We start from the raw sequence: 55139 nt of genomic DNA, 5'->3' as shown, positions 1-55139 counted from the left end.
CGGGTCACCAGCGCAGACTTCGTGATGATGCCGACCGGGTGATCGGCCGCCTCCAGCACCTCGAGGATCTCGCGCATGATGCGCCATTTCTTCTCGATCGGCTGGTAGGGGTCCGTGTTGGTCCCGATGGCGATCGTCTTGGGCTGATAGCCGGGGCGAGACAACTCATCGGCAAGGAGCCGCGCCGCATCCGGCTTGGCGAACAGCTTTGCTTCGAAGTCGAGACCGGGCGAGAGGCCCATATAAGCGTGGGTCGGACGCGCAAAGCAGTAGACGCAGCCGTGCTCGCAGCCACGATACGGATTGATCGAGCGATCGAACGAGATGTCCGGCGAGCTGTTCTTGGTGATGATCGTCTTCGGCTTCTCGACCTGAACGTCGGTCCGAAAGGCCGGTAGCTCGTCCAATGTCCGCCAGCCGTCGTCAAACGCATGTCGTTCCGTCGGCTCGTATCGGCCCGACGGGTTGACGGCGGCGCCGCGCCCGCGACGCCGGTCGAAGCCGAGCCGCAGGCCGGACTCCGCTATGATGTGATTGGCGATGTCGATTCCGCCGGCGGCTGAGAATGCCGCCCTGTCGGCCATCTGAACCTCGCGCATGGGCAAGCCTCCCAGTGCGAATCGGTGTCTATGAACAAAGTCCTAACACGTGAAGCAGAACATAGCAAGAACATCGCGAGCCGGGGTTTGTTCCCGCTGGTCTGCTGCCGCCGGTTTCGCTAAACGGGCGCCATGCTCAGCGTCGTCATTCAGATGGAACAACAGCAGCCCGCGGCCCTCGCGGCCAGCCTTGCCGCGCTCGTGCCCGGCGCCGTCGAGGGGCTCGTCGCAGATGTGACGGTTTTCGGCGCAGCGCTTGGCGAGGAGGCGCGATGGATTGCCGACGAGGCCGGCTGCCGCGTGCTCGACGAGACGGATATCGTTGCGGTGCTAGCGCTCAGTCGCGCTGATTGGCTCTTTCTCCTGTCACCGGGCGCCCGACCGCTTTCCGGCTGGATCGACGCGGTTTCGGATCACCTCGCGCATGGCAGCATGACGGCGGGCCGGGGCGGCGGGGCCGTGTGCTTCCGGTCGGCCAGAAGAGATTCGATTTTCACGCGACTTATGAAGGGTTTTCGCCGCTCCGCGCCGCTGGATGAGGGCCTGATCGTTCTCAAGCGCGAGGTGCTGACAAAGGCGGAAGGCGTTCGGTCTCTGGACGCTCTGGCGCGCAGAGTAAAGGTTGGCAGGCTCAACGCGGGCATCTGGCCGCCGGACGAGGGGTAAATTTCCTCAGGCGTTCAGCCGGCGGCGGAGAGCGCTGTGGCGAGGGTCCACCAATCGGGCCGCGTCGCCCGGATCGAGGTGGCGGCTTGCTGCGCAGCTTCGTCGGAGGCAAACAGGCCGAAGACTGTCGCACCCGAGCCGGACATCCGCGTGAACAGCGCGCCGATGGCCTCAAGGCTGCGATGAACCTCCTTGATCACCGGAGCAAGCGCCTCTGCCGGTTCTTGAAGGTCGTTGCGCGTTTGGAGAAGGACGTCGGCCAGAAGTCGTGGGGTGAGAGAGCGGGCCGGAAATGGGTCGAGCGGTGGATTGGCCTTTCTCACGAGCCCACGGAAGACGGCGGGGGTCGAGACTGCGACGCCGGGATTGACGAGGACCAACGGCACGCGGGGAAAGCACGACCATGGCTCGATGCTCTCGCCGATGCCGCGCACCCGCGCCGGCTGCCCCAGAAGACACATCGGAACATCCGCCCCCAGGGCGATGCTCTCATCAGACAGCGCTGGCCCCAGCTCGGGCAGGGCGCATTGTATCAGGCGAAGGAGGGCGGCGGCGTCGGCTGATCCGCCGCCGATGCCGGAGGCGATCGGCAGGCGCTTGTCGAGAGTGATCGAAAGCGGCGGAATGCTCTCGCCGTGCTCGGCGGAAAGGCGGCGGGCGAGCGTCAGCGCCCTCGTCACCAGATTCCCCTCATCGGCCGAAAGAGCCGCCGAGAATGGCCCGACTATTTCGAAGTAGTCCAGCCCCGCCGGTTCGATGGTGAGGATATCGCCATGCTCGGCGAAGGCGACGAGACTATCCAACTCATGGTAGCCGTCTGGGCGCGAGCCAGTGACGTGAAGCGCGAGATTGATCTTGGCTGGGGCGAGCATGGTCGCTCGCCGCCATGGCTCGCCCTGGTGAGGGGACATGCCCGCTTACTTGTCGGGCTGCGCGGGCTTGTCGCCCGAAGGCTTATCCGGAGTGGTTGCCGTGGCCGCGCCGCCCGCCGGAGTATTTGCCGGGGGTTGGTTGCTGCGCGCGTCGTTCGACGCCTGATCGAGACCCTTGGAGATCTTGGCGGCGATGCGTTGAGCATCCTTCGCTTCCGGCTTGGGATCGCCCGAAAGCGCCCGCTGCCACTGGAACCGCGCCTCGCGCTTTCGGCCCACCTGCCAGTAGGCATCGCCAAGGTGGTCGTTGATGGTTGGATCGGCGGGGTTGAGCAGGATCGCGCGTTCGAGCTGCTCGACGGACTCGTCGTACCGGCCCATGCGATAATAGGCCCAGCCGAGCGAATCGATGATGTAGCCGTCGTTCGGCCGAAGCTCGACGGCCTTGCGGATCATCTCCAGGCCTTCCTTCAGGTTGCGATTCATATCGACCCAGGAATAGCCGAGATAGTTCAGCACCTGCGGCTGATTCGGAACCAGCTCCAGCGCCTTCTTGAAGTTGGGCTCCGCCTTGTCCCACTTGCCCTGCCGCTCATAGGCGATGCCGCGCTGGTAATAGACGTTCCAGCTGGATCGGCTGTCGCCCTTGATGAGCTTGACCGCTTCATCGAGGATCTTCGCCGCGCCTTGATAGTCCTTGTCTGCCGAGAGCACGTCGGCGAGCGCGAGATGAGCCTGGAGATTGCGCGGATAGCGCTTCAGGGCCTGGTTGAGGTGCTCCTTCGCCTCGTCCTTCTTCTTCGAGTACCAGAGGTCGAGGCCCATCTGCAGGTCGGCCGTGCGCCGCAGGGCCGAATCCTCGGGGATCTTGCTGTAGTAGGAAATCGCCAGATCGAGCCGCTCGGATCTTTCGGCAATGCCGGCCAAGGCCACCAGCAGCAGCGAATCGGCGGGCGCGGCGGCATGGGCGAGCTGGAAATAGAGCAGGGCGACCTGCTGGCCCTCGCCACGATTGACCGCCTGTCCGAGAATGTAGAGCGTCTCCGCGACGCCCTGGCGGACGTTGGCGATGGGCGGTTCGATGGTTTCTCCGGCGTTGATGCGCTCTCTGAGGCGCACAAGCGGGTCATAGTCCGACGAAAGCGCCAGCCCCTTGTCGAGCGCCGCGATGGCCGCATCGCGATTGCCCGAACGGGCCTCGATGCGGGCAAGGGCCTCGGCCGCGGCGAGATAGGCATCTGCCGAGGTGCGGGCGCCTGTCTCGTCGTTGAGAACGCGGCTCAGTGCCTGCCGGGCGACGCCCTGGCGCTCCGCATAGGCCGCCATCAGCCCGCGCTGATAGTCGTTGAAGATGGGATACCAGGCGACGCCTTTCAGCCCGTCGAGGCGTTTCATGGCCTCGTCTACATGGCCGGCCCCGACTTCCGCCCAGGCCGACAGATGCCCGAGAAGCAGCGCATCCAAATCGGACAAATTGGGGATATCGAATTCCTTGATGGCGCGGTCGAATTCGCCATGGCGCAACGCGTCGACGCCAAGGGTGATGCGCGCCACCTTGCTGGCTTCCGATGAATTCCGAAGCTTGGAAGCGAGTTCGACACCCTCCTCGAAACGGCCATCCGCGAGAAACGCGAACAGCGCATCCTGCTGAAGTTCCTCCGCCTTCGGGTCCAAAGACAGCGCCTGGCTGTAATATTGCGTGGCCGTCGAAAGATCGCCCGCAAGCTGGGCGGATTTTGCCGCGAGATAGGCGCCGGCGAGGCTGTGCGCCGGGTACTCGGGTCGCCTGTCGCTCGACGCGGGCTGCCCACCCGAGGCCAGGGCGGTGTGGACCGGAGCCGTCGCCAGGATCAGCGCGCCGGCGCAGACCAGGCGGAAGAAACGCGGTGTCTGCACGTCGAAATCCTCGTCAATCCTTCACGCCGCGGGCGCCGCGGCCTCGAAACCAGGAACGGCGCGACGATATCGCCAAAGCCGCCCCTGAAGCATTCTTCACAACGGGCGGGCGATGCCCCGCCTGCGTGTCTTGAAGGCGTTCATTCACGATGCGGCATGCCGCGCCTCGTCAGACGCGCGGCTCGCCGCGCCCTTGTCTGGACTGACAGCATGACGATTTTGCGGTCGCCGGCAAGCCGCAGCAACTTGTCTTCACACTCTCACGTGATGCGGTCGATGCAGAAGTCCACCACTTGGAGAAGCGCGTCGCGGCTTTCCGAGGCGGGGATGCTCGCCGCAGCCTGACTGGCCAGAGCGCCGTAATGGCGGGCCCGCAGCACGGTCTCCTCCAGGGCGCCATGGCGGCCGAGAAGCTCTTTGGCATGGGCCAGGGCTGCGTCGTCTGTCTGCCCGCCTTCCATGGCCTCGGCCCAGAAGGCTCGCTCCTCGGCGCTTCCCCGCTGATGCGCGATGATCACCGGGAGCGTGATCTTCCCCTCGCGGAAATCGTCGCCGGTGTTCTTGCCGAGCGAGGCGGCCGTGCCGCCATAATCGAGAACGTCGTCGACGAGCTGGAAGGCAAGCCCGAGATTGAGGCCATAGAGGCGAAGGGCTTCGCGAACCTCCGCATCCGCGCCGGCGATCACCGGGCCTACTTCGGCGGCGGCGGCAAAGAGCGCGGCGGTTTTCGCACCGATCACGGCAAGATAATCGTCCTCGCCGGTGGACAGGGATTTCGCCGCCGCGAGCTGCCAGACTTCGCCCTCCGCGATCACGGCGGAAGCGTCGGAGAGAATCTTGAGGGCGGTCAGCGAGCCGACCTCCACCATCATCTTGAACGCTTGTCCCAGCAGGAAGTCGCCGACCAGGACGCTCGCCTGGTTTCCCCAGATCATGCGCGCCGATTGCTTGCCCCGCCGGAGATCGCTCTCGTCCACCACGTCGTCATGCAGAAGCGTGGCGGTGTGCATGAACTCGACGCTGGCCGCCAGCTTCACGTGGCCCTCGCCGCCATAGCCGCAGGCAAGCGCCGAGGCGATGGTGAGCATGGGGCGCAGACGTTTGCCGCCCGACGAGATGAGATGGTCGGCGATAACCGGAATAAGCTCGACATTCGAGCCGGCCATCGCAAGGATGAGCGCGTTGACGCGCTCCATATCCGGCGCCGTCAGCTTGACGATCGGGTCGATGCCGCTCTGCGGCTGAATCTCCCTGACGAGGTTCACGATCTTACTCCGTTGGTTGCGCCGAAATAGCCGCCTGCCGCTTCGGGGGCAAGCCGGAACGTGGAAACCAACCTAAGAACGGCGAGAAAACAGAAGGTTTGTCCTCTTGCGCGCACGCCGTGCCGCGCACAAGGGGCCGATGCTTTTTATGGCGTCGCCGCACGGCGCATGGCTTTGGACACGTCACCCCAGCCTTCTTGAAAAGCTGCGTCGCGGCTCCGAGCATATCAAATGGCGGTGAAGCCAGGATAGAATGGTCTCAACGACAAACAATGGACCTCCTGCCGGCGCCCTCGATGGCTCCGTCAGGCGAGAGGAGAGAAAGCGGCATGGAAGAATTGATGCGTTCGAATGATGCCGTTCTCATTTCCTTCGTCGATGCGCTGCTCAAGGATGCGCAGATCCCCCATTTCGTGGCCGACGGCCATATGAGCATTCTCGACGGCTCCATCGGTGCTTTGCCTCGGCGCATCATGGTGGCTCCCGACCATCTGGCGCAGGCGCGGCGAATCCTGACCGATGCCGATCTCGGCCATGAACTTTCCTGACGAGGCGCCAGACGCGCAAAACACGCTCGATGCGTTCTGCGACGGCCGTTTCTTCCTGATGCAGCCGCGTCGCGGGCACCGCGCCGGGCTCGATGCCATGCTGCTGGCTGCAACCGTTCCGCCGGATGCTGCGGGCAAGGCCGCCGATCTTGGCGCTGGCACCGGCGCCGTGGGCTTTGCCGCCGCGCTGCGCGCGCCAGGTCTGGCGATGACGCTGGTGGAGCGGAACGAGACGATGGCGGCGCTCGCCCGCGCCTCCATCGCACGCACGGAAAATGCTGCTCTCTCGCCACGCCTTGCCGTGATCGAAGCCGATCTTCTGGCATCGCGACCAGGGCGGGAAGCGACGGGACTCCTGGATGGCGGGTTCTCCCTCGTCCTGACCAACCCGCCCTTCCACCCGGCGGGCCACAGGACCTCACCCGATCCGCTTCGCGCCGAGGCTCGGCAGGTGACGTCGAGCGACTTTCTGTCGCGCTGGATCAGGACGGCGGGGGCGCTGCTCGACCATGGCGGCCGGTTCGCGATGATCGTTCGCGCCGACGCCCTGGCGCAGGTGCTGCCGGCAATGGAAGGCCGCCTCGGCGATGTCCGCCTTAGGCCGGTTCATGCCCGGGTCGACGTTGCCGCCTCGCGCGTCCTCGTTTCGGCGAAAAAGGGCTCGCGCGCGCCGCTTCGCCTGTTGCCGGCGATCGTTCTGCATGAGGCCGACGGCGCTCTTTCGCCACTCGGACGGCAGATCGGCGAGGGGAGGGCGACGATCGAATTCGGCGCCTGAGGGCGTTGCGAAACGGCGCGGCATCCCTACATCCGGGCGATCCTGTTTCGTCCATCGCCGAGAGAAGCTCTCCCGTGAAAAACCCCGTCACCAAGTATTTGCCCGCCCGCTTCCGCAAGGATGTGGTCCCGATTCCTGTGGTGCGGATCAACGGTACGATCATGGCTGGCGGCGGCCGCCTCAGGACGAGCATCTCGCTGGCGACCGTCGCCCAGGGGCTCGACAAGGCCTTCTCCGTCAAGAAGGCGCCGGCGGTGGCGATCGTCGTCAATTCGCCGGGCGGCTCTCCGGTCCAGTCGCGCCTGATCTATCAGAGGATCCGCGACCTCGCGGTGGAGAAGGACAAGGCGGTGCTCGTCTTCGTCGAGGATGTCGCCGCCTCGGGTGGCTACATGATCGCCTGCGCAGGCGACGAGATCATCGCCGATCCGTCCTCCATCGTCGGCTCCATCGGCGTCGTTACCGGCTCCTTCGGCTTCGTCGAGGCGATGAGGAAGCTCGGCGTCGAGCGGCGCGTTCACACGGCGGGCGAGAACAAGGTGACGCTCGATCCGTTCCAGCCGGAAAAGCCGGAGGACGTTGCCCATCTGAAGGCGCTTCAGCGCGAGATTCATGAGGTCTTCATCGACCTCGTGAAGACGCGGCGCGGAACGAAGCTTGCCGACGATCCCGATCTCTTCACCGGGCTCTTCTGGTCCGGCCTGCGCGGACTGGAGCTGGGGCTGGTCGACCGGCTGGGCGATCTGCGGGGCGTTCTGAAGGAGCGTTATGGCGAGGCGGCCAAGCCCATGCTCGTCCAGCAGGCACGCGGCTGGTTCGGCCGCAAGACACCCGGCGTCACCTCAGTGCTCGGCCTTCCGGACGGTACGGCGGTGGGCGCTGGCGCCGCCGAGGCGCTGATCGCCGCCGCCGAGGAGCGCTCGCTTTGGCAGCGCTACGGCCTTTAGGCCGCAATAACGCGGAGGTTCCTTTACTTGAGGTGCCTCGCGGCTCATACCTGAAAGAGGCACAGCTACGGATCGAACGAATGCCGCAGTTTATCTTTCTCGGGCTGCTGGGAGCCGCCGCCTATTACGGCTACAAGCGGATGCAGAAGGAAGCCGTGAAGACGAGCGAGCGCAGCAAGCGCGCCGCCGCCGAACAGCGCACCGGCGCTCAAGGGACGCTGGTGCGCGGCGATGATGGCGTCTATCGCCTGAAACAGGATTAGCGCCGAAGTCCGATAGGGTTCGGCGTCCGCCGAGAAACTGATGCCTATCGCCCCGCCGGACCGCGGGGCGCTTGACCCTCTCCCGCCTCTCGTGGCAACTCGCTGGGCGATTGGCCGGGCAGGGCCCGGCCGGCCGGAAGATGAAAGCCCGAACCGCCCATGCCCGACCTTCTTCCCCAAATGGACCCGAAGCGGTCCTTCCAGGGTCTGATTCTGACGCTCCAGCGCTACTGGGCCGATTACGGCTGTGTCATTCTTCAGCCCTACGACATGGAGGTGGGCGCCGGCACGTTCCACCCGGCGACGACGCTTCGCGCGCTTGGGCCGAAGCGCTGGAACGCGGCCTATGTCCAGCCTTCGCGCCGCCCCAAGGACGGGCGCTATGGCGAGAACCCGAACCGGCTTCAGCACTATTACCAGTTTCAGGTGATCCTGAAGCCGAACCCGTCCAACCTTCAGGAGCTCTATCTCGGCTCGCTCGCCGCCATCGGCGTCGATCCGCTGGTTCACGACATCCGCTTTGTCGAGGATGACTGGGAAAGCCCGACGCTGGGCGCCTGGGGCCTTGGCTGGGAGTGCTGGTGCGACGGCATGGAGGTGTCGCAGTTCACCTATTTCCAGCAGGTGTGCGGCATCGAGTGCGCGCCCGTCGCAGGCGAGCTGACCTATGGGCTCGAGCGTCTGGCGATGTATGTCCAGAACGTCGACAACGTCTACGACCTCAACTTCAACGGCCGCGAGGGTGACGAGAAAGTCACCTATGGCGAGGTCTTCCTCCAGGCCGAGCAGGAATATTCGCGTTTCAACTTCGAGTTCGCCGATACCGCCATTCTTCATCGCCATTTCGACGAAGCGGAGAAGGAATGTGCCGCGCTTCTCGCCGCCGGTGCGCCGGACGAGCCGGGGGCGCTGCACCGCTGCGTTTTGCCGGCCTATGACCAGTGCATCAAGGCGAGTCACGTCTTCAATCTGCTCGACGCGCGCGGCGTCATCTCGGTGACGGAACGTCAGAGCTACATCCTGCGCGTGCGCTCCCTCGCCAAGGCCTGCGGGGAGGCGTTCCTTCTGACCGATGCCGGCGGCGCAAGCCCTCAGGACGCCGCAGCCTGACGGAGCTGTGCTCGGCACACACTTTCCCGTTCCCGGTCGTGGCACCAAATCGCTTCTGCCGCGTTGATCGCGCGGTCTTTGTGGCAGGAGTGGCGAGATGGAATGGCGCGGGCGCAGGATGTCGAACAACATCGAGGACCGTCGCGGCGGCGGCCTCGGTGGCGGCGCGGGCGGCGGAATGCGCATTCCGATCCGCGCGGGCGGCGGCGGGGGCATCGGCCTCATCATCGTCGCACTGGTCCTGTGGCTCGGCTTCGGCATCAACCCGATGCAACTGCTCGGCATGGCCGATGACGGCGGCTCCTACCAGCAGACGACGAGCGCGCGCGGCCCGGGCGTCTCAGGCACGTCCGATGAGACGGACGACTTCGTCGCCACCGTCCTCGCCGACACCGAGGACGTCTGGAAGAAGCGTTTCGCCGATGCCGGGCGGAACTATCCCGAGCCGACGCTCGTCCTCTTCAATAATGCCGTCCGCTCGGCCTGCGGCACGGCAAGCTCGGCCACCGGTCCGTTCTACTGCCCCAACGACCAGAAGCTCTATCTGGACCTCGCCTTCTTTCGGCAGCTGCGCAATCAGCTGAACTCGCCCGGCGATTTCGCCCAGGCCTATGTCATCGCCCACGAGGTCGGCCACCATGTCCAGAACCTTCTCGGCGTGCTGCCGCAGTTCAACCGGGCGCGGCAGTCCATGAGCGAGCGCGATGCCAACGCCATGTCGGTGCGCGTCGAGCTCCAGGCGGACTGCTACGCCGGTATCTTCGCCCATGACGACGAGAACGCGGGTTATCTCGAATCCGGCGACATCGATGAGGCGCTGAACGCGGCGGGCGAGATCGGCGACGATACGCTTCAGAAGCGCAGCCAGGGCGTGGTCGTGCCGGACAGCTTTACCCACGGCACCTCGGCGCAGCGCGCCAAGTGGTTCCGCCGTGGCTATGACGGCGGCGACATGGCCGCTTGCGATACCTTCTCGGGCGCCATCTGAGGCGGCGGCGAGGCCGGCCTCTTGCAATTGCCCGCAACGCGTGGTGTCAACGCGCCACGCGTTGTCTTTTGCACTGAACCGAGCCCATGCCAGACCTTCTGATCGAACTTCGCTCCGAGGAAATTCCCGCGCGGATGCAGAGAAAGGCCGCCGGCGACCTGAGGAAAATGGTCACCGACGCGCTGGTGGAGGCGGGCCTTCCTTATGAGGGCGCGCGCGAATACTGGACGCCGCGCCGGCTTGCGCTCGACATTCGCGGCGTTCCCGCCCGTTCAAAGGATGTGGTCGAAGAGCGCAAAGGCCCGCGCACCGACGCGCCGCAAAAGGCGATCGAGGGCTTCCTTCGCGGCGCCGGCCTCTCCTCGATCGAGGAGGCCGAGACGCGGTCCGACCCGAAGAAGGGCGACTTCTACGTCGCCGTGGTGAAGAAGCCGGGGCGCACGGCCGAGGCCGTGGTTGCCGAGGCGCTGCCCGCCATCATTCGCGATTTTCCCTGGCCGAAGTCGATGCGCTGGGGCGCTGCCTCGCGCCAGCCGGGAAGCCTGCGCTGGGTGCGGCCCCTGCAGTCGATCGTCTGCACCTTCGGCCCCGAGACCGAGGAGCCGGTGGTGGTCGAGTTCGTGGTGGGCGATCTCAAGGCGGGCAATGCCACCAAGGGTCATCGCTTCCACGCACCGCAAGAGTTCACGGTCCGCCGCTTCGAGGATTACGCCGACAAGCTCGCCAAGGCGCATGTCGTGCTCGACGCCGAGCGCCGCAAGGAGATGATCCGTCACGACGCGGAGAACCTCGCCTTCGCGCGCGGGCTGGAAGTCGTGCCGGACGAAGGACTGCTCGAGGAGGTTTCGGGCCTCGTCGAATGGCCGGTGACGCTGATGGGCACCTTCGAGGAGGCCTATCTCGAACTGCCGCCCGAGGTGGTCCAGCTCACCATCCGCGCGAACCAGAAGTGCTTCGTCACCCGTCCGCACGGCGGCGGCAACGGCAGGCTTTCCAACCACTTCATCCTTGTCTCCAACATCGAGGCGAAGGACGGCGGCGCCGAGATCGCGCGCGGCAACGGCAAGGTGGTGCGTGCCCGGCTCTCCGACGCGCTCTATTTCTGGCAGACGGACCAGGGCGATCTACCCGATCTTCCGGCGCTGGAGGCCTCGGCCGCCTCGCTCGGCCTTGATTTGAAGAAGCCGCTCGACCAGCGCATGGCCAAGCTTGACGCCCTCGGCGTCACCTTCCATGCCAAGATCGGCACGCAAGGTGAGCGCGTCCGCCGCATCGCCGCGCTTGCCGAGCAAATCGCGCCCGTGGTCGGCGCCGATCCGGCGCTCGCCGGGCGCGCGGCGCTGCTCGCCAAGGCGGACCTGACCACCGAGATGGTGGGCGAGTTCCCCGAGCTTCAGGGCTTGATGGGCCGTTATTATGCGGGGCTTCAGGGCGAGCATCCGAGTGTCCAGGCGGCGGTCGAGGAGCACTACAAGCCGCTCGGCCCCTCCGACCGCGTGCCGACAGACAAGGTGGCGGTGGCGGTGGCGCTGGCTGACAAGCTCGATACGCTGGTCGCCTTCTGGGCCATCGACGAGAAGCCCACGGGCTCCAAGGACCCCTATGCCCTCCGCCGCGCCGCCCTCGGCGTCATCCGGCTGGTGCTGGAGAACGGGCTGCGGGTGGATTTTCTCGACGTGATCCGAAACCACCACGCCCTGAATCTCGATGACAAGGCCAAGGGGGCATCACAGGTCGAGGTGTCTGTCGGCGATGTGCGCCATTTCCAGTCTCATGTTGACCTCCTCTCCTTCTTCCTCGATCGCCTGAAGGTGCAGTTGCGCGAGTCTGGCGCGCGGCACGATCTGGTGGATGCGGTGCTGACCGACACCAGCGACGACCTTCTCGACATCACCCGCCGCGTCGAGGCGCTGGGCGCCTTCCTGGATTCGGAAGACGGGAAGAACCTTCTCGCCGGCTATCGCCGCGCCGCCAACATCCTCGCCGCCGAAGAGAAGAAGGGCACGACGATCGCCGAAGCCGTGGACCTGGGGCTGCTTTCGGAGCCCGAGGAAAAGGCCTTGGCCGGTGCCATCGATCGGGCGGAAGTCGAGTTGGACGAGGCTCTCGGCACCGAGAACTACGCCCACGCCATGGCCGCTCTCGCCAAGCTCCGCGCGCCGGTCGACGCCTTCTTCGACAAGGTGCTGGTCAATGCCGAGGACGAGGGCGTGCGCGCCAATCGCCTGGCGCTGCTGACACGCATCCGCGAGGCGACGTTGAAGGTCGCGGACTTCTCCCGCGTCGCGGGCTGAGGCGGGCTTCCTGCGCTCTCGCGAACGATGATTCGCGCCCGCTCGTCCCAAGCAAGCTCCGGAAAACACCGGAGCTTGCGCCAACCTTGCCGCGTTCGCGGCACTTCGTCCTGAACGGGCAAGAACCTCGCCAGCATGGGTGTTTGTTAACAATTCGTGATCCGAACGCCCGGAACCCGCCCGATTGTGAGGCGAAAAGCTCCCCATCCGCTAGGGAACGGAGCGAGCCGCTTGGCTCGGGGGACCGGCCCTTCATTTTTTGGGACGACAGAATACACCGAGGGGACTGATCGGGGATGCAAAACGCGCGCGCCGCTGCTGCTGCGGCAGCTATGAGACTCGCCTGCGCTTTGACCGCTATTGTTCTTGTGTTTGCGGCCGCTCCGGCCGAAGCGGATTATAACAAGCCTTGGAAGCAGGATGACCGCGCGCTGGTCATCGATGCCTATGAATTCAATCCCATCGACTGGAAAGAGCTGACCGCCGACAAGCGGATTGCCGGCTTCATCAACAAGGCGTCCGATGGCCTGCCGCCAGAGTGGAACTGCTCGGGCAAGTCGGGAGACGAAGAGCTTCTGTGCAAGAACCGGTGGTGGAAGTACTCCGTCACCAAGGAGCTCTACATGACCCGTCGCGAGATGGCGAAGACCCTGGGTCTCAAGTGGGGCGCCTACCATCTCGGCCGTCCGGGAAACCCGCGCGAGCAGGCCGATCATTTCGTCGATTTCGCCGAGCCGGCGCCCGATGAGCTGATCGCCCTCGATATCGAGGACAACACGTCCGACTGGATGTCGCTGGCCGACGCCGAGATCTTCGCCAACCAGATCAAGATCCGTCTCGGCCGCTATCCGGTGCTCTATACCAACGGCTCGACCGCGAAGTGGATCGCCGAGCACAAGGCCGACTACCCGCTGCTCTCGCGCCTGCCGCTTTGGTACGCCCGCTATCGCGAGGACATCACCGGGCTTTTCCCGACCGATACCTGGCCGACCTACGCGCTGTGGCAGTTTTCCTCGATGCACAACTGCAATGCCAAGTCCTGCCCCTATCGCGTGAAGGGCGCCAAGAACGATATCGACGTCAACGTCGCCTCGCTTGACGTCGAGGGGCTCAAGGCGGCATGGCCGTTCAACGATCTGGTCGACAGGCAGGACGACGCCCCCGCGAATGGTTCATCGCTGATCGCAAGCCTCGAGGACAAGGCCGAGCTGGCTGTGAAGGCGGTCGCCGGGTCGTTCGCCTCGGTCAAGGAAAGCTTCGCTTCCGCCACCAAGGTCGCGCAGGCGCAGGCCAGGACGTCGAGCAATCCGAGCAACAGTGAATTCCATTCCATGATGGCGGCCTACGGCCCGTCGACTTCTCGCGCTCCGGTCGACCCGCTGAAGCTCATCAGCGAGGCGGCCTACCAAAAGCCGCAGGTCTCCGACTGGAAGCATGCGGATCCTGTCGCTCGTTCGCCGGAGCCCGCCCCTGCGACGAAGCCGGTCGCGAGCGCCAAGACGACGCCCGTCGACAGCCTCAGAGATGCACGCGGCGAGATGCGCGCCGTGGCCTCCATCGTCTCGGCCACAAAGAACCCCATCGTCGTGCCGGCGCCGAAGGTGCCCGCGAACGCCCTGGAAGGGCGAGGCCTGCTCTCCAAGGAGCAGAAGTCCCGCCTTCAGGAAATGCTGCGGACTGCGGCCAACGAAGACAAGGCCGAGGCGACCCTTCCCATGCCCGCCTATGTCCTCTCGCAGGAGACGGCTATCGGGGCAGGGCGCGGGCCCCGTCTGGCGAGCACCTCCGAAACGCCGGAGAGCGCCGACAATCGGGTGCTTTTGGCCTTCGAAGCGACGCGCTGACACCGCAATACCCTCACGATCAGACGAAAAAGCCGGGGAGCGCCCAAAGCGCCCTCCGGCTTTTTCTCGTTAGTCGGGAACCAATGTCGCATCCCCTCATTCCTATTGGCGTTGACGCTTCGCGAACCATAAGTGAAGTGGAGTATCGTAATGAACAATAGAACGATCGGCTGGATCATCGGCATCATCGTCGTGGTCATCGTCGTGTGGGTGGTCTGGGATTGGACGGCCGGAACTACGACCGAAACCACCGTGCCCGCCACGACGACGGAGCAAGGCGTGACGCCGCCTGCGACGACCGAACCCTCGGGCACTGCCGAGCCCAACACGACGGCGCCCGCAGCCCAGTAACGCGGCCTCGCCGCAAATCGAGTTTCCCCCGTCCGGCCCCTCCCGGACGATACGGGCAGCGGCCTCCCCCCTCGGGCCGCTGCCCGCCTCGTTTATGCGCGCTGCTTCTGCCCTGGCGGCATCCCGCTATGAGCGTGAAAAGACGCAAGAGCCTTGCCATGCAGCCTTCGTTGCGTGAAAAGCCAAGCGAGGATCGGAAGGTGCAGGGCATGATGACGAGAACGATATCGGCAGGCCCAACGGCGGTCGCCGAGGCCGCGTCCTCTCTTACGGCTGGCAATCTCGTCGCCATCCCCACCGAAACCGTTTATGGGCTCGCGGCGGACGCCACCAACGGAGCGGCTGTCGCTGCGATTTTTGAGGCCAAGGGCCGGCCGCACTTCAATCCCTTGATCTCCCATGTCGACAGTCTGGCCATGGCCCGCCGGATCGTCGTCTTCGACGAGGTCGCCACGCTTCTGGCCGAACGCTACTGGCCGGGGCCGCTGACGCTGGTGTTGCCGGCGCGCCCGGAAGCGGCCGTTCATCCCTTGGTTTCAGGCGGTCTTTCGACCCTTGCCGTCCGGGCGCCGCGAGGTATTGCCGCCGAGATCATCACCGCGCTCGGCCGGCCTGTGGCCGCCCCCAGCGCCAACCCCTCAGGCCGAGTGAGCCCGACGACGGCGGCCCATGTCGTCCATGGTCTGTCCGGTCGGATCGACCTCGTCGTGGATGGTGGTCCCTGCAGCGTCGGCCTCGAATCGACCATCGTCGCGCCGGAAGTCGGTCGGATCGCGCTTCTCCGGGCCGGTGCGATCACCGCCGAGGAAATCGCCGCACTTACCGGCCTGCCCGTCGTTCGACCTGACGAAAACGAGGCGATTCGCGCGCCAGGCCAGATGAAGAGCCACTATGCGCCGGCCGGCGCGGTACGGCTCGAGGCGAGGAGCGTCCGTCCCGGCGACCATCTGATCAAATTCGGCGGCGCGGTGCTGGAAGGCGAGGAGGGGGCCGCGGCCGTCATCGACCTTAGCCCTGCGGGTGACTTGCGCGAGGCCGCGGCCAATCTCTTCGCTGCGCTTTCCGCCTTCGATCGGTCCGACATCGCGCGGATTGCCGTTTCGCCCATCCCTCAATCGGGCCTGGGGGAGGCGATCAACGATCGGCTGCGCCGCGCCGCTGCGCCGCGACAAGATGCCTCGACGTCGGCGGTCGGGAGCGCTAGAGCTTAACGGCTGCCAGGATGGTTCAGGCTTGCTTGGCGGATCACCTGTGAATCCAGGATCGAACGAGGGCGCGAGGCACAGCTTTCCGCCGTCACGGTCCTTGTCCTTGCGAACGAAATGACCTCGAACCCTTCGCCTCTTTCGCCGGATTTGATCCAGCGCTTCGCCGCCATCGTCGGCCCCGCTCACGCCCTGACCGATGCGGCTTTGATCGAGCCCTTCGTGCATGAGCCGCGCGACCGCTTCACCGGTCATACGAATCTCGTGCTGCGCCCCGGCAGTCGCGATGAAGTCTCGGCGATCATGCGGCTCGCCTCCGATACCCGGATGGCTGTGGTTCCCCAGGGCGGAAACACAGGCCTCGTCGGTGGGCAGCAGCCGCTTTCGGCGAACGAGGTGATCCTCTCCCTGTCGCGGCTCAACCATATCCTCGATGTCGATCCCGTCGGGCGCACCATGGTCGTGGAGGCCGGCGTCGTCCTGTCGCGCATCCAGGATGAGGCGGAGCGTCATGGCTGCCTTTTTCCTCTGTCCCTCGGCTCGGAAGGTTCTTGCCAGATTGGCGGCAATCTTTCTTCGAACGCCGGCGGCATCGGGGTTTTGGCCTATGGCAACGCGCGCGAACTCTGCCTTGGGCTTGAGGCCGTGCTGCCCTCAGGCGAGGTTTTTCATGGTCTTAAGCGGCTGCGCAAGGACAATCGCGGCTACGACCTCAAGGATCTCCTGATCGGTTCAGAAGGGACGCTGGCCATCATCACGGCCGCTGTTCTGAAGCTCTATCCCGCTCCAGCCGCACGCGAACTCGCCTATGTCGGCGTGGATTCGCCCGAGAAGGCGCTTCGCCTTTTCCAGGATGCGCAGAAGCGCGCGGCGGGAGAACTCACCGCTTTCGAGCTTCTGCCGCGCATCGGCATGGAATTCTCGCTGAAGCACGGCGTCGGGCTGCGCGATCCGCTGTCCTCGCCCCATCCCTGGTACGTCCTCATCGAGATCACTTCCGGCCACTCGGCGGATGATGCCAGCTCGACGCTGGAGGAAATCCTCGGCCACGCCCTGGAGGAGGACCTCATCCGCGACGCCGTCATCGCCCAGTCGCTTTCCGACGCGGCGATGTTCCGGCGTATTCGCGAGGACATGAGCTGGGCGCAGAAGCCCGAGGGTGGCTCCATCAAGCATGATATCGCCGTGCCCGTGGCGCGCGTTCCCGAATTTCTGCGCCGCGCCGACCCGGCGGTTCTGGAGGCCATCCCCGGCGCGCGCATCGTTGCCTTCGGTCATCTCGGCGACGGCAATATTCACTACAACATCAGCCAGCCCGTCGGCGCCGATCGTGAGGCCTATCTGGCGCGGTGGGAAGAAATCAACGCGATCGTCCACGGTATCGTGCGCGACATGGGCGGCACGTTTTCCGCCGAACATGGCATCGGCCAGTTGAAGAGGGAGGAACTTGCCCGCACCGCCGGCCACGTGGAGATCGATTTGATGAAGCGGATCAAGGCCGTGTTCGATCCTTACAATATCCTGAATCCGGGTAAAGTTATCTAAAGCTTTAGTATTTGCATTCTGATAACCTTCGAGACAATGATAAACACTTAACCGAATTTATTAGGCCGTCTGCAATGGCGCCTCTGTAGCCTCATCTCATCAGATCGGAATCACCGATCGATGAATAGCCGGAAACTTCCGGCAGCAGGACAGGCAAGAGGCGTTAACAGATGACCACCGTTCCGAGCCCTGAGGTCGGCAAACCCGATTGGGCTTCTGCGCCGATCCGAATGGATCCTTGCTACGACGGCTGTCAGAGCATCGAGATGGAGAGAGACGGCGAGATCGTCCTCTATCGGGTCAGCCATCGCGGTGCCGTGGTGCGCCGCATGCTCGATCGCAGCAAGATGCCAGTTTCGATTGCACTGGCTCCCACCGCATTTCGAGGCGTTGCCGCCCGCGCGATGGAAGAAGCGAGCGGAGAAGTCACCGTCACGCTCGAACTCTACCATGACGACCCGCTTCTCAGCGTGCCGTTGCTGGTCGCCAGCGATCTCTACGACGTGGCGGCCGATTGGCGCTCCTGGTCGGATCTTTTCCGGCTGCCGATGCTGATGGTCGAGGCGGATGGCACCGCTCGCCCTCTGGAAGAGACATTGGGCACGGTGCGCACACAGCGGCCAAAGCCGCGCCGTCGCTCATGCAGCAAGGACCGGCGTCCTCGCTTCCTGGCTCGTCGCAAGCCGGGCCTCGGCGTCAGGATGGTTGTCGACGGCGACGAAATCATCGCCCGTAGCTAACGAACGATCACCAACTTTCCAAAAAGCCGGGTCGGCAGCAGGCGACCCGGCTTTTTGCGTTCTTACGCTGGTATCAGCCGATCGGGAAAGACAGTTTCCATAGCGCGGAAAAGATCAACCCGAAGAAGATGATCCAGCCGAAGACGGTGTTCGATTTGAAGAGCCGCAGGCATTGGTCGGCGTCATCGATGTCGAGCGTCATTATCTGCCAGCTCATCTGCAGGGCGCCGATAGCGAGACCGCAATAGGCGGGCCAGGCGGGGCCGCCAGCCGTCGTACCCGCCATGAAGAACGAGGCCGCCATGAAAAGGATCGTTCCGAGATAGAGCACGGTCAGCGCGCTCTTCGTATGGCGCCCGAACAGCCGCGCCGTGGAGCGCACGCCGATCAGGGCATCGTCCTCCTTGTCCTGATGAGCGTAGATCGTGTCGTATCCGATCGTCCACAGGATGCACCCCGCATAGAGCAGCAACGGCGCTCGCTCGAGCCCGCCCCAGTAGGCCGCCCATCCCATCAGCGCGCCCCAGGAGAAGGCGAAGCCCAGCCCGAGCTGCGGCCAATCGGTGATGCGCTTCAGGAACGGGTAGACGGCGACGATCGCCAACGAGGCGATGCCGAGCAGGATCGCGAAGACATTGAACTGGAGCAGCACCAAGAGGCCGACCAGTGCCTGGACGACCAGGAAGAGCTTGGCCTCAAGCCGCGACACGCGGCCGGAGGGGAGGGGGCGCGAACGGGTGCGGGCAACCTTCGAATCGATGCCTTCGTCGATGAGGTCGTTGTAGGTGCAGCCGGCCCCACGCATGGCGATGGCGCCGATGACGAAGAGGAGGAGATGCCAACCCGACGGCAGGCCCGTGTGGACCGCGCTCGGCGTGAATCGCTGCGGCGCCAGCGCCGCCGCCCACCAGCATGGCCAGAGCAAAAGCTGCCAGCCGATGGGCCGGTCCCAGCGCGCGAGCTGGGCATACGGCCATACGCCACGCGGCAGCACGCGATAGACCCAATTGTTGGACGGGGCGTCGGATACGCGTTCTGCCGCGCGGGCAACGCCAGGTCGGAGATTCTTCATGGCCGGAGAGTGCCGCCCTTCTTACGTCCGTCAAGAGGTTTTCGTCAGCGCTGCGGAGCGCTGGCCTTGACCTAAGCCCCGCCGCCTTCCTAATCGCTTTTTGCGGTAAAGCCGAATCCTGGAAGGGTGCCCATGACCACCAATGTGTTGCTGATCGGTTCCGGCGGGCGCGAAGCTGCTCTTGCCTGGAAAATCGCCCGCTCGCCGGAGCTTGGTGCCTTCTATGCCGCCCCGGGAAATCCGGGAATCGCGGACCATGCCGAGATCGTGGAACTCGATGCGGCCGACCACCAAGCGGTGGTGGCCTTCTGCCGCGATCGCGAGATAGGGCTCGTTGTCGTCGGGCCGGAGGCGCCTCTCGTGGCGGGGCTTGCGGATGCTCTTGCCGGTGCCGGCATCCCCGTATTCGGTCCATCGGCCGCGGCGGCGCGCCTGGAAGGCTCCAAGGGCTTCACCAAGGATTTCTGCGCCCGCTGGACGATCCCGACGGCGCGCTACCGCCGCTTCGATGCGCTGGCCGAGGCCGAGGCGCATGTGCGCCGCGAGGGCGCGCCCATCGTCATCAAGGCGGATGGCCTCGCCGCAGGCAAGGGCGTCACCGTCGCGATGACGGTTGAGGAGGCCATCCTGGCGCTGAGGACCTGCTTTGCGGGCACGGACGAGGCCGAGGTCGTGATCGAGGAATATCTTGAGGGCGAGGAGGCGAGTCTCTTTTGCCTCTGCGACGGCGAGCGCGCACTTCCCTTTGGTACAGCGCAGGACCACAAGCGCGCTTTCGACGGTGACCGCGGCCCCAACACGGGCGGGATGGGCGCAATTTCCCCGGCTTTCGGCTTGACGCAGGACCTGTTCCTGCGCGCCATGGACGAGATCATCGAGCCGACGGTGCGGGGGATGAAGGAGGAAGGCGCGCCTTTTGCCGGCGTGCTCTATGCTGGCCTGATCCTGACCGAGCAGGGGCCGAAGCTCATCGAATACAATGTTCGCTTCGGCGATCCCGAATGCCAGGTGCTGATGATGCGCCTGGAAAGCGACCTCCTGCCCATCCTCCTGGCAGCGGCCAACGGCGATTTGTCGGCCGTTTCTCCGGTCTGGTCGCACGATGCGGCCGTGACCGTGGTCATGGCCGCCGAAGGCTATCCCGGCGAATACCGCAAGGGCACCATCATCGGCGCGCTGCCGCCGGAGGATGAGAAGAGCGTCATCTTCCAGGCAGGGACCGCGCGAGATGGCGACCGGCTTCTCGCCAATGGAGGCCGCGTCCTTTGCGTGACGGCGCGCGGAGCGAACGCGCGGGAAGCGACTCGGCTGGCCTACGAAACGGTCGAGCGCGTCGATTGGCCTGAGAGCTTCTACCGCTCCGATATCGGCCACCACGCCATCATGCGCGAGCCCATGTGAGGAGAACGTGCCCTTTCGTGGCTGGCCAAAGCGGATCGGGCGCTTACCTTCGCTTCAACGGCAGACGCAACGTCGGAGCCTCGACATGGCCATTCCCCGCAAGCTCGCTCGCTCCGCTTTCAAATGGTCGCGGCAGGTTCTGCCCCCGCTTTCTGAGGCAGAGCGCACGGCGATCGCCAGCAATGGTGCTTGGTGGGTGGCCGACTTGCTGGGCGGTGCGCCCGATTGGGACAAGCTCGTCGCACTGCCGCCGGCGCGGCTGACGGTCGAGGAGCAGGCATTCTTCGACGGGCCGGTGGCCGAACTTTGCGCGTTGTCGCGAAATCTCCAGGAGCGCGGCGAAGCATCCGATGAGGTGGTGGATCCGGCCCTCCTCGACGTCCTTGAGAGTAAAGGCTTTTTCCGGCTCGGTCTCGCCAGGAGCGAGGGTGGGCTGGGCTTCTCCCACACTGCCCAATCGGAGATATTGCGCCAGCTCGCCTCCATCGAGCCTCGCCTGCTTCTGTTTGTCTGCCGCCGGTCCGGCGCGATCTCCGAGGGCCTGGCGTTGCCGGCCGTGGCCGCTGCCGGCGCCGCCGTCTGCGCTCGCGCTGCCGGGGCATGGGCCGCGATCGCCTCGGTGGGCGAGACGCCGCTGGCGAGCACCGAGGCGGTGCGTCATGCGCTTGCGGAGCTTCTTGCAGAAATCTATCGGCTCGACGCGATGCGTTTGCTCGCTGCGTCGGCTCTCGATGCGGGGCACCGGGCGTCGCTCCTCTTGTCGGTCGTTGGAGAGGATGCGGCGGAGGGCCTTCACCGGTCCCTGAATCTCGCCGAGGCAATCTTTGGTGCGGCGACGCCAAATGGCGTCGGTCATTCGTTGCAGGCGACTAGCTTTCGGCAGACGGCGCCAGAGATCCTCGGCCGCGATGCATCGCCGCTCTCTGACCGGCGCCGCGCTTTCTTCGCCGAGATGGTTCTGCGCGCTCACGCCTTCTGGCCGGAGGAAAGAGCTGCCGTGTCAGAAAATGATGCGGTGCTGGGCCTTGAAGCGTTTGAAAAGCCGTTCGCCGGCCACCTCGCACATGGAGCCCTTGCCAAGGGGCGGGCCTTCCTCAGCGGTTGGACGGGCGGGCTCGTCGCTCACGCGCCGGAGCATGCGGAAAACGTGCAGCATTGGCAGCAGCTCTCGCGCTACGCAGCGGCGTTTTCCTTTCTCAGCGAGTTGGTCCTGCTCACCCTCGGCTCAGAGCTCGATGGGAAAGACCTGATCGGTCGTCGCCTTGCGGTCATTCTCTCCGAGCTTACCGCTCTTTCGGCTGTTCTGAAGCGCTTCGAGTGCGACGCATGTCCCGACGAGGACCGGCCGCTGGTCGACTACCTGATGGCCCGGGGGATCGCCCGTCTTCGCCTTGCTTTCAGCGCGGTCATCGACAATCTGCCGGCGCGCTGGGCTGCGCTGCTCTTTCGGCTCACCGCTTTTCCACTCGGTGTGTCCGTTCCGGCGGCGGCCGACGATCTTGCCTGCGAGGTGGGCGCGATCCTGGCCAGCCCGTCGCATCAGCGCTCGCGTTTGACCCAAGGACTTTGCGTTGCCAATGACGAACGCCCGATGAACCTGGAGCGCGCCTTCGCGCAGGTCAGCGCCGCGCGGCCGTTGCAAGAGCGGCTACGCGACGCCGGCCTCGGCGGCGATTTGGACGAGGCGCTGGCCGAAGGGCTTCTTTCGGAAGAGGAGTGGGCGCAGCTCCGCGAGGCCAACGCTGCCCAGACCGAATTCGTTAGCAGAACTGCGGCACCCGAGCCTGCTCGATCACCTCACGCGGAAACGCAGACGTAATTGTGTTCGCCCAGTCCGGTCGCGGAAAGGCGCATCCGATCTCCTGCCTTGAGAAAACGCGGAGGATCATAGGAGAGGCCGACGCCACCCGGCGTTCCCGTCAGGATCACGTCGCCCGGCTCAAGGCGCATAAAGCGCGAAATGTAGGAAACGAGATACGGCACCTTGAACACCATGTCCCTGGTGCTGCCGTTCTGCTGTTCCTCGCCGTTCACCTCCAGCCGGAGAATGATGTCGTCATAGCCGGCCATCTCGTCCCGTGTGACCAGCCAGGGGCCGAGGGGCGAGAACGTGTCGTGAGACTTGCCCTTCATCCATTGGCCGCTGCGCTGGAGCTGGAAGTTGCGCTCGGTGATGTCGTTTCCGATCGTGAAACCCGCGATGTAGTTCATCGCGGTCTCCACCGACACGTATTTGGCGGTCCGGCCGATGACGACGGCCAGTTCCACGCCCCAATCAGTTCGCGCCGACATGCGAGGGATCTCGATATTGTCGGTAGGCCCGCTGGCGGCCGTCGATGCCTTGGCAAAGAGCGTCGGCTCCGGATTGATCTTGAACCCTGCAAGGCGCGCGGCATCCGGATAATTGGGGCCGACGCCGAGTATCTTGCCGATGCCGGAAATCGGCGCGCAAAGACGAACCCCCGGCTCTACCTCGGGGAAATCCGCCAGTGTCAGCTTTTCGAGCCGAGCGAGATTATCCGGATCGAGATTTGGTCCCGAGAGTGCGGGCATGACTTCGGAAAGATCGCGAATCACACCGTCGGCGCCGATGGCGCCAGGCTTCTCTGAACCCCGCAGTCCGAACCGGACAAATCGCATGAAAGTCTCCCGTCTTGTCCCTCGAAAACGGTATGCGGCGAATCGAGTTCCGCCAGGCGGTGGCAGGCTAACCGAATTACAACCAACGCGCGACGCCTCTTATGTGTCGGCACCCTTACCGAGTAAGGAGGGCCACGGCTTCCACATGGTGAGACCATAAAAACTGGTCTATGGGCGTGACGGATTGAAGACGAAATCCTCCAACCAAAAGGATATTTAGGTCACGGGCCAGTGTCGTGGGATTGCAGGATACCGCGACCAGCCGCGTCACTTGAGCGCGGGCGAGTTCATGGCAGAGCGCTTCCGCCCCGACGCGCGGAGGATCGAAGACGATGCCATCGAAGCGTGAGAGCTCCTTGGCCGTCAGAGGCCGGCGAAAAAGGTCGCGGCGCTCGCTCGTGACTGGCTTCAGGCCGCCCGCGTGTCGTGCCGCCTGATCGAGAGCCGACAGTGCCGGCGCGTCACTTTCCACCGCATGGACGCGGGCGCCTTTCGCGAGCCTGAGAGCGAAAGCGCCGCTTCCGGCAAAGAGATCCGCCACCTGCCGGGCGCCCTTGAGATAACCCAGGGTCAGGTCGGCCATCGCCGCCTCGGCCTCCGCAACCGCCTGGAGAAAGCCGCCGGGAGGCGGCACCATGGCCGTCCCCGCGACGTCGATGACCGGCCGCCGTGCTTCGACGACGGCTTCGCCATTGACCGTGAGGCGGGCGAAATCCTGCTGGAGGGCGAGGCAGATCAAGGCCTGACGTGACGACTCTTCCAGGCGCGCGGCTTCGGAAACAGCGATGTCCAGGCCGGACGCCGTGGCGGTCACGGTTAGCCGTGCCGGGCGGCGGCGATCGATTACGAGGGCGGCGAGCTTGCGAAGATCATCAAGCCGGCTGGCGATCGCCGGCACGACGACGAGGCAGACCGACAGATCGGCGAGGCGGTGGCTTTCCGCCTCGAAGAAGCCTAGCTGAACGCGCCCACCCTGGCGCGACGCGGAAAAGACGGCGCGCCGGCGCGAGGCAGGCGGGCAGGGCACGAGTCCGTCCACCTCGGTCTCGATGCCGCGTCGGGCGAGCGCCTGCACGACGAGATCGCGCTTCCACGCCCGATAGAACTCCTCGCTCGCATGCTGAACGTCGCAGCCGCCGCAGGCGCCGAAATGCGGGCAGGGCGCAGGGCGACGTTCGGAGGAAGGTTCAAGGATTCGATTGGTTGGACCGGAGCCAATCTCCACCAGTTCGCCCGGTAACGTGAAGGGCACAAAAGTTGGCTTGCCGGCAAGCTCGGCAACGCCATCGCCCTTTGCGCCGAGGCTCTGGATACGCACTGTCTCAGCCATTCTTGATGCCCGCGAGGAGAAATTCCCGGTTGCCGTCGCCGCCGGTGATGGGAGAAGGAATGAGGCCGACGGGCCGCCATCCCGGCTGCTCTGCGAGCCAGTCACGAAGCTCTTCGGCGACACGCGGTCCATCGGCCGGATCGCGCAGCAACCCGCCCTTGCCGATGGCGGCGGGGCCGGCCTCAAACTGCGGTTTGACCAGCAGAACTGCCGCTGCATCGGCCTCGGCGAGGGCGAGCGCCGCCGGCAGGGCGAGCTTGAGCGAGATGAACGATACGTCCGAAACGACGACGCCAATCGTCACGCTTCCCAGATGCTCGCGCTGGAGGTCCCGGGCATTCAACCCCTCATGGGCCGTGACGCGCGGATCACCGGCGATCGAGGGATGAAGCTGGCCATGGCCAACGTCAATGGCCGTCACGTGCACTGCGCCGCGTTCCAGAAGAACCTGCGTGAAGCCGCCGGTGGACGCCCCGACATCGAGCGCGGCGCGGCCCGCTACCGGCACAGCGAAGGCGTCGAGCGCGGCGATGAGCTTCAGCGCGGCGCGCGAGACATAGGCCGAGGCCGGATCGTCCAGTGTAATGATGGCACCACCGGCGATCATCTGCCCCGGCTTTTCGGCTGGGGCTCCATCGACCAAGACATGGCCCCGCAGGATGGCGTCACGCGCGCGGGCGCGGCTCGCCGCAAGCCCTCTCGCGGCCATGACGGCGTCGAGGCGAAGCCGCTCGCCGGCTTTGTCGCTAGGCATGCATGGTGCGCTTGGCTTGTTCGCCGAGGGCTTTGAACACAGCGTCTATGATGCCCGCCTTGTCCAGCCCAGCCTGGGTGATCATCGCTTCGGGCGTTGCGTGCTCGACGAAGCGGTCCGGCATCACCAGCGCCCGCACCTTGAGCCCCGAATCCATCAATCCCGCCTGGGAGAGGAACTGGAACACTTGGGTGGCAAAGCCGCCCACGGCGCCTTCCTCCACCAAGATCAGCGCCTCGTGATCGCGCGCAAGTCTGAGCACGAGATCATGGTCGAGCGGTTTGGCAAAGCGCGCATCGGCGACCGTTGCCGGAAGGCCGAAGGAATCCAACTCCTCCGCCGCAGCAAGCGCGTCGGCGAGCCGAGTGCCGAACGAGAGAATGGCGATCTTGCCGCCTTCCCGGACAATCCGCCCCTTGCCGATCTCCAGCGCCTCGCCCCGCGTCGGCAAATCGACGCCCGTGCCGCCGCCGCGCGGATAGCGGAAGCTGATCGGCCCTTCGTCATAGAGCGTGGCGGTGCGCACCATGTGAACAAGTTCCGCCTCGTCCGCCGGCGCCATGACCACCATGCCCGGCAGCGGCGCCAGGAAGTTCGTGTCGAAGGAGCCCGCATGGGTGGCGCCATCGGCTCCGACGAAACCCGCGCGATCGATGGCGAAACGAACCGGCAGACGCTGGATCGCCACATCGTGGACGATCTGGTCGTAGGCGCGCTGGAGAAAGGTGGAATAGATGGCGCAGAAGGGCTTGTAGCCTTCGGCGGCGAGCCCTGCGGCGAAGGTCACGGCGTGCTGCTCGGCGATACCGACATCGAAGCAGCGCTTCGGGAAGGCGCTCTGGAACTTGTCGAGGCCGGTCCCGGCCGGCATCGCCGCCGTGATGGCAACGATCTTGTCGTCCTCGGCCGCCTCTTTGAGCAAGGACTCGGCGAAGACGCCCGTATAGGTCGGCGCGTTGGCCTTGGACTTGGCCTGTGTGCCGGTGATCACGTCGAACTTGCTGACGCCGTGGTACTTGTCCTCTGAATGCTCAGCCGGCTGATAGCCCTTGCCCTTCTTGGTCACGACATGAACGAGGATCGGGCCGTTCTTGGCGTCCCTCACATTCTTAAGGACGGGCAGAAGATGGTTGAGGTCGTGGCCATCGATGGGACCGACATAATAGAAGCCGAGCTCCTCGAAGAGGGTGCCGCCGGTAAAGAGGCTGCGCGTCAGCTCTTCCGTGCGCCGCGCACCCTGTCTCACCGCGCCGGGCAGATAGTTGGTCAGGGTCTTGGCCGTGTCGCGCAGGGTGCGATAGGTCTTTCCGGAAACGAGCCGGGCGAGATAGGCGCTCATCGCCCCCGTCGGCGGAGCGATCGACATGTCGTTGTCGTTGAGGATGACGATCAGCCGTTCATCCAGCGCTCCGGCATTGTTCATGGCTTCATAGGCCATGCCGGCGGACATGGCGCCGTCGCCGATCACCGCCACAACGCGGTTGCTGGCGCCTGAAAGATCGCGCGCCACGGCCATGCCGAGAGCCGCCGAGATGGATGTTGAGGAGTGGCCGGCGCCGAAGGCATCGTAGGGGCTCTCGTCCCGCTTGGCGAAGCCGGAAAGCCCGCCCTCCTGGCGCAGCGTGCCCATCAGGGAGCGCCGGCCCGTGATGATCTTGTGCGGGTAGGCCTGATGGCTCACGTCCCAGACCAGGCGGTCGTCGGGCGTGTTGAAGACATAGTGGAGGGCGACGGTCAATTCGACAACGCCGAGGCCCGCCCCAAGATGCCCACCGGTCTTCGAGACGCAGTCGATCAGGTCTGTACGAAGCTCGTCGGCCACCTGCCGCAGCTTGCTTTCCGGAAGACGCCTCAGTTCCTCAGGGGTCGCGATAGTGTCGAGGAGCGGCGTTTTCGACTCGGATGTCACGGCGGGAATGACCTTCTGTCTGGGCGTCCCTAGCAGGATAACGAAGTGCCGGATGCCCTTGAGCTTCAGCCTCCGCCAGAAGCGCCGGCACGGTGTCCGCACCCGGCGCGAGTTCTTCTTAAGATCGTTTCCAAACCACGACAATCAACCCGGTAAAGCAGATTTCAAGTCACGGCATTGGAAATACGGTTCGCAGGGGTTAGCCGAGATCCAGCGGTTCCGTCCCCTCGGGCTTGCCCGTCCGCGACAGCTTGATCTTCTCGATCCTGTCTTCGGCGGCGGAAAGAAGACGCTCGCAGTGGTTCTTCAGCTTCTCGCCGCGCTCATAGATGCGGATCGACCGATCAAGAGGGACTTCGCCATGCTCGAGATCGGCGACAATTCGCTCAAGGGCCGCCAGAGCCTCTTCGAAGGTCATCCTGCGGATATCGGAGTCGTCGGCCGGCAGGGACTGTTCGGTTGTCTCGCTCATGGAATTCCATTGTTTGGTGCGTGTTCTTGCCCGCGCCGCCTTTCGCAGGTGCCGGTCAAGCTTAAAAGAGTTCTCGAAGCGGCTTAAAGCCTCTCCTGCCGCGTATCGTCTGAGGGTGGCGCTTTACCCCGTCATCAGCCGCTGGACATGCACGGCCGCCGACTTGGCGAGCCCGACGAGGTCATACCCTCCTTCGAGCACGCTGAGGAGTCGACCATCGCAATATCGGTCGGCAATGTCGAGAAGTCGGCCGGTCGCCCAGTCAAAATCGGCCTCGACCAGCTTGAGATGGCCCAGAGGGTCGCGATAGTGGGCGTCGAAGCCGGCCGAGATGATGACGAGATCGGGCCGGAAATTATGGAGTGCCGGCAGAACTCGGGCCTTGAATGCCTCACGGAAAATCTCGCCGCCGTCTCCCGCCGCGAGCGGCGCATTGACAATGTTGCCGGCGCCGGTTTCGCCCTTGGCACCGGTGCCGGGAAAGAGCGGCATTTCATGCGTCGAGGCGTAGAGGACGCCGGGGTCGCTCCAGAAGAGGTCCTGCGTTCCGTTGCCGTGGTGAAGGTCCCAGTCGATGATTGCGACGCGCTCCAGCCCATGAACGGCCTGGGCATGGCGCGCGGCGATCGCCGCCGTGTTGAACAGGCAAAAGCCCATGGCCGCAGCCTTCTCCGCGTGGTGCCCCGGCGGTCGCGCGGCGACGAAGACGTTGCTGGCCTCGCCCTTCATGATGTCGTCGACACCGGCGCAGGCCGCGCCCACGCCGTGAAGCGCGGCGCTGAAGCTCTGGGGGCTCAACACCGTGTCGTATTGCAGGCGCGTCATGCCTTCCTCGGGCACGGCCTTGGCGATCTTGCGGATGTACTCCTGGGGATGACAGCGCTCTACGTCCTCCAGCGAGCCCTCGGGGGCGAGCGCCCTGTCGAGATAATGGAAGGCCTCGGCCTCGAACGCGGCGTCCAGCGCCTTCATGCGTTCGGGGCTCTCGGGATGGCCCGGACCTGTCAGATGTTCCGAAAAGATCGGGTCATGGTAGAGCCGCGTGTGCATATCAAAGAACTAGCGCGGAACAAGAACTCTTCCAATGGCTGAAAGATCGCGAATGGGAGCTCTTATCCCTGGCCCGTCTGCCCCCGATGCCGCAGATAATGATCCGCCAGCACGCAGGCCACCATGGCCTCGCCAATGGGTACGGCCCGAATGCCGACGCAGGGGTCGTGCCGCCCCTTGGTCATCACCTCGACCTCGTTGCCCTCGGCGTCGATCGATTTGCGCGGCGTCAGGATGGACGATGTCGGCTTGACCGCGAAGCGCGCGACGACAGGCTGTCCTGTGGAGATGCCGCCGAGAATGCCGCCGGCGTTGTTTGAGAGGAAATGAGGCTTGCCGTCCGGCCCCCGACGGATTTCGTCGGCGTTGTCCTCGCCGGACAGCGTCGCGGCGGCGAAGCCGTTGCCGATCTCGACGCCCTTGACCGCGTTGATCGACATCAGCGCGCCAGCAATATCCTGATCGAGCTTGCCGTAGAGCGGCGCGCCCAGGCCCGACGGAACGCCCTCCGCGACGACTTCGATCACCGCGCCGACGGAGGAGCCGCGCTTGCGAACCGCATCCAGGAATTCGGCCCATCTCCCCGCCGTCTCCGCATCCGGACAGAAGAACGGATTGCGGTCCGCCTCTTCCCAGTCCCAGCGGGCGCGATCGATCTCAATGTCACCGATCTGGACGAGCGCGCCGCGCACGACGACGCCCGGAACCACCTTGCGCGCCAAAGCCCCGGCCGCCACGCGGCAGGCCGTCTCGCGCGCCGAGGAGCGCCCGCCGCCGCGATAGTCGCGGATGCCGTATTTCATGTCGTAGGTGATGTCGGCATGGCCGGGCCGATAGCGCTGGGCGATATCGGAGTAGTCTTTCGAGCGTTGATCGATATTCTCGATCATGAGCGAGATCGGCGTTCCGGTGGAGACGAATTCACCCTCGGCGCTGCCAAGCATGGCACCGGACAGCACACGCACCCTGTCGGCCTCCTGCCGCTGCGTCGTGTAGCGCGACTGGCCGGGGCGGCGCTTATCCAGATAGGTCTGAATCTCGGCCTCGGTGAAGGGGATGTTCGGCGGCATGCCATCCACCACGGCGCCGATCGCCGGGCCGTGGCTTTCGCCCCAGGTGGTCACGCGGAAAAGATGGCCAAAGCTGTTGTGCGACATGAGAGGCGTCCCGAAGAGCGAGAGGTTGGACCGCGTTTAAAGCGAGGGTGAACACGCGGTCAATTCAGGCGGTAACGAAACGTCACAAAGTAACCGATTATTAAACATGCTGGCTCGTCTTAATGCCACAATTTAGATCAACCTTGAACAGGTCGCGGCTGACGCGACGCACTGCTTCGAATTTGAGTTTGCGGCCTTCCCGTCGCGTGGCAAGAACCAGGGGTAGAACGGAGGTTCTCGACTTGGCTAGAAAAATTGTAGCCTTTTTTGCTGCGTCGTTTCTTTGCGTGGCACTGACCATCCCGGCTATGGCCGAGGAAACCGGCGGTCGTATCGTCAAGATCGACAGGGACCAAGCTGCCCTGACTCTCGAGGATGGCAGCGTTTATCTTCTCCCTGAGGATTTCGACTATGCCGCCGTCGAAACCGGCATGGAAGTCTATTTCATCTATGCCGAGAGCGATGTCGCGTAATCGCGTGATCGCCATCGCGTGGCCTTCGGCCGAGGCTCCTCCCGTCCTCGGCCGCCAACGTCGATTCGGGCGCTCCCTTCCGCGCGACCGCGCGGGGGCGGAGGCACTGCCATGACCGGTCAAGCGACGCCGCTCACGGTCGCTTCCGCGATCGTCACCTTTTGGCGGGGAGCCTCGGACAACTGGTTCGTCAAGGACGACGCCTTCGACGCCGATTTCCGCTCGCGCTTTTCGGGCGCGCATTGGGATGCGGCCGCTCGCCGTCTGGATGACTGGATGGCGACGGCGGAGGGAGCGCTGGCGCTGGTCGTCCTGCTCGATCAGTTTCCGCGCAATGCCTTTCGCGGCACCGCGCACATGTTCGCGACCGATCCGCTCGCCCGCCACTTCGCGGCGGAGGCGCTGGACGCCGGCTATGAGAAGCAGGTGGAAGGGGAGCTGGCGCTCTTTTTCTGCCTGCCGTTCATGCATTCGGAAGATATCGCCGATCAGCGGCGCTGCGTGGATCTGGTCGCGCGTATCGCCCCGCAACAGCGGCGCTTCGCCGACGAGCATCTCGACATCATCGCCCGCTTTGGTCGCTTTCCCCACCGCAATGCCGTGCTCGGGCGAGAGACGACCGCCGAGGAAGCGGCCTTCTTGAGCGCAGGCGGCTTCGCGGGATAGCCGTTCAGCCGTCATCCCGGCGTGCATGGCAGGGCACGGAAGCGCGCGATCTTCTCAGATCCACTCGGCGCGTCCGCCGCTGACCTTCAGAATGCGGTCTTGCGGGATGGCCGAATGGGCGGCGCGCGCCGACGCCATGCTGTCGTAGAGCTTCAGGAAAACACGAATGATGCCGCCGTGGGCGACCAGGATCGACGGAGCGTCCAGCGCGTCGAAGACCGGGGCGACACGCACTGAGAGAGCTTCATAGCTTTCCGCCGCGACTCCGGGAGGGACATAGTTCCATTTGTCGGCCTCGCGCGCCTCGACCGCCGCGTGATCCGCCAGCGAGAGCTCCTGCAAGGTCGAGCCTTCCCAGTCGCCGAAATGGATTTCCTTGAGGCGCTCGTCGATCTGGAAATCGTCCGGCGAAAGGCCGAGCTCTCGCCGAATGAGGCTCATGGTTTCGGTGCTGCGGCACAGCGGGCTCGAGACATAGCGGAAGGCCGACGCCGTCTCTCCCAGAAGTTCGCGCAGCTTTCGGCCGTTCCTGACGGCTTGCCGCCGCCCGGTTTCGTTGAGCTCGATATCCCGCTGGCCCTGCATGCGCTCTTCCGCGTTCCAGTCCGTCTGACCGTGGCGGCAGAGAAAGAACGGTGGAAGATCGGCGAGCGGGCGGATCGGCAACAGGCTATTCCTTGACGACCGAGATGTCGGGCGCATCCACCGCCTTCATGCCGACAGTGTGATAGCCGCTGTCGACATGGTGCACCTCGCCGGTGACGGCGCTCGACATGTCGGACAGAAGGTAAAGGGCGGACTGTCCCACCTCGTCGATCGTCACCGTGCGCTTCAGCGGCGAGTTGTACTCGTTCCACTTGAGGATATAGCGGAAGTCGCCGATGCCCGATGCCGCCAACGTCTTGATCGGCCCGGCGGAAATCGCGTTGACGCGAATGGCCTTGCCGCCGAGATCGACGGCGAGATAGCGCACCGAGGCTTCGAGTGCGGCCTTGGCGACGCCCATCACGTTGTAATGGGGCATCACCTTCTCGGCGCCGTAATAGGTGAGGGTGAGAATCGACCCGCCGGACGTCATCAGCTTTTCCGCCCGCGCCGCCAGCGCGGTCAGGGAATAGACGGAGATGTCCATCGTCTTCCGGAAATTGTCCCGCGAGGTCTCGACGTAGCGGCCCGTCAGCTCGTCCTTGTCCGAAAAGGCGATGGCGTGAACCAGGAAGTCGATCGAGCCCCAGTGCTCGGCGAGCGTCGCAAAGACCGCGTCCAGAGTCTCTTCCTCGGTCACGTCGCAATGGCCGGCGACGAAGGCGCCAAGCTCCTCGGCAAGCGGCTCGACGCGCTTCTTCAGCGCCTCGCCCTGATAGGTCAGAGCCAGTTCCGCGCCCTGGTCGGCCAAGGCCTTGGCGATGCCCCATGCGATCGAACGATTGTTCGCGACACCCATGACGATGCCGCGTTTGCCGATCATCAAGCCGTTCGACTGGACCATCATGGCTCCTTTAATGAAGGCCGGTGGCATCCCACCGCTGTGCGCGGGCGGGTATGGCACAGCCTCCGGGGAGCTTCAAGCGGATGAAGGGGAAGCTACTCTTTACGCCGGGATTCGAACAGGTCGATCAACGCCTTATCCGGCGCGTCGGGAAGCACGATCTTGAGCTGGACGAGAATGTCGCCGCGGCCGCCGCCCTTCATCGTCAGGCCCTTGCCCTTGATCCTCAGCGTGCGCCCGGAGTTGGACCATTGCGGAACAGTGAGGGCGATGCGCCCATCCAACGTCTCGACCGTGACCTTGCCGCCCAGCACTGCGTCCGCCAGCGGTACGGGCAATTCCAGCTTGAGGTCCCGCCCCATCAGCTCGAAACGCGGATGCTTGACGAATTCGATGGTGACGAGCGCATCGCCCGCAGGCACGCCGTCGAAGGAGGCGGGCTGCCCCTGGCCGCGAAGACGGATTGTCTGGCCGTCCTCGACGCCGTCGGGCAGGCGGATGGCGAGTCGCTTGCCCGACGGAAAGATCGCCTCGACCTTGGCGTCGGAGACGATGTCCTCGAGGCGGACCTTGAGGGTCGCGCGAATGTCCTCGCCCTTGGGCGGACTGTTGCGCGCCGCCGTGAAACCGCGTGCTCCGCCGCGACGCCCACCGGCGCTGCCGAACGGATGGAAGCCGCCGCCGCCCGCCGCGCCGCCGAAAGCCTGTTCGAAAAAGTCCGCGAAACTGGCCTCGCCGCCGGCGAAATCCTCCGCACGGGTGCTCGACTGATAGTCGAAGCCAGGGCGCGCGCCGGCGCGCTGCCCGAAGCCCGAGAAGCCCTGAAATTTCGGCTTTCCCTCGGCGTCGATCTCGCCGCGATCGAACTGGGCGCGCTTCTCCTTGTCCCCCAGTATCTCGTATGCCTGGTTGGCCTCGTTAAAGCGCGTCTTGGCGTTGGGATCGGAACTGTTGGTGTCGGGATGGAACTTCTTGGCGAGCTTGCGAAAGGCGGACTTGATTTCCTTCTCGCTGGCGCCCTTGGCCACTCCGAGAACGGTATATGGATCGCGCATGAAGCTTCGGCTCTCCCGCTACAACGCATGAACATCCAGAGACGACGCTCCGGTCTTGCCTGAAGATATGGAGCATGACGGCCTGATTTTTAAGATGGCCAATACATGCTTATCTTGAGAGTCAGGCCTGAGAGGCTCCTTTTGCGCTCGCCGTTGTGGCAAACTGCGTGCCGCTATCGCAATGAGCGGCAAGGTCCATGCTGAAGGATATTATTGTCAGCGTGCTGCTGCCCTACGGGACGTATCTTCTCCTGACCCGCTTCGGCCTGTCGTCCGTGGCGGCTTTGTCGGCGGGGGCGCTTTTCCCCGCGGCTTCCGTGCTGCTGGACTTTGTCAGGAGCCGCCGCGTCCAGGCGCTTGGCCTCATCGTGCTCTCGGCGACGATCGCATCGGTGCTCGGCGCTCTCATGTTCGATGAAGAAATTCTGATGCTGGCCAAGGGCTCGATGATCACGGCTGTCGTCGGTATGGTCTTCGCCGCTTCGCTCATGGCCGAAAGGCCGCTTGTCTTTCATTTCGTCGCCGGTAGCGACAGCGAGGCGCGGCAGGAGGCCGAGCACCTATGGCAGACGGCGCCGCGCTATCGCCAGGTCCTGCGCACCATCACCCTGGCCTGGGCCGTTGCGCTCTTCGTGGAAGCCGGTGTGCGCCTCGTCCTGATTCCGCTTCTGCCCATCGCCGTCTTCCTGCCGATCAGCGAGAGCATGTGGATCATCTTCTTCGCGGTGATGACTGCCTGGAGCTGGCGTTACGGGCGACGCGCCATGGCGGCTGTCAGACAAGGAGAGGCAAGCGGCCAGGCGCAGTCCGGCTCACTCTGACTCGGCGAAGCGGGTGAGTGTCCACTGACCAGCGCCGAACGTGCAGGCTTCTCCCTTGTAGAGCGCGATCCCGTCGAAGCGCTGCCGCGATGTCTTGAATGTCCGGCAGATGCGCGGGCCGCTCTTGACCTCGGTGATGGCCGTGATCTCGCCCTTGGTGCCGGTTTCGGCATTGGCCCAGGCGAGGGGATGCACTTCCACGGCGTTGATGTCGGCGGCGGAAACGGCATTGCGAACCGTCTGATTATCGGAGTCCTGCTCGGGCGCGGGATGGGCGAGCGCCGGCGTCCGAGCGATGGAGCCCGTCGTGACGCTGTCGTCGATCATCCCCTGCATTCCGCTGCCGGACATGGTACAGCCGGACAGCGCCAGGATGAGCGGGATAAGGGCGAGGGGGCTTTTGACCGCGGGCATTGCGCTCCAGATAGAGTGGCGCGCCGTGCACGGCGCACGAGGCCGATTGTTGAACGAGACGAAACATGACCAATGAGCCGTTAACGGACGATGAACTTTCCCCGGTGGATGAACCGCTGGATCTCTTCGCCGCCTGGTTGGCCGAGGCGGAGAAGAGCGAGCCGAACGACCCCACCGCGCTTTCGCTCGCCACCGTCGACGATGATGGAATGCCGGACGTGCGTATGGTGCTCCTCAAGGGATACGACCGACGCGGCTTCACGTTCTACACGAATTTCGAGAGCATCAAAGGCCGGCAGCTTCTGAACAATCCGAAGGCGGCTATGTGTTTCCATTGGAAGACGTTGCGGCGCCAGGTGCGCCTGCGCGGCCCTGTGGAGGTCGTCTCCAATGCGGAGGCGGACACCTACTACCAGTCTCGTGCCCGTGGCAGTCGCATCGGTGCGTGGGCTTCAGAACAATCCCGGCCGCTCGAAAGCCGCCATGCCCTGGAAAAGAGGGTGGCGCAGTTCACGTTGAAATTCGGGGTTGGCGAGATTCCTCGCCCCGAACACTGGTCCGGCTTCCGTCTCATCCCGCGCCGGATCGAATTCTGGCGCGATCGCCCGTTCCGGCTTCACGAAAGGCTGGTCTACAACCGCGACGACGCTGCCGACCAATGGCGCACGGAAAAGCTCTTTCCTTGAGAAGCGGGAGCAACCGCTCCTAAGAGCCACGTCACCGCTTCAAGCGGCGATAAGTTCTTCCACGAAGGCCGGAACGACCCGAGTCGCCGGTCCATAGCGAGCGGCACTGAAGAACCTCGAGCCCGCCGACGGCTCGAGGTTGAGCTCGACGGTCTCCGCTCCCGCGCTCCGCGCCTCGGCGACGAAACCCGCCGCCGGATAGACCGCGCCGGACGTGCCGATGGAGATGAAGACGTCCGCCTCCCAGAGTGCGGCCTGGATCATTTCCATATGATAGGGAATTTCGCCGAACCAGACGATGTCTGGACGCATCTGCCCGACAGCCGAGCAGGCGGGGCAGATATCCTTGAGGCTCGTGTCGTCCAGCTGGTCCTGACGAGCGCCGCAGGCGGCGCAGAAGACCTTCGTCAATTCTCCGTGCATATGGATGACGCCGGTCGAGCCCGCCTGTTCGTGCAGGTTGTCGATGTTCTGCGTGACAAGGATCACGCGTCCGGCATGCTCCTTTTGAAGGCGGGCGAGGGCGCGGTGCGCCGCGTTGGGCTTGGCGGCGAGCCCGGACCGCCGCCTTTCATTGTAGAAGCTGTGGACCAGCGCGGGGTTGCGGGCGAAGCCTTCGGGCGTCGCCACGTCCTCGATGCGGTGGCGCGCCCATAGCCCGCCCTGGTCGCGGAAGGTCTCGATGCCGGATTCGGCCGAGATGCCCGCGCCGGTAAGTATGACGATGGATGACGCCTTGTCCATGATGGTTTCCAGACGAGCTTGAAGCGCTGCGTCAGCCGGAGGTTATGCCTCCGTGCCGCCGATCGTCACCTGGTTCATGCGCAGGTGCGGCTGCCCGACGCCGACGGGAACGCCTTGGCCGGCCTTGCCGCACATGCCGATGCCGGTATCCAGCGCCATGTCGTTGCCGATCATGGAGATCCTGCGCATGGCCTCGGGGCCGTTGCCGATGAGCATCGCCCCCTTGAGCGGCTCGCTCACCTTGCCGTCGCGAATGCGGTAGGCCTCGGTACAGCCGAAAACGAACTTGCCGGAGGTGATGTCGACCTGTCCGCCGCCGAAGGAAACGGCATAAATCCCGTCCTTGACCGAGGCGATGATCTCTTCCGGCGCCTTGTCGCCGCCGAGCATGACGGTGTTGGTCATGCGTGGCATGGGGCTGTGGGCGTAGGATTGGCGCCGACCGTTGCCGGTCGGGCGCATGCCCATGAGGCGGGCATTCTGGCGATCCTGCATGTAGCCGACCAACCGACCGTCCTCGATGAGGACGGTGCGTCCGGTGGGCGTGCCCTCGTCATCGACCGTCAGCGAGCCGCGTCTCTCGGCGATGGAGCCGTCGTCGACGACCGTGACGCCCTTGGCCGCAACCTGCTCGCCCATCAGGCCGGCGAAGGCGGACTGTCTCTTGCGGTTGAAATCACCTTCGAGTCCGTGGCCGACGGCCTCGTGCAGCATCACCCCCGGCCAGCCGGCGCCAAGCACCACGTCGAAGCTGCCTGCAGGCGCCGGCACGGCCTCGAGGTTCACCAACGCCTGACGAAGAGCGCGATCCGCGATGTCGCGCCATGAATCCTGAACAAAGAAGGCGCCGAAGCCGGTTCGCCCGCCGGCACCGAAGGAGCCCGTTTCCTGACGATCGCCGCGTCCGGCGACGACCGAGACATTGATTCGAACGAGCGGCCGCACGTCCTTCACCAGATGCCCGTCCGCGCGCAGGATTTCCACCGTTTGCCATTGCGAACCGAGGCTGACGGACACCTGGCGAACCGAGGGGTCCTTCGCCCGCAGATAGGCGTCGATCTCCTGAAGGAGTTTCACCTTGTCCTCGAAGGGCGGGGAGGGGATAGGGTTCTCCTCGCCGTAAAGCTTGTGATTCGTGCGCTGCGGCGCCTCGGCATAGGTCCCCGTGCGCCCCGTCTTCACGGCGGCAACCGCGTCGATGGCGCGAAGCAGGCCGCCGCGCGAAAGGTCGCCGGAGTGGGCGTAACCAACGGCCTCACCCGCGACGACGCGCAGCCCGAACCCCTCCTGGGTGCCGAAATTGCCGCTCTTCAGCCTGCCATTGTCGAACACCAGCGACTCCGATTCGTGGTGCTCGAGAAAAAGTTCGCCATCGTCGCCGCCTCGCATCGCATCCCCGAGCGCGGTCTCGATCTCGGCGCGGGAAAGGTCGAAGCGATCGATCAGGGATGCAGCCATGAAGGAGTCCTTTAGGGATAGGCGCGGCAGGGCGCCGGAAAGGAGGGTGACGTCAATATGGCGTCACCCGCTGCGCCTTGCCAGGGTGCCGGTCTGCTGACCGGGCGAGCCCGGCGCCGCGCGGCGCCTATTGCAAGGCCTTGAAGCCTTCGCCGAATCCCGTCAAATCGACATCGAAGCCGACGCCGGCCTTTTCCGCGTCCACCGTATCGAAGACCGCGAAGATGGCGCGCTTTCCGTTGGAAAGAGCGTCCTCCAGCATCACGTCCTTGCCTGCGATGCGCACCGTCGAATCAAGCGGCACCTCGGCATAGCAGCCGTCGTTGAAGCAGCGAACGAACGGCACCTTGCCAAGATTGTTGCCGTCGATCGTGAGCGACAGGCCGCCCAGCCAGTTCTTGCCGCCGTCCAGGGGAACATAGAGAAGGACGCCGAGCGGAGCGATGACGCGAAGGAGCTTGGCTTTCCCGTCCGTGGTTTTGATGGCGACGATCGTCAGGCCCATCTCGGGCCGGTCCGCCGCCAGAAAGCTCTGCCGCAGGATGCATTGTTCGCCGGGCGCGCCTGCGGGCGTGTCGCAGACCACCGCCCATCCGCCGTGTTGCGAGCGCACGACGCCCGTCAACGAAAGCTGCGCATTCGCCTGAAACGGTGCCAGCGCCGTAGAAAAAAGCGCCAGAAGCGCGGCAGTGAACTTCATTCTCATGATCGTCAGTCCCGACCGGTGATCTCGAGCCGCGCCCCACAAGGGAGATGGATTGCCGTTCGTAAAGGAACGTTCCGGGGTCGGTTCGCGTTGGTTCTTGTGCGCGAAGAAGGCTCGGCCCGCAAGCCTCAGCATCGGGCAGGGAGGGGCTGGCTCGCCGCTCGTTCCGGCTTTTTCAGCGGCCAACGGACGGAACCGCGCCGGAGGAGCGGGTGGTCGAAATCGTTCAGGAAGGCACGTGAAAATTGCGTCGTGACGGCCATGAAATCGCCACGCGGGACTGGACCTGCGACACATTGATCTATATCAACCGAAGTTCATGAACGAGCCGGTCAGGTTCTCTCTCCGGTGCGATTAATCCTGAATTATCAGGGAGGTTGATGGGTGAAGGGACCGATTGTCGCAACTTTGGCGTTGCTTGTTGGGGCGGCGCCCGCTCTGGCGCAGGAAGGTCCGGTGGTCGGTGAGCCGCACAACTGGACGATCGGACTGCAGAAGTCGTTTTCGCCAGTCGCCGAGCAGATGCACTGGTTCAACACCTACGTGCTGTTCTTCATCATTCCGGTGGTCATTCTCGTTGCCGCGCTCCTCGCTTGGGTGGTCTACCGCTACGCTGCGGCCCGCAACGCCCAGCCCTCGCGCACGAGCCACAACACCGTGATCGAAGTGATCTGGACGGTCGTGCCGGTCATCATCCTCCTGATGATCGCCGTGCCCTCGTTCCAGCTTTTGAGCCTGCAGTACAATCCGCCGAGCGACCCGCAGCTGACGGTCAAGGCGACCGGTTTGCAGTGGTACTGGAACTACGAATACCAGACTGAGACCGCCGCCACCGCCGCATCCGGCGACGCGGACCAGGCCACCGCCGAGCCGGTGTCCTTTGATTCTCTTCTGCTTCAGGACGATGGTCGCGCCGACGCCGGCAAGGAGGACCTCGCCACCTATCCGCGACTTCTCGCCGTCGATAACGAGATGGTGGTGCCGGTCAATACGATCGTTCGTGTCCTGGCGACCTCCAACGACGTCATTCACTCCTTCGCCGTGCCTGCCTTCGGCATCAAGGTCGATGCCGTTCCGGGGCGGCTCAATGAGTACTGGTTCTCCGCCGAGAAGGAGGGGATCTTCTACGGCCAGTGCTCCGAGCTTTGCGGCAAGGATCATGCCTTCATGCCGATCGCCGTGCGCGTGGTTTCGAAGGATCAGTTCGACGCTTGGCTGAAGGCCGCCGCGACCAATGTCGAGGACGCCAACAAGCAGCTGACGGCGGCGATCGCTTCGGAGCGCGCCGTCAAGGTCGCGAAGCGCTAGGCGGGAAGGTTCGAGAGGGAAAACGATGGCTGACACGATCGCCCACGACACCCACGATCACAGGCCTCGCGGCTGGACGCGCTGGGTCTATTCGACCAATCACAAGGACATCGGGACGCTCTACCTGATCTTCTCCATCTGTGCGGGCGTCATCGGCGGCGCGCTTTCGGTGGCGATGCGGGCGGAGCTCCAGGAGCCGGGGTTGCAGATCTTCGGCGATCCGCAGCTGTTCAACGTCTTCACGACGGCCCACGGCCTCATCATGATCTTCTTCATGGTGATGCCGGCGCTGATCGGCGGTTTCGCCAACTGGATGATCCCGATCATGATCGGCGCGCCGGACATGGCGTTCCCGCGGCTCAACAACATCTCGTTCTGGCTGCTCGTTCCCGCCTTCCTTCTGCTCATCCTATCGATGTTCGTGGAAGGCGCTCCGGGCTCCAATGGTGCGGGAACCGGATGGACCATGTATCCGCCGCTCTCCGTCAGCGGCCATCCTGGGCCCGCCGTCGACCTTGCGATCTTCGGCCTGCACATCGCAGGTGCCTCGTCGATCCTCGGCGCCATCAACTTCATCACCACCATTCTCAACATGCGCGCCCCCGGCATGACGCTGCACAAGATGCCGCTCTTCGCCTGGGCCGTGCTGGTGACGGCGTTCCTGCTGCTCCTGTCTTTGCCGGTTCTTGCCGGCGCCATCACCATGCTGCTTACCGACCGCAACTTCGGCACGACGTTCTTCGCGCCGTCCGGCGGCGGTGATCCGATCCTCTACCAGCATCTCTTCTGGTTCTTCGGGCATCCCGAGGTCTACATCCTGATCCTGCCGGCCTTCGGCATCATCAGCCACGTCATCTCGACCTTCTCCCGCAAGCCCATCTTCGGCTATCTCGGCATGGCCTATGCCATGGTCGCGATCGGCGTCGTCGGTTTCGTCGTGTGGGCGCACCACATGTACACCACCGGCATCTCGCTCGACACGCAGCGCTATTTCGTGTTCGCGACGATGGTCATCGCCATCCCCACCGGCATCAAGATCTTCTCCTGGATCGCCACCATGTGGGGCGGCTCCATCTCCTTCCGCGTTCCGATGCTGTGGGCGCTGGGCTTCATTCTGCTGTTCACCATCGGAGGTGTCTCGGGCGTCAAGCTCGCCAACGCGTCGATCGATCGCTACCTGCACGACACGTATTATGTGGTGGCGCACTTCCACTACGTTCTGTCGCTCGGCGCGGTCTTCGCCATTTTCGCCGGCTGGTACTACTGGTTCCCCAAGATCACGGGCTATATGTACAATGAGCGGATCGGCCAGATTCACTTCTGGATGACCTTCATCGGCGTTAATCTCGTCTTCTTCCCGCAGCACTTCCTCGGCGCCGCCGGCATGCCCCGTCGTTATGCCGACTACCCGGATGCCTTCGCGGGCTGGAACTTCGTCTCCTCGATGGGGTCCTACATCTCGGGCTTCGCCGTGCTGGTCTTCCTCTTCGGTGTCTGGGAAGCCTTCTCCAAGAAGCGCATCGCCGGCCCGAACCCCTGGGGCGAAGGCGCGACCACGCTGGAGTGGCAGCTGTCCTCGCCGCCGCCCTTCCATCAGTGGGAAGAACTGCCGCGCGTGCGCTAAGTCTCTGCCAAAGCCATCGGCCGCCATCCATGGGCGGCCGATCCTCTCTCTTTAGATGGTTGTTGTTTGGAGTCTGCCGTGACGCTGATCGATGCCGATGCCTCCGTGGTGCCAAGCAGGGGAGTGAGCCTTGCTGAGCCGGGCGACTACGTCGCTCTTTTGAAGCCACGGGTGATGTCGCTGGTCATGCTGACGGCAGTCACCGGCTTCATGGTGGCGCCGGGACACATCCACCCGCTGCTTGGCGCAGTCGCCATGCTGTGCATCGCGATCGGGGCAGGGGCCTCCGGCGCGCTCAACATGTGGTACGATGCCGATATCGATCGGCTGATGGCCCGCACCGCAAAGCGTCCCATCCCCCTCGGTCGCATTGAGCGGCGGGAGGCACTGGCCTTCGGTCTGACGCTCTCGGTCTTCTCGGTCGTGGTGCTGGGCCTGACGGTCAATCTCGTCGCGGCCGGGCTTTTGGCCTTCACCATCTTCTTTTACGCCGTGATCTACACGATGCTGCTGAAGCGCACGACGCCGCAGAACATCGTTATCGGCGGCGCCGCCGGCGCCTTTCCGCCGATGGTTGGCTGGGCGTGCTCCACCGGCACGATTTCGATCGAGAGCATCACGCTATTCATGATCATCTTCCTGTGGACGCCTCCGCATTTCTGGGCGCTCGCTCTCTTCAAGCTGAAGGACTACGGCTCGGCCGGCGTGCCGATGATGCCGAACGTCGCCGGAGAGGCGTCGACCAAGCGCCAGATCTTCGCCTATTCCCTCATCCTCGCGCCGGTGGGCGTCGCGCCCTATGTGCTGGGCTTCGCGGGGCCGGTGTACGGCGTGGCGTCGGCCATCCTCGGCCTCATCTTCGTCCTCCACGCCTACCGCACTCTGAAGATGCCCGACGGGGACGTGAAAATGGTGGCGGCCAAGAAGCTGTTCGGCTTCTCGATCGTTTATCTCTTCACGCTTTTCGCGCTTCTTCTCGGTGAGGCTGTGGTCGCCAGGGCGTGGACGATGGTGGGGGCATGACCATGATGATCGAGCGCATTCGTCTGACGGAGGCCGAAGCGCGGGCACGGCGCAAGAGGTCCATCGCCATCGGCTTGGCTCTGGTCGGGCTGGTCGTCCTCTTCTATGTCATCACGCTGGTGAAAATGGGGGCGTCATGACCAACGATAAGCCCGTTTCCACGGTCGCCGAGCGCCAGGCAAAGGCCCGGCGGCGCGGCATGACCATCGCGATCGTCAGCGCCGCCTTTTCCCTCGGCATGCTGGGCGCGGCCTTCGCCTCGGTGCCGCTTTACCGTGTGTTCTGTCAGGTGACAGGCTATGGCGGCACGACGCAGCGCGCCGAAGGCGCGCCGGTCGCAGTGTCCGACAAGCAGGTCACGGTCCGCTTCGATTCCAACTCCTCGCCCGGCGTTCCCTGGACGTTTCAGCCGCTGCAGCGTTCCGTGCGCGTGAAGCTTGGCGAGGCACGGCAGATCGCCTATCGCGTCAAGAATCATTCGGATCATCGCGTCACGGCTCAGGCCACCTTCAACGTGACGCCGGAATCGGCGGGTGCCTACTTCAACAAGATCGCCTGCTTCTGCTTCACCGAGCAGACGCTGGAGCCGGGAGAAGAGCGGGACATGCCTGTCGTCTTCTTCATCGATCCCGCCATCGCCGACACCGAGGAAATGGCGAGCCTGCCGCCGATTACGCTGTCCTACACCTTCTTCCCCATCGAGGAGGAGGCTCGCCCCGTCGCCGAGGCGCCGGCTGGCGGCAAGGAAGGCGGCAAGGGCCAGCTTTGACTTGGCGCGACGGCGCCTTTGGGCGCCGGTTCGCCGCCTGATAAATGAGATCGTCCCGGCCCTGTCGAAGGGGCGGGCCAGGAGGAACGAGAGACCGGAACGCAAGAATGGCTGAGACCCACGTCAAGCACCACGACTACCATATCATCGACCCGAGCCCGTGGCCGTTCCTGGCGTCTCTGGGGGCCTTCATCATGCTGTTCGGGGCGGTCGGCCTCATGCGCTACACGCGCGGCGACCAGTTCCTGTTCCTGGGGATGAATCTCGCCACGCCGTGGATCTTCGTCGTCGGCCTGCTGATCGTCCTCTACACCATGTACGCTTGGTGGTCGGACACCATCAAGGAGGGCCGCGCCGGCGCCCACACGCGCGTCGTCTCGCTCCATCTGCGCTACGGCATGATCATGTTCATCGCCTCCGAGGTGATGTTCTTCGTGGCCTGGTTCTGGGCGTTCTTCGATGCCTCCCTTTTCCCCGGCGACGCCATCCAGGCGGCTCGCGCGCAGGTGACGGGGGGGCAGTGGCCGCCGGCGGGCATGGAAGTGCTCGACCCACTCCACCTGCCGCTGTTCAACACGATCACGCTGCTGCTCTCCGGCACCACCGTGACCTGGGCCCACCACGCGCTGCTCGAAAACGACCGGAAGGGGCTCATCGCGGGCCTGTCGCTGACGGTTGTGCTGGGCGTTCTCTTCTCCTTCGTCCAGTTCTACGAGTACGCCCACGCGCCCTTCGCCTTCTCGGGATCGATCTACGGCTCGACCTTCTTCATGGCGACCGGCTTCCATGGCTTCCACGTCATCGTCGGAACCATCTTCCTTGCCGTCTGCCTGATCCGCGCGATCAATGGCGGCTTCACGCCTCAGCAGCACTTCGGCTTTGAGGCGGCGGCCTGGTACTGGCACTTCGTCGACGTGGTGTGGATTTTCCTGTTCTTCTGCATCTATGTCTGGGGCGGCTGGGGCGCGCCGCTCGCCGCAGGCTGAGAAATCCTCGCGGTTGCTTGACAGGGGTGGTCGCCACGGCGGCCACCCTTTCTATTTGGGGAACCATCAACCGCAGTCGCGGAGATCAGCATGAGCGAAGAAGGTCCGGCGGTGGCAGGAGATGCCATGGCCAGAGGAGCCAGGGGGCGCTGCCCTCGCTGCGGAGAGGGCCATCTCTTCGACGGTTATCTGACGACGGCGCGGCGATGTGACAATTGCGGCCTCGACTATGCCTTCATCGATTCCGGCGATGGGCCGGCGGTCTTCGTTATTCTCGGGGTCTCCGTTGTCGTCTGCGCGCTTGCTCTCTGGCTCGAGGTCGCCTACAGCCCTCCCATCTGGGTCCATTTCGCGCTTTGGATTCCGCTGATCCTGATCCTTTGCCTGCCGCTGTTGCGCATCTTGAAGGGCGCGATGATCGGCCAGCAATACCGCCACCGCGCCGCCGAAGGCCGGCTCGAAAGCCATGACCTCCACTGAAACGCCCACGAACGCTTCTTCGCCGGAAGCGCAGGCTCGCCCGATGCCGCGCGGTCGGCTCTGGCTGCTCGTCGCCCTGGGCGCCGTTCTTTTCGGCATCCTCTGCGGTCTCGGCACCTGGCAGGTGGAGCGGCTTCATTGGAAGGAGACACTGCTCGCCAACATCGACGCGCGCATGCACGCCGCGCCGACGACGCTGGCCGGCATCGCCGCTATCTATGACGACAGCGGTGACATTGATTATTGGCCGGTCACGGTATCCGGCCGCTTCCTCCATGAGGACGAACGCTACTTTCTGGCGACGCGCGACGGCGAACCAGGATGGGACGTCTATACGCCGCTGCTCCTCGACGACAGCCATGCCGTCTTCGTCAACCGGGGCTTCGTTCCCGATGCGTTGCGCGATCCGGCGCGGCGGCCGGAAGGCCAGGTCGAGGGCGACGTCACCGTTACGGGGCTTGCCCGCTCGGTGCCTCACGAAAAGGCGAACATGTTCGTGCCGGACAATGCGCCGGAGAAGAACCAGTTCTTCTGGCGCAGCCTATCCGACATGGAAAAAGGTCTCCATCTATCGCCGACGGTCCATATCGAGCCCTTCTTCATCGACGCCGGGCAAGGGGCCGCGCCGGGCGGCTATCCCATCGGCGGCGCCACCATCGTCGACATTCCCAACAATCATCTTCAGTACGCCATCACATGGTTCGGCCTTGCCGCCGTGCTTCTGGTGATGATAGGTGCTCTACTGATCCAGCAGTGGCGGCGATGAGCTTGGCTGTCTTGTTTGCGACTTCGGTCAATGTTGCGAAGGTTCGGCTAGGCGGCAAAAAATTCGCCAACGCTTGCGGATAGTAGCGAACCGAGAGGTACTCGCGTGTTTCCATCATCTGCTTGAGGTGGCCGACGGTTCTTCTGCGAAGAACGAGCCCTTTTTCACCAGCTAGTTCCGCACGCGCCACCAGATCGTGTTGCAGTTTTCTGATGGATTTCTGATCAAGGCCGGCAGCTAGAAGGAAGGCATTCAGATAGAGTTCGACCGAGTGGGCTGCCATCAAACGCCAGGGCGCGTGCGAAAGCGCAACTCTAGGCCGCGATGATCCAAAGAGCGCCAGGGCTGCGGCCCTGTATTGCTCGGCAAGGAGGAAAATGGTTGGCGCCGATGGATCTGCATGCCCGCTTCGTTCGGGCCCAAGATCTTCCACAGCAGCGTCAGAAGTTACTGCCCTTGTCGCGGGCATTTTCGATCTCCCGAATATCGTAGATTGAATATCGGCCGGCTCATATTACCGGTGACTTATCAAAACCCCTCGAATTGACAGGAGGGCCGGGCGGGCTGGTGCAGAGGACAAGGTGGGGGCATCCACCCGACCCACAGAGTTCTTGACAGCGGCACCTGCCATCCCTTCATTCGCCCTGACCGAACGACCTTGGAGCCGCGCCTTGTCCGATCTTTCCCGCAAGCCCCCGCTGACGGTTCGGCTGTGCGAGCCGCGCGGTTTTTGCGCCGGTGTCGATCGCGCCATTCAGATCGTCGTGCTGGCGCTGAAGAAGTACGGCGCCCCCGTCTATGTTCGCCATGAGATCGTCCACAACCGCTACGTGGTCGAGGGGCTGAAGAACATGGGCGCGGTTTTCGTCGAGGAGCTCGACGATGTCCCTGCCGACGGGCAGCCGGTCGTCTTTTCCGCCCATGGCGTGCCAAAGTCCGTGCCGGCCGCGGCCGAGGCGCGCCAGCTCCTCTATCTTGACGCGACCTGTCCGCTCGTCTCGAAGGTCCACAAGCAGGCGATGCGCCATGTTCGCCTCGGTCGCCATGTTCTCCTCATCGGCCATCGGGGCCATCCTGAGGTGATCGGCACGATGGGGCAGCTGCCGGAGGGCACGGTCTCCCTCATCGAGACGGAGGCGGACGTCGCGACGTTCGTGCCGCCTGAAGGCATGGAACTCGGCTTCGTCACGCAGACCACCCTCTCGGTCGAAGACACGGCGGGGATCATCGCCGCCCTTCAGGCGAAGTTCCCGACCCTTCAGCATCCGTCCACCGAGTCGATCTGCTACGCCACGACGAACCGGCAGGACGCGGTGAAGGCGGCGGCCCCCGGCGCCGATCTGTTCCTCATCGTCGGCGCGCCCAACTCATCCAACTCGCGCCGCCTCGTCGAAGTCGCTGAGCGCGCCGGTGCGCAGGCGTCGGCCCTCGTGGAGGGGGCGAAGGACATCCCTTGGGAGGGCATCGTCGCCGGCGGCACCATCGCCGTTTCGGCGGGAGCCTCGGCGCCCGAGGTTCTGGTGGACGAGCTGTTTTCGGCCTTCCGCGAGCGTTTCGATGTGCGTATCGAACTGACGCGCACAGCCGAGGAGAACGAGCGTTTCCTGGTGATGCGCGATCTGCGCGACTTGCCGCTGACGGTGGACGACATGGCCTTCGTCAACGGCCGGGGCCGCGCATGAGGATGGACCGGGGCGAAGGGCAGGCGAGAATCTGATGGCGGTTTACACCGATGTGACGGAGCCGGATCTTTCCGCCTTCCTCGAACGCTATGATCTCGGCCGCCTGCTCTCCTATAAGGGCATCGCGGAGGGCGTCGAGAACTCCAACTTCCTGCTGCGCAGCGACAAGGGCACCTTCATCCTGACGCTCTATGAGCGCCGGGTGGCGCGGGGCGACCTGCCGTTTTTCATCGGACTGATGGAGCATCTTGCCGGCCGGGGCCTCTCCTGTCCGCTGCCGGTGCCGGCGCGCGATGGCACGGCTTTGGGCGAGCTGGCCGGCCGCCCGGCGGCCCTCTTCACTTTCCTGGAAGGCATGTGGACGCGACACCCGCTGGCGGCCGACTGCCGGCAGGTCGGCGCGGCGATGGCGCGGATGCATCTGGCGGCGGCCGATTTTCCGATCCGCCGCGAGAACGCTCTTTCGGTCGGGGCTTGGCGGCCGCTCTACGAGGCGTGCGGCGGTCGCGCCGACGAGGTTGCGGCAGGTCTCGGCGAGGAAATCCAGACGGAACTTGGCAAGCTGGAGGCCGCCTGGCCGTCGGGCCTGCCGGCTGGCGTCATTCATGCAGACCTCTTTCCCGACAATGTCTTCTTCCTGTCGGGGGAACTTTCGGGGCTGATCGACTTCTATTTCGCCTGCAATGATCTTCTCGCCTATGACCTCGCCATCGCTCTCTGCGCCTGGTGCTTCGAGCCCGACCAGTCGTTCAACGTGACGAAGGGCAGGGCGCTCCTCGGTGGCTACGAGAGCGTGCGCCCGCTGGAGCGCGAGGAGGTGGAGGTGTTCCCGCTGTTGGCCCGTGGCGCGGCCATGCGCTTCCTGCTCACGCGGCTCTACGATTGGCTGACCATTCCCGATACCTCCTTCGTCACCAAGAAGGATCCTCTGGAATATCTGAGGAAGTCGCGCTTCCTGCGCACTATCGAGAGCGTTGGCGACTATGGCGTCGACGTCAGGGTGGGCCGATGAGCGAGGCGGAGAGCGGCGGCGAGCGCGTCGAGATTTTCACCGACGGTGCCTGTTCCGGCAACCCCGGCCCCGGCGGCTGGGGCGTCATCCTGCGCTGGCGCGGCAAGGAGAAGGAGCTTTCCGGCGGGGAGGCTATGACCACCAACAACCGCATGGAGCTCTTGGCCGCGATCGAGGCGCTGACGGCGCTGAAGCGTCCCTGCGCGATCGATCTTCATTCGGACTCGGAATATCTGCGCAACGGCATCACCAAGTGGATTCACGGCTGGAAGAGGAACGGTTGGAAGACCGCTGACAGGAAGCCGGTGAAGAACGCCGAGCTCTGGCAGAAGCTCGACGAGGAGCGCTCCCGCCACGACGTTACGTTCCATTGGGTCAAGGGCCATGCCGGGCACGACGAGAACGAGCGGGCTGACGAGCTTGCCCGCGCCGGCATGGCGCCCTTCAAGAAAAAGCGCGCCTCAGGCTCGGAATAGGCCGGAAAAGTCAGAACGCCTTCCCCGGCCGTGCCGCGAAAGCCAGCCTAGCGCTGAAGCAGCTCCAGCATGTGGCCGGCAGAGGACGCTTCGATCTGTCCGGGCGAGTCCTCGACTTCGAGAGCGCGCACGACACCGTCCTCGACGATCATCGAGTAGCGCTTGGAGCGTGTCCCCATGCCGCCGGGCGTCATGTCTGCTTCGAGGCCCACCGCCTTGGTGAAATCGGCGTTGCCATCGGCCAGGAAGAGGATCTTGTCAGCCGCTTGCGTAGCCTTTTCCCAGGCGTTCATGACATAAACGTCGTTGACCGCGACGACGGCGATGGTGTCGACGCCCTTGGCGCGAATCTCGGCGTTGAGGTCGAGATAGCCCGGCAGATGGTTCATGGTGCAGCCGGGAGTGAAGGCTCCAGGCACACCGAAGAGCACCACCTTCTTGCCCTTGAAAACATCGTCGGTCGAAAGATACGCGGGCCCCTTGTCGCTGTGGACGCGGAAGCTGGCGTTGGGTAGCGAATCCCCGATACCGATGGTCATGCGGTGCTCCTTATTTCGGTTCGCGGACGACCGCGAGATCGCGCGCTTCGATGGCATCTTCGCCTGTCACCAGAATGGCGTCGACGTTGAGGAGCGAGCTAAGGCCCTCCTTCGGCTTGTCCAGAACCGGCAGGGTGAAAACAACTTCGCCGCCTGTTCTGGCGGTGTCTTCCGGCGGTCCGAAATACCAGCCGCCGGGCGCCGTCACGAAAAGATCGGAGCTATCGCCCGCCGCGCTTGCCGCCACCTTCAAGCTCAATTTCGACCCGTCCGCCCGGATGGACGCCTCGGTGATGGCCTCGGCCGCGCTGTCCCTGCGCGGCAAGTCGGCAAAAGCCGTATCCACCGCCGCCTTGTCCGTCTCGCCGGCCGGATCGAGTGAAAGCTCGGCCGAAACCGGAACGCAGATGTCGTGGCAGATGCCGAGCATGACGGACAAAGCGAGGTTGCTGCCGCTGTCCGGCTTGGTCTTGCGCAGGGACAGGGCGACGGCGAGCGGGGCCTTGTAGCCATTCGACTGGAAGCCGGCTTCCTCGAACCGTGTCGGTGCCGGGAAGGCGATGGATTCGAGTTCGAGATTCTTCGTCTCGGGGGAAAGACCAATCTGTGGCGGAATGCCCGCTTCGCCGGGATCGATCCAATAGGTCTTCCATCCCGGCTCGAGATCGATGAAGAGAGCCGCGCGAACCGCGTCGCCGGTACCGCTCGGCGCGGCGACAAGCGAGAGCGCCACGCCGTCGGTCTCGAAGGTGCTGCTTCCCGCGGCATTAGCTGCGCCCAGACTCCAGAGCGACGAAGAAAGCGCGAGGGCCGCTCCAATCAGCGCAGAGGCCGCAATCCGGGTTCTCATGGGGCAAGTTCTTTCATTTGTGGAACGTTTGGACTGAGCGACAGGCCGAAGCTTCGAACAAGGCCGATGCACTAGACGCCGACAAAAGAGACGAAAGCTTGATCCTCACGCTCGGGATGCAGTCGATCACGCTGTTGTTGGCCGGGCGCCATGGAAGTGCCGGAAGCAGGCCGGCTATGCAACCGCCTTCACTCTTCTGTGGCGCTCTCTCTTGCGCGGCAGCGTCCGCCCGCCCACAATAATATCAAGCCGAGATGGCCGCAGGTGGCTCCTGCCCCATGTCGAATAGAGACAGATGGATGAAAGCCAGGGAAAACGTCGCTATCTTAGGGGGATGAGCAAGATGTCAGAGACCAATGCGCCCTCTTCGTCGCTTGAGGATCATTTCCTCATCGCGATGCCAGGCATGCAGGATGAGCGCTTTGCACGGAGCGTCGTCTATCTCTGTGCCCATTCTCCTAGCGGGGCCATGGGCTTCGTGATCAACAAGGGCCAGCCACTTTCCTTCGCCTCTCTGCTGAAGCAGCTCGGAATTGTCGATGACGAGGCGGACATTCGACTTCCGCAGGGCGGGCGCGAAGTGTCCGTCTGCGCGGGCGGGCCGGTGGAACAGGGGCGCGGCTTCGTGCTGCATTCCAGCGATTATGATTCGGAGTCGACCGTTCCGGTGGCCGACGCGATCCGGTTGACGCCGACGCTCGACATCCTGAAGGCGATATCGCAGGGTATCGGCCCGCATGAGGCGGTAATGGCCCTCGGCTATGCCGGATGGGGCGCAGGTCAGCTCGAGGCGGAGATCGCGGCCAACGGCTGGCTGACCTGCAAGGCCGATAGCGGCCTTATCTTCGATCCCGATCTCGATTCGAAGTACGGCCGCGCGCTCGGCCTGCTCGGTATCGATCCCACCTTCCTCGCAGCCGAGGCGGGCCACGCCTGAGCGCGCTCCAGCGAGCATCGATCCAGCTCCAAAGACCAGGGCGACAATCTTAAATAGGAGCCGTTGCGCCGCGTCAGGCTGAGCGGCGCAGGGTCGTCTTTTGCTCCATCAACTCGCGCCGGGCCTCTTCCGCCGTCAACGGAGCGGAATAGAGGAAGCTCTGCGCGTATTTGCAGTCGAGCTCGCGCAGCCGCTCGACGTCCTCTTCCGTCTCCACGCCTTCTGCGACGACCGTCAAATTGAGCTCGTGCGCCATCTTTACGATGGAGTTGAGAATGATGGGGCGCTCCGGCCGGTTGTCGCTCTTAAGGAACGACTGGTCGACCTTCAGCGTGTCGAACGGGAACTGCATCAGGTAGGACAGCGAGGAATAGCCGGTGCCGAAATCGTCCAGCGACAGGCCGAGGCCCATTTCCTTGAGCTTGGACAAAAGCTGCGCCGAGCGCTCGGGATTGTCCATCACCAGCGACTCCGTCAGCTCCAGCTTCAGCGCCCCCGCCGAAAGGTCGTAGCGCTTCAGCACCGCCGCGACGTCCCCAATTAGGTCCTGGCGAATGAGCTGACGGCTGGAGATGTTGACCGAGACGAACAGCGTCGGGTCGATCATCCTGTGCCAGTCGGAAAGCCGACGCGCCGCCTCATCGAGCGCGAATTGGCCGAGCAGGACGATCTGCCCGCTGGATTCGGCGACAGGAATGAATTCGGCCGGTGAGATGGCGCCGCGCTTCGGATGATCCCAGCGCAGCAACGCCTCGAACCCGGCGATCCGGCCGTCCTCGATGCGCACGATCGGCTGGAAGGCGAGCGACAGCTCGCCTCGGGTAAATGCGCGACGAAGATCGGATTCCAGCTGAAGTCGCCCCGCGCCCGAGGTGCGTAGCGCCGGCCTGTAGGGCTCGATATGATCGCCGCCCTCGCGCTTGGCCTGATACATGGCAAGCTCGGCCTCCTTCAGCGCGTCCTCGGGACGCGTCCTTTCGGTCCAGCCGGTGAGCCCGACCGATCCGGTGAGGATGATCTCGCGGTTGTTGAAGATGATGGGCGCCTTGATCGCCTCGCGTAGATTTTCGGCCAGGGCGGCAATCCTGTCGAGATCTGTTTCCGAGACGAGGAGCAGGCCGAATTCGTCGCCGGCAATGCGGGCGAGCGTGTCCTGCGGCTTCAGGATGCGCTTCAGCCGGCGTCCGATGGTCAGGAGAATCGTGTCGCCGGTGGCAAGGCCGAAATCGTCATTGACCTGCTTGAAGCGGTCGATGTCTATGACGAAGACCGTCGGCTTGACGTCGTCGCGCACGGCCGTAAGGGTGCTGATCGCCTCCAGGCGGTCGAGAAAGAGCTCGCGGTTGGGCAGTCCGGTCAGCTGATCGTGCAGCGCGTCGTGGAGCAGGCGCTCCTCCGCCTTCTTGCGCTCGGTGATGTCGTTGAGCGTGCCGACGCAGCGCACGACCTCGCCGTCGGTGCCGAGCACCGGCCGCGCCCGGAGCGAAACCCAATGATAGCTGCCGGTAACGCTGCGGATGCGGAACTCCTGGGCGATGCGCCCACGCCGTTGCTCCACGATGGTGTCGAGCGTCAGCTTGAAGCGGTCGCGATCATCTGGATGCAGGATCGGCAGCCAGTCGCGCGCCGGGCCGTTCATCGTCGCGATCGGCAGAGGCAGCGTCATGTCGTCGTCGACCCCGGCGAAGATGTGGTCGCGATCGACATCCCAATCCCAGATGGCATCGCCAGTCCCGGCCAGCGCCAGCGAGCGGCGCTCCATGTCGGAGAGCTGACCATGGGCGAAGGTGCCGCCGGCGAAGGCGTGCTGCATCACCGTGAATCCGATGAGCAGCACGATGAGAACCAGACCGCCGCCCAGCGCCGGTTGAATGATGTCGTTGCTGAGCCGCCCCGTCACCGTCATCCAGGCTGCGAAGAGCCAGAGGATGATCAGCGCCCAGGTTGGGATCAGCATGATGGCGCGGTCGAAGCGCAGGACCGAGAGATAGAGGATGAGGACAAGGCCTAAGCCGGCGATGCCCACCAGCGACAATCGCGCGAGGCCGGCGGCAAGCGGCGGATCGAAGGCGGCGAAGACGCCGAGGCCGACGAGCGCCGCCAACCATACGGCGGTGAAGAGGGAGAACAGCCCGTGCCAGCGATTGAGGTTGAGATAGGCGTAGAGGAAGAGAACCAGCGTCAGCGCCAGCGAGACCTCGGTTGCCGCCCGCCACATGCCTTCTTCGCCGGGCATCATCGGCACCAGCTTCTGCCAGAAATCGAAGTCGATGCAGATATAGGCGAGTACGGCCCAGGCGAGGGCGGCCGTCGCCGGGAACATTGCCGAGCCCTTGACCACGAAAAGGATGGTCAGGAACACCGCCAGCAGGCCGGCGATGCCAAGCACGATGCCGCGATAGAGCGTAAAGGCGTTTACCGTGTCCTTGTAGGCATCCGGCTGCCAAAGTCGGATTTCCGGCAGACGCGGCGAGGTGAGTTCGGCGACGAACGTGACGACCGAGCCCGGATTGAGCGTGACCAGGAAGACGTCGGCCTCCGAGCTCGGCTGATGATCGAGCGCGAAACCCTCGGAAGGCGTGATCGAGGCGATGCGCTGAGAACCGAGGTCGGGATCGATGATTCCTGAGCCCGCCAGGCGGAAGTTCGGGGCGACGATCAGCCGGTCGAGCTGTTCGTCGGAATCGTTGGCAAGGGCGAAGACCGCCCAATCGCCCGAAGCATTCGGTGCCTGCGCCTCCACCTCAATGCGCCTGACGATGCCGTCGGCGCCGGGGACCGTCGAGACCTGAATGCTTCGGCCACGATCGCGGTAAAGCTCGATCGCCGGCTTCAGGTCGATGACCTGGACGTCCTTGGAGATGCTGACGGGCTCCAATGCGAGGGCAGGCCCTGAGAGAGCGACAAGCAGGAGGACGAGCGGCAGAAGGGCGAGGAGGCCCGCCGCGATGCGGTCGGTCGGTCGCTCGGCGCTCCGGCGCGCCGGACGACGGTGAAGGGCGATGCAGTTGATGATCATGATGCGGCGGACGCCAGATTGGCCGCGAGCAGAGGCTTGCGGCCCTTTCTTGGAACGTGTTCGTCGGCAAGGAGAGCGTAGAGGTAGTGATCCTCCCATCTCCCGGCGATCTTGAGATAGTGGCGGGCGTAGCCCTCGCGGCGGAAACCCGCCCGCTCCAAAAGCCGAATGGAGCGTTCGTTGGAGGGCAGGCAGGCGGCCTCGATCCGATGCAGCCCTTCCACGTCGAAGACGAAGTGCTTGAGCGCCTCGACCGCGCGGGACATCAATCCGATGCCGGCGTAGGGCTCGCCCATCCAATAGCCGAGTGTGCAGCTCTGCGACACGCCACGACGGATCAGGCCAATGGTCGCGCCGCCGTAGAGCGTGCGTCCGGGTTCGTCGAACAGGAAGAAGGTGTAGCCCGTTCGCTCCCGCGCGTCCTGGCGATAGCGCTGAATTCTGAGCTGATAGGAGCGGCGGCTGAGCTCGTCGGGACCCCACATGGGTTCCCAAGGCGTCAGAAAGGCGCGGCTCCGACTCCTGAGGTCCCGCCAGGCGATGTAATCGCCGGCCTGCGGCATCCGCAGCAGGATGCCGTCGGCATCGACCTTGGGAAACACGGGATGGAACAGGGAGTCGAAAACGCTCATCGGCGGCTCAAACGGCAGCGCTCTTGGGCGCGTTGGTCGCTCCACCGAGCTGGGCGCTCACTTCTTCCAGGCCCGCCAACCCCTTGATCGGGCCGAGTGCGGCCATGGTCGGACGGGTGCCGATGAACGTACGGCCGGCAAGATCGGTCAACCGCTTAGCATCGATGGCGGTGAGCCGTTCGAGAAGCTCCTGGTTGGAGATCTGCCGCCCGGCAAAGAGGAGTTGCCGCGCGATCTGGCCGGCGCGGGAGGATGGGCTTTCCTGAGACATGAGCAGGCTGGAGCGCATCTGCGCGCGGGCGCGCGTCACCTCCTTGTCGGTGATGTTCTCCGCCGCGCGCGTCAGCTCCTCAGCGATGATCGGCGCAAGTTCGGCGAGCTGCTCCTCGCCGGTGGCGGCGTGGACGCCGAAAATTCCGGAATCGGAAAAGCTCCAATGGAAGCTGTAGATGGCATAGCAAAGACCGCGCTGCTCGCGGATCTCCTGGAACAGGCGCGAGGACATGCCGCCGCCGAGAATCAGCGACAGCACCTGCGCCGCATAGAAGTCCTTGGCGTAGTAGGGCCGGCCTTCAAAGCCGAGGACGACCTGCGCATCCATGAGGTCGCGCCCCTCGCGGAACTCGCCGCCCGTATAGGTGGCCGGCGCGCGAACGAGCGGCGGGTTGGTCGCGGCAATCGGCGTCATTCCGCCCAGCGCGCCAGAAATCCGGTTGACGACGTCGGCATGGGAAACCTTGCCCGCCGCCACGACCACCATGCGCTCAGGCGAGTAATGCGTCTTGAGATAGGTCCTCAGGCCCTCGCTGGTGAACGAGGTTACAGTCT

At 64.5% G+C, this 55139-nt stretch carries 56 protein-coding genes (2 of these 56 running past the window's edge); 31 read left to right on the top strand and 25 right to left on the bottom strand.

Features of this window, described 5'->3' with window-relative positions; all coding sequences use genetic code 11:
• Nucleotides 1-599, bottom strand: the 5' portion of a protein-coding gene (locus B5D38_RS03900) for a PA0069 family radical SAM protein (RefSeq protein ID WP_078707024.1). Its footprint begins 562 nt before the window's first position; 599 of the gene's 1161 nt are visible here — the first part of the coding sequence; it begins with the start codon at nt 597-599; the stop codon falls past the left edge of the window.
• 132 nt (nt 600-731) lie between these two features.
• Between B5D38_RS03900 and B5D38_RS03895 the strand changes: the two genes are divergently transcribed.
• On the top strand, nt 732-1265 hold the full coding sequence (locus tag B5D38_RS03895; protein ID WP_078707023.1) for a hypothetical protein: 534 nt from the start codon (nt 732-734) through the stop codon (nt 1263-1265).
• Nucleotides 1266-1279: 14 nt separating this feature from the next.
• On the opposite strand, the gene B5D38_RS03890 is transcribed toward B5D38_RS03895, so the two are convergent.
• The 3 genes from B5D38_RS03890 to B5D38_RS03880 form a co-directional block, all read right to left on the bottom strand.
• On the bottom strand, nt 1280-2137 hold the full coding sequence (locus B5D38_RS03890; protein WP_245318788.1) for a 4-(cytidine 5'-diphospho)-2-C-methyl-D-erythritol kinase: 858 nt from the start codon (nt 2135-2137) through the stop codon (nt 1280-1282).
• A 45-nt stretch (nt 2138-2182) separates the two neighbouring features.
• On the bottom strand, nt 2183-4033 hold the full coding sequence (locus B5D38_RS03885; protein ID WP_078707021.1) for a tetratricopeptide repeat protein: 1851 nt from the start codon (nt 4031-4033) through the stop codon (nt 2183-2185).
• A gap of 260 nt (nt 4034-4293) precedes the next feature.
• Entirely contained in the window at nt 4294-5301 is a 1008-nt protein-coding gene (locus tag B5D38_RS03880; RefSeq protein WP_245318811.1) for a polyprenyl synthetase family protein, read from the bottom strand.
• 326 nt (nt 5302-5627) lie between these two features.
• Here B5D38_RS03880 and B5D38_RS03875 point away from each other — a divergent pair, with 326 nt between their 5' ends.
• From B5D38_RS03875 to B5D38_RS03820, 12 genes are all read left to right on the top strand, one after another.
• The gene (locus B5D38_RS03875) at nt 5628-5846 is read left to right on the top strand and encodes a putative signal transducing protein (RefSeq protein ID WP_078707128.1); all 219 of its coding nucleotides are present in this window, start codon (nt 5628-5630) and stop codon (nt 5844-5846) included.
• Nucleotides 5833-6624 (top strand): tRNA1(Val) (adenine(37)-N6)-methyltransferase, encoded by a 792-nt coding sequence (locus B5D38_RS03870; RefSeq protein ID WP_078707129.1) that lies wholly within the window; start codon nt 5833-5835, stop codon nt 6622-6624. The genes B5D38_RS03875 and B5D38_RS03870 overlap by 14 nt, the downstream gene beginning before the upstream one ends.
• Nucleotides 6625-6698: 74 nt before the next feature.
• The gene (locus B5D38_RS03865; RefSeq protein ID WP_245318785.1) at nt 6699-7571 is read left to right on the top strand and encodes a S49 family peptidase; all 873 of its coding nucleotides are present in this window, start codon (nt 6699-6701) and stop codon (nt 7569-7571) included.
• An 80-nt stretch (nt 7572-7651) separates the two neighbouring features.
• A complete protein-coding gene (locus tag B5D38_RS03860; protein ID WP_078707020.1) occupies nt 7652-7834 on the top strand; it encodes a hypothetical protein in 183 nt (60 codons plus the stop codon).
• A 180-nt stretch (nt 7835-8014) separates the two neighbouring features.
• Nucleotides 8015-8944, top strand: a complete 930-nt coding sequence (locus tag B5D38_RS03855) for a glycine--tRNA ligase subunit alpha (RefSeq protein WP_078707126.1) — start codon at nt 8015-8017, stop codon at nt 8942-8944.
• Between the two features lie 97 nt (nt 8945-9041).
• Nucleotides 9042-9932: a KPN_02809 family neutral zinc metallopeptidase gene (ypfJ, locus tag B5D38_RS03850; RefSeq protein ID WP_078707019.1), complete on the top strand. Its 891-nt coding sequence runs from the start codon at nt 9042-9044 to the stop codon at nt 9930-9932.
• 86 nt (nt 9933-10018) lie between these two features.
• A complete protein-coding gene (gene glyS / locus B5D38_RS03845) occupies nt 10019-12226 on the top strand; it encodes a glycine--tRNA ligase subunit beta (protein ID WP_078707018.1) in 2208 nt (735 codons plus the stop codon).
• A gap of 350 nt (nt 12227-12576) precedes the next feature.
• Nucleotides 12577-14070 (top strand): glycoside hydrolase family 25 protein, encoded by a 1494-nt coding sequence (locus B5D38_RS22775; protein WP_342587343.1) that lies wholly within the window; start codon nt 12577-12579, stop codon nt 14068-14070.
• Between the two features lie 150 nt (nt 14071-14220).
• On the top strand, nt 14221-14421 hold the full coding sequence (locus tag B5D38_RS03835; protein WP_078707016.1) for a hypothetical protein: 201 nt from the start codon (nt 14221-14223) through the stop codon (nt 14419-14421).
• 212 nt (nt 14422-14633) lie between these two features.
• A complete protein-coding gene (locus B5D38_RS03830; RefSeq protein WP_078707125.1) occupies nt 14634-15632 on the top strand; it encodes an L-threonylcarbamoyladenylate synthase in 999 nt (332 codons plus the stop codon).
• Between the two features lie 111 nt (nt 15633-15743).
• Nucleotides 15744-17171: an FAD-binding oxidoreductase gene (locus B5D38_RS03825; protein WP_078707015.1), complete on the top strand. Its 1428-nt coding sequence runs from the start codon at nt 15744-15746 to the stop codon at nt 17169-17171.
• Between the two features lie 170 nt (nt 17172-17341).
• The gene (locus B5D38_RS03820) at nt 17342-17911 is read left to right on the top strand and encodes a DUF6101 family protein (protein WP_078707014.1); all 570 of its coding nucleotides are present in this window, start codon (nt 17342-17344) and stop codon (nt 17909-17911) included.
• A 73-nt stretch (nt 17912-17984) separates the two neighbouring features.
• On the opposite strand, the gene ubiA is transcribed toward B5D38_RS03820, so the two are convergent.
• Nucleotides 17985-18983, bottom strand: a complete 999-nt coding sequence (gene ubiA, locus B5D38_RS03815; protein ID WP_078707013.1) for a 4-hydroxybenzoate octaprenyltransferase — start codon at nt 18981-18983, stop codon at nt 17985-17987.
• A gap of 132 nt (nt 18984-19115) precedes the next feature.
• On the opposite strand from ubiA, the gene purD reads away from it, so the two are divergent.
• Both purD and B5D38_RS03805 read left to right on the top strand, forming a co-directional pair.
• Nucleotides 19116-20384 carry a phosphoribosylamine--glycine ligase gene (gene purD, locus B5D38_RS03810; RefSeq protein WP_078707012.1) on the top strand — a complete coding sequence of 423 codons (1269 nt, stop codon included), beginning with the start codon at nt 19116-19118 and terminating at the stop codon, nt 20382-20384.
• Nucleotides 20385-20469: 85 nt separating this feature from the next.
• Nucleotides 20470-22203 carry an acyl-CoA dehydrogenase domain-containing protein gene (locus B5D38_RS03805; RefSeq protein WP_078707011.1) on the top strand — a complete coding sequence of 578 codons (1734 nt, stop codon included), beginning with the start codon at nt 20470-20472 and terminating at the stop codon, nt 22201-22203.
• Here the strand turns inward: B5D38_RS03805 and B5D38_RS03800 are convergent.
• The 7 genes from B5D38_RS03800 to aroC form a co-directional block, all read right to left on the bottom strand.
• Nucleotides 22182-23024 (bottom strand): fumarylacetoacetate hydrolase family protein, encoded by an 843-nt coding sequence (locus B5D38_RS03800; protein ID WP_078707010.1) that lies wholly within the window; start codon nt 23022-23024, stop codon nt 22182-22184. The genes B5D38_RS03805 and B5D38_RS03800 overlap by 22 nt on opposite strands.
• 115 nt (nt 23025-23139) lie before the next feature.
• Nucleotides 23140-24354, bottom strand: coding sequence for a class I SAM-dependent RNA methyltransferase (locus B5D38_RS03795; protein ID WP_078707009.1), 1215 nt, complete (start codon nt 24352-24354; stop codon nt 23140-23142).
• A complete protein-coding gene (locus B5D38_RS03790) occupies nt 24347-25108 on the bottom strand; it encodes a TlyA family RNA methyltransferase (protein ID WP_078707008.1) in 762 nt (253 codons plus the stop codon). The genes B5D38_RS03795 and B5D38_RS03790 overlap by 8 nt, the downstream gene beginning before the upstream one ends.
• Nucleotides 25101-27017 carry a 1-deoxy-D-xylulose-5-phosphate synthase gene (gene dxs, locus B5D38_RS03785; RefSeq protein ID WP_078707124.1) on the bottom strand — a complete coding sequence of 639 codons (1917 nt, stop codon included), beginning with the start codon at nt 27015-27017 and terminating at the stop codon, nt 25101-25103. The genes B5D38_RS03790 and dxs overlap by 8 nt, the downstream gene beginning before the upstream one ends.
• Before the next feature lie 199 nt (nt 27018-27216).
• A complete protein-coding gene (locus tag B5D38_RS03780; protein ID WP_078707007.1) occupies nt 27217-27489 on the bottom strand; it encodes an exodeoxyribonuclease VII small subunit in 273 nt (90 codons plus the stop codon).
• 123 nt (nt 27490-27612) lie between these two features.
• A complete protein-coding gene (locus tag B5D38_RS03775; protein ID WP_078707006.1) occupies nt 27613-28539 on the bottom strand; it encodes a histone deacetylase family protein in 927 nt (308 codons plus the stop codon).
• Between the two features lie 62 nt (nt 28540-28601).
• The gene (gene aroC / locus B5D38_RS03770; RefSeq protein WP_078707005.1) at nt 28602-29696 is read right to left on the bottom strand and encodes a chorismate synthase; all 1095 of its coding nucleotides are present in this window, start codon (nt 29694-29696) and stop codon (nt 28602-28604) included.
• A gap of 287 nt (nt 29697-29983) precedes the next feature.
• On the opposite strand from aroC, the gene B5D38_RS03765 reads away from it, so the two are divergent.
• Nucleotides 29984-30169: a DUF1344 domain-containing protein gene (locus B5D38_RS03765; RefSeq protein ID WP_245318784.1), complete on the top strand. Its 186-nt coding sequence runs from the start codon at nt 29984-29986 to the stop codon at nt 30167-30169.
• Nucleotides 30170-30280: 111 nt separating this feature from the next.
• A complete protein-coding gene (locus B5D38_RS03760) occupies nt 30281-30835 on the top strand; it encodes a DUF924 family protein (protein ID WP_078707003.1) in 555 nt (184 codons plus the stop codon).
• Nucleotides 30836-30889: 54 nt separating this feature from the next.
• Here B5D38_RS03760 and B5D38_RS03755 read toward each other — a convergent pair whose 3' ends face one another.
• The 3 genes from B5D38_RS03755 to B5D38_RS03745 form a co-directional block, all read right to left on the bottom strand.
• Nucleotides 30890-31501 (bottom strand): histidine phosphatase family protein, encoded by a 612-nt coding sequence (locus tag B5D38_RS03755; RefSeq protein ID WP_245318782.1) that lies wholly within the window; start codon nt 31499-31501, stop codon nt 30890-30892.
• 4 nt (nt 31502-31505) lie between these two features.
• Nucleotides 31506-32324: an enoyl-ACP reductase FabI gene (fabI, locus tag B5D38_RS03750; protein ID WP_078707123.1), complete on the bottom strand. Its 819-nt coding sequence runs from the start codon at nt 32322-32324 to the stop codon at nt 31506-31508.
• Between the two features lie 95 nt (nt 32325-32419).
• Nucleotides 32420-33379 (bottom strand): DnaJ C-terminal domain-containing protein, encoded by a 960-nt coding sequence (locus tag B5D38_RS03745; protein ID WP_078707001.1) that lies wholly within the window; start codon nt 33377-33379, stop codon nt 32420-32422.
• A 197-nt stretch (nt 33380-33576) separates the two neighbouring features.
• Between B5D38_RS03745 and B5D38_RS03740 the strand changes: the two genes are divergently transcribed.
• A complete protein-coding gene (locus tag B5D38_RS03740; RefSeq protein ID WP_078707000.1) occupies nt 33577-34200 on the top strand; it encodes a VC0807 family protein in 624 nt (207 codons plus the stop codon).
• On the opposite strand, the gene B5D38_RS03735 is transcribed toward B5D38_RS03740, so the two are convergent.
• Complete coding sequence (locus B5D38_RS03735; RefSeq protein ID WP_078706999.1) at nt 34192-34614, bottom strand: RT0821/Lpp0805 family surface protein; 423 nt, start codon at nt 34612-34614, stop codon at nt 34192-34194. The two genes, B5D38_RS03740 and B5D38_RS03735, sit on opposite strands and share 9 nt — an antisense overlap.
• A 65-nt stretch (nt 34615-34679) precedes the next feature.
• On the opposite strand from B5D38_RS03735, the gene pdxH reads away from it, so the two are divergent.
• The gene (gene pdxH, locus B5D38_RS03730; protein ID WP_078706998.1) at nt 34680-35300 is read left to right on the top strand and encodes a pyridoxamine 5'-phosphate oxidase; all 621 of its coding nucleotides are present in this window, start codon (nt 34680-34682) and stop codon (nt 35298-35300) included.
• Between the two features lie 39 nt (nt 35301-35339).
• On the opposite strand, the gene B5D38_RS03725 is transcribed toward pdxH, so the two are convergent.
• The 3 genes from B5D38_RS03725 to B5D38_RS03715 form a co-directional block, all read right to left on the bottom strand.
• Nucleotides 35340-36044 (bottom strand): NAD-dependent deacylase, encoded by a 705-nt coding sequence (locus B5D38_RS03725; RefSeq protein WP_078706997.1) that lies wholly within the window; start codon nt 36042-36044, stop codon nt 35340-35342.
• 42 nt (nt 36045-36086) lie between these two features.
• Nucleotides 36087-37502, bottom strand: coding sequence for a metalloprotease TldD (tldD, locus tag B5D38_RS03720; protein WP_078706996.1), 1416 nt, complete (start codon nt 37500-37502; stop codon nt 36087-36089).
• 127 nt (nt 37503-37629) lie between these two features.
• Nucleotides 37630-38202, bottom strand: a complete 573-nt coding sequence (locus tag B5D38_RS03715) for an invasion associated locus B family protein (protein ID WP_342587342.1) — start codon at nt 38200-38202, stop codon at nt 37630-37632.
• A 390-nt stretch (nt 38203-38592) separates the two neighbouring features.
• Between B5D38_RS03715 and coxB the strand changes: the two genes are divergently transcribed.
• The 8 genes from coxB (at nt 38593) to B5D38_RS03680 (ending at nt 45164) form a co-directional block, all read left to right on the top strand.
• Nucleotides 38593-39516 (top strand): cytochrome c oxidase subunit II, encoded by a 924-nt coding sequence (coxB, locus tag B5D38_RS03710; protein ID WP_425349307.1) that lies wholly within the window; start codon nt 38593-38595, stop codon nt 39514-39516.
• Nucleotides 39517-39541: 25 nt separating this feature from the next.
• Nucleotides 39542-41140, top strand: coding sequence for a cytochrome c oxidase subunit I (ctaD, locus tag B5D38_RS03705; protein WP_078706994.1), 1599 nt, complete (start codon nt 39542-39544; stop codon nt 41138-41140).
• 78 nt (nt 41141-41218) lie between these two features.
• Nucleotides 41219-42163, top strand: coding sequence for a heme o synthase (cyoE, locus tag B5D38_RS03700; protein ID WP_078707121.1), 945 nt, complete (start codon nt 41219-41221; stop codon nt 42161-42163).
• Nucleotides 42160-42303, top strand: coding sequence for a hypothetical protein (locus B5D38_RS22160; protein ID WP_165690760.1), 144 nt, complete (start codon nt 42160-42162; stop codon nt 42301-42303). Before cyoE ends, B5D38_RS22160 begins: the two co-directional genes overlap by 4 nt.
• Complete coding sequence (locus B5D38_RS03695; protein WP_078706993.1) at nt 42300-42932, top strand: cytochrome c oxidase assembly protein; 633 nt, start codon at nt 42300-42302, stop codon at nt 42930-42932. The genes B5D38_RS22160 and B5D38_RS03695 overlap by 4 nt, the downstream gene beginning before the upstream one ends.
• Nucleotides 42933-43039: 107 nt before the next feature.
• The gene (locus tag B5D38_RS03690; protein WP_078706992.1) at nt 43040-43918 is read left to right on the top strand and encodes a cytochrome c oxidase subunit 3; all 879 of its coding nucleotides are present in this window, start codon (nt 43040-43042) and stop codon (nt 43916-43918) included.
• Nucleotides 43919-44008: 90 nt separating this feature from the next.
• On the top strand, nt 44009-44398 hold the full coding sequence (locus B5D38_RS03685) for a DUF983 domain-containing protein (RefSeq protein WP_078706991.1): 390 nt from the start codon (nt 44009-44011) through the stop codon (nt 44396-44398).
• The gene (locus B5D38_RS03680) at nt 44385-45164 is read left to right on the top strand and encodes an SURF1 family protein (RefSeq protein WP_342587341.1); all 780 of its coding nucleotides are present in this window, start codon (nt 44385-44387) and stop codon (nt 45162-45164) included. Before B5D38_RS03685 ends, B5D38_RS03680 begins: the two co-directional genes overlap by 14 nt.
• On the opposite strand, the gene B5D38_RS21985 is transcribed toward B5D38_RS03680, so the two are convergent.
• Entirely contained in the window at nt 45091-45633 is a 543-nt protein-coding gene (locus B5D38_RS21985; protein WP_131829860.1) for a hypothetical protein, read from the bottom strand. The genes B5D38_RS03680 and B5D38_RS21985 overlap by 74 nt on opposite strands.
• Before the next feature lie 202 nt (nt 45634-45835).
• Between B5D38_RS21985 and ispH the strand changes: the two genes are divergently transcribed.
• Genes ispH through rnhA form a run of 3 tightly spaced genes read left to right on the top strand, consistent with a single transcriptional unit; the run spans nt 45836 to nt 48334 of the window.
• A complete protein-coding gene (gene ispH, locus B5D38_RS03675) occupies nt 45836-46846 on the top strand; it encodes a 4-hydroxy-3-methylbut-2-enyl diphosphate reductase (protein WP_078706990.1) in 1011 nt (336 codons plus the stop codon).
• Nucleotides 46847-46880: 34 nt separating this feature from the next.
• Nucleotides 46881-47858 (top strand): homoserine kinase, encoded by a 978-nt coding sequence (locus B5D38_RS03670; protein ID WP_078706989.1) that lies wholly within the window; start codon nt 46881-46883, stop codon nt 47856-47858.
• On the top strand, nt 47855-48334 hold the full coding sequence (gene rnhA / locus B5D38_RS03665) for a ribonuclease HI (RefSeq protein ID WP_078706988.1): 480 nt from the start codon (nt 47855-47857) through the stop codon (nt 48332-48334). The genes B5D38_RS03670 and rnhA overlap by 4 nt, the downstream gene beginning before the upstream one ends.
• A gap of 47 nt (nt 48335-48381) precedes the next feature.
• On the opposite strand, the gene B5D38_RS03660 is transcribed toward rnhA, so the two are convergent.
• Together B5D38_RS03660 and B5D38_RS03655 are read right to left on the bottom strand one after the other, a co-directional pair.
• The gene (locus B5D38_RS03660; RefSeq protein WP_078706987.1) at nt 48382-48873 is read right to left on the bottom strand and encodes a peroxiredoxin; all 492 of its coding nucleotides are present in this window, start codon (nt 48871-48873) and stop codon (nt 48382-48384) included.
• Between the two features lie 10 nt (nt 48874-48883).
• Entirely contained in the window at nt 48884-49723 is an 840-nt protein-coding gene (locus tag B5D38_RS03655; protein WP_078706986.1) for a protein-disulfide reductase DsbD domain-containing protein, read from the bottom strand.
• A gap of 343 nt (nt 49724-50066) precedes the next feature.
• On the opposite strand from B5D38_RS03655, the gene B5D38_RS03650 reads away from it, so the two are divergent.
• Nucleotides 50067-50660 (top strand): YqgE/AlgH family protein, encoded by a 594-nt coding sequence (locus B5D38_RS03650; protein WP_425349306.1) that lies wholly within the window; start codon nt 50067-50069, stop codon nt 50658-50660.
• Between the two features lie 73 nt (nt 50661-50733).
• Here the strand turns inward: B5D38_RS03650 and B5D38_RS03645 are convergent, their stop codons facing one another.
• The 3 genes in view from B5D38_RS03645 to B5D38_RS03635 are tightly spaced (at most 7 nt apart) and all read right to left on the bottom strand, a layout consistent with a single transcriptional unit that may run on beyond the window.
• Entirely contained in the window at nt 50734-53679 is a 2946-nt protein-coding gene (locus B5D38_RS03645; RefSeq protein WP_078706984.1) for an EAL domain-containing protein, read from the bottom strand.
• A complete protein-coding gene (locus tag B5D38_RS03640; protein WP_078706983.1) occupies nt 53676-54311 on the bottom strand; it encodes a GNAT family N-acetyltransferase in 636 nt (211 codons plus the stop codon). The genes B5D38_RS03645 and B5D38_RS03640 overlap by 4 nt, the downstream gene beginning before the upstream one ends.
• A 7-nt stretch (nt 54312-54318) precedes the next feature.
• A protein-coding gene (locus tag B5D38_RS03635) for a M16 family metallopeptidase (protein ID WP_078706982.1) crosses the window boundary here: on the bottom strand, nt 54319-55139 show its 3' portion. 484 nt of this gene lie beyond the right edge of the window; 821 of the gene's 1305 nt are visible here — the last part of the coding sequence; its start codon lies beyond the right edge, outside the window — the gene reads right to left on this strand; its stop codon occupies nt 54319-54321.

Origin of the sequence: Consotaella salsifontis (assembly GCF_900167365.1) — a bacterium.
Taxonomy (GTDB): Bacteria; Pseudomonadota; Alphaproteobacteria; order Rhizobiales; family Rhizobiaceae; genus Consotaella; species Consotaella salsifontis.
The sequence above is the reverse complement of the archived record's forward strand: the minus strand, read 5'-3'. Positions and strand labels throughout refer to the sequence as shown.

Bases quoted from the DNA above. Each gene is read 5' to 3' on its own strand.
- B5D38_RS03895 (WP_078707023.1), top strand. From the start codon at position 732: ATGCTCAGCGTCGTCATTCAGATGGAACAACAGCAGCCCGCGGCCCTC.
- B5D38_RS03890 (WP_245318788.1), bottom strand. From the start codon at position 2,137: ATGCTCGCCCCAGCCAAGATCAATCTCGCGCTTCACGTCACTGGCTCG.
- B5D38_RS03875 (WP_078707128.1), top strand. From the start codon at position 5,628: ATGGAAGAATTGATGCGTTCGAATGATGCCGTTCTCATTTCCTTCGTC.
- B5D38_RS03870 (WP_078707129.1), top strand. From the start codon at position 5,833: ATGAACTTTCCTGACGAGGCGCCAGACGCGCAAAACACGCTCGATGCG.
- B5D38_RS03860 (WP_078707020.1), top strand. From the start codon at position 7,652: ATGCCGCAGTTTATCTTTCTCGGGCTGCTGGGAGCCGCCGCCTATTAC.
- B5D38_RS03855 (WP_078707126.1), top strand. From the start codon at position 8,015: ATGGACCCGAAGCGGTCCTTCCAGGGTCTGATTCTGACGCTCCAGCGC.
- ypfJ (WP_078707019.1), top strand. From the start codon at position 9,042: ATGGAATGGCGCGGGCGCAGGATGTCGAACAACATCGAGGACCGTCGC.
- glyS (WP_078707018.1), top strand. From the start codon at position 10,019: ATGCCAGACCTTCTGATCGAACTTCGCTCCGAGGAAATTCCCGCGCGG.
- B5D38_RS03835 (WP_078707016.1), top strand. From the start codon at position 14,221: ATGAACAATAGAACGATCGGCTGGATCATCGGCATCATCGTCGTGGTC.
- B5D38_RS03830 (WP_078707125.1), top strand. From the start codon at position 14,634: ATGACGAGAACGATATCGGCAGGCCCAACGGCGGTCGCCGAGGCCGCG.
- B5D38_RS03825 (WP_078707015.1), top strand. From the start codon at position 15,744: ATGACCTCGAACCCTTCGCCTCTTTCGCCGGATTTGATCCAGCGCTTC.
- B5D38_RS03820 (WP_078707014.1), top strand. From the start codon at position 17,342: ATGACCACCGTTCCGAGCCCTGAGGTCGGCAAACCCGATTGGGCTTCT.
- ubiA (WP_078707013.1), bottom strand. From the start codon at position 18,983: ATGAAGAATCTCCGACCTGGCGTTGCCCGCGCGGCAGAACGCGTATCC.
- purD (WP_078707012.1), top strand. From the start codon at position 19,116: ATGACCACCAATGTGTTGCTGATCGGTTCCGGCGGGCGCGAAGCTGCT.
- B5D38_RS03805 (WP_078707011.1), top strand. From the start codon at position 20,470: ATGGCCATTCCCCGCAAGCTCGCTCGCTCCGCTTTCAAATGGTCGCGG.
- B5D38_RS03800 (WP_078707010.1), bottom strand. From the start codon at position 23,024: ATGCGATTTGTCCGGTTCGGACTGCGGGGTTCAGAGAAGCCTGGCGCC.
- B5D38_RS03795 (WP_078707009.1), bottom strand. From the start codon at position 24,354: ATGGCTGAGACAGTGCGTATCCAGAGCCTCGGCGCAAAGGGCGATGGC.
- B5D38_RS03790 (WP_078707008.1), bottom strand. From the start codon at position 25,108: ATGCCTAGCGACAAAGCCGGCGAGCGGCTTCGCCTCGACGCCGTCATG.
- B5D38_RS03780 (WP_078707007.1), bottom strand. From the start codon at position 27,489: ATGAGCGAGACAACCGAACAGTCCCTGCCGGCCGACGACTCCGATATC.
- B5D38_RS03775 (WP_078707006.1), bottom strand. From the start codon at position 28,539: ATGCACACGCGGCTCTACCATGACCCGATCTTTTCGGAACATCTGACA.
- aroC (WP_078707005.1), bottom strand. From the start codon at position 29,696: ATGTCGCACAACAGCTTTGGCCATCTTTTCCGCGTGACCACCTGGGGC.
- B5D38_RS03760 (WP_078707003.1), top strand. From the start codon at position 30,281: ATGACCGGTCAAGCGACGCCGCTCACGGTCGCTTCCGCGATCGTCACC.
- fabI (WP_078707123.1), bottom strand. From the start codon at position 32,324: ATGGTCCAGTCGAACGGCTTGATGATCGGCAAACGCGGCATCGTCATG.
- B5D38_RS03745 (WP_078707001.1), bottom strand. From the start codon at position 33,379: ATGCGCGATCCATATACCGTTCTCGGAGTGGCCAAGGGCGCCAGCGAG.
- B5D38_RS03740 (WP_078707000.1), top strand. From the start codon at position 33,577: ATGCTGAAGGATATTATTGTCAGCGTGCTGCTGCCCTACGGGACGTAT.
- B5D38_RS03735 (WP_078706999.1), bottom strand. From the start codon at position 34,614: ATGCCCGCGGTCAAAAGCCCCCTCGCCCTTATCCCGCTCATCCTGGCG.
- pdxH (WP_078706998.1), top strand. From the start codon at position 34,680: ATGACCAATGAGCCGTTAACGGACGATGAACTTTCCCCGGTGGATGAA.
- B5D38_RS03725 (WP_078706997.1), bottom strand. From the start codon at position 36,044: ATGGACAAGGCGTCATCCATCGTCATACTTACCGGCGCGGGCATCTCG.
- tldD (WP_078706996.1), bottom strand. From the start codon at position 37,502: ATGGCTGCATCCCTGATCGATCGCTTCGACCTTTCCCGCGCCGAGATC.
- B5D38_RS03715 (WP_342587342.1), bottom strand. From the start codon at position 38,202: ATGAAGTTCACTGCCGCGCTTCTGGCGCTTTTTTCTACGGCGCTGGCA.
- ctaD (WP_078706994.1), top strand. From the start codon at position 39,542: ATGGCTGACACGATCGCCCACGACACCCACGATCACAGGCCTCGCGGC.
- B5D38_RS22160 (WP_165690760.1), top strand. From the start codon at position 42,160: ATGACCATGATGATCGAGCGCATTCGTCTGACGGAGGCCGAAGCGCGG.
- B5D38_RS03695 (WP_078706993.1), top strand. From the start codon at position 42,300: ATGACCAACGATAAGCCCGTTTCCACGGTCGCCGAGCGCCAGGCAAAG.
- B5D38_RS03690 (WP_078706992.1), top strand. From the start codon at position 43,040: ATGGCTGAGACCCACGTCAAGCACCACGACTACCATATCATCGACCCG.
- B5D38_RS03685 (WP_078706991.1), top strand. From the start codon at position 44,009: ATGAGCGAAGAAGGTCCGGCGGTGGCAGGAGATGCCATGGCCAGAGGA.
- B5D38_RS03680 (WP_342587341.1), top strand. From the start codon at position 44,385: ATGACCTCCACTGAAACGCCCACGAACGCTTCTTCGCCGGAAGCGCAG.
- B5D38_RS21985 (WP_131829860.1), bottom strand. From the start codon at position 45,633: ATGCCCGCGACAAGGGCAGTAACTTCTGACGCTGCTGTGGAAGATCTT.
- B5D38_RS03670 (WP_078706989.1), top strand. From the start codon at position 46,881: ATGGCGGTTTACACCGATGTGACGGAGCCGGATCTTTCCGCCTTCCTC.
- rnhA (WP_078706988.1), top strand. From the start codon at position 47,855: ATGAGCGAGGCGGAGAGCGGCGGCGAGCGCGTCGAGATTTTCACCGAC.
- B5D38_RS03660 (WP_078706987.1), bottom strand. From the start codon at position 48,873: ATGACCATCGGTATCGGGGATTCGCTACCCAACGCCAGCTTCCGCGTC.
- B5D38_RS03655 (WP_078706986.1), bottom strand. From the start codon at position 49,723: ATGAGAACCCGGATTGCGGCCTCTGCGCTGATTGGAGCGGCCCTCGCG.
- B5D38_RS03650 (WP_425349306.1), top strand. From the start codon at position 50,067: ATGTCAGAGACCAATGCGCCCTCTTCGTCGCTTGAGGATCATTTCCTC.
- B5D38_RS03645 (WP_078706984.1), bottom strand. From the start codon at position 53,679: ATGATCATCAACTGCATCGCCCTTCACCGTCGTCCGGCGCGCCGGAGC.
- B5D38_RS03640 (WP_078706983.1), bottom strand. From the start codon at position 54,311: ATGAGCGTTTTCGACTCCCTGTTCCATCCCGTGTTTCCCAAGGTCGAT.